This is a genomic window from Rhodococcus phenolicus (assembly GCF_001646785.1).
GTDB lineage: Bacteria > Actinomycetota > Actinomycetes > Mycobacteriales > Mycobacteriaceae > Rhodococcus > Rhodococcus phenolicus.
Window position 1 is genome coordinate 1 of sequence record NZ_LRRH01000079.1, and the last position, 41,409, is coordinate 41,409.

At 71.4% G+C, this 41,409-nt stretch carries 41 protein-coding genes and 1 pseudogene; 24 read left to right on the forward strand and 18 right to left on the reverse strand.

The genetic code is table 11. From position 1 onward, the window contains the following. Positions 1 to 130 (reverse strand): annotated as a pseudogene (locus A8G15_RS30760) (SAM-dependent methyltransferase); the annotation flags it as partial. 48 nt (positions 131 to 178) lie between these two features. On the opposite strand from A8G15_RS30760, the gene A8G15_RS20445 reads away from it, so the two are divergent. Beyond that, positions 179 to 1,030: a tRNA (adenine-N1)-methyltransferase gene (locus A8G15_RS20445; protein ID WP_068163870.1), complete on the forward strand. Its 852-nt coding sequence runs from the start codon at positions 179 to 181 to the stop codon at positions 1,028 to 1,030. 45 nt (positions 1,031 to 1,075) lie between these two features. Here the strand turns inward: A8G15_RS20445 and A8G15_RS20450 are convergent, their stop codons facing one another. Continuing rightward, positions 1,076 to 1,567, reverse strand: a complete 492-nt coding sequence (locus A8G15_RS20450; RefSeq protein ID WP_068163782.1) for an MTB12 C-terminal domain-containing protein — start codon at positions 1,565 to 1,567, stop codon at positions 1,076 to 1,078. A 189-nt stretch (positions 1,568 to 1,756) separates the two neighbouring features. Between A8G15_RS20450 and arc the strand changes: the two genes are divergently transcribed. Next, on the forward strand, positions 1,757 to 3,526 hold the full coding sequence (gene arc / locus A8G15_RS20455; protein ID WP_068163785.1) for a proteasome ATPase: 1,770 nt from the start codon (positions 1,757 to 1,759) through the stop codon (positions 3,524 to 3,526). Positions 3,527 to 3,572: 46 nt separating this feature from the next. Here the strand turns inward: arc and A8G15_RS20460 are convergent, their stop codons facing one another. Beyond that, entirely contained in the window at positions 3,573 to 4,112 is a 540-nt protein-coding gene (locus A8G15_RS20460; protein ID WP_068163787.1) for an NUDIX domain-containing protein, read from the reverse strand. Between the two features lie 109 nt (positions 4,113 to 4,221). On the opposite strand from A8G15_RS20460, the gene A8G15_RS20465 reads away from it, so the two are divergent. The 5 genes from A8G15_RS20465 to prcA all read left to right on the forward strand — a co-directional run bounded on the left by A8G15_RS20465 (position 4,222) and on the right by prcA (position 8,136). Continuing rightward, positions 4,222 to 4,602, forward strand: a complete 381-nt coding sequence (locus A8G15_RS20465) for a nitroreductase family deazaflavin-dependent oxidoreductase (RefSeq protein ID WP_068163789.1) — start codon at positions 4,222 to 4,224, stop codon at positions 4,600 to 4,602. A 49-nt stretch (positions 4,603 to 4,651) separates the two neighbouring features. Continuing rightward, positions 4,652 to 6,145, forward strand: a complete 1,494-nt coding sequence (gene dop, locus A8G15_RS20470; protein ID WP_068163792.1) for a depupylase/deamidase Dop — start codon at positions 4,652 to 4,654, stop codon at positions 6,143 to 6,145. Between the two features lie 157 nt (positions 6,146 to 6,302). After that, positions 6,303 to 6,494, forward strand: coding sequence for a ubiquitin-like protein Pup (locus tag A8G15_RS20475; RefSeq protein ID WP_059384481.1), 192 nt, complete (start codon positions 6,303 to 6,305; stop codon positions 6,492 to 6,494). Next, positions 6,491 to 7,345: a proteasome subunit beta gene (prcB, locus tag A8G15_RS20480; protein ID WP_068163795.1), complete on the forward strand. Its 855-nt coding sequence runs from the start codon at positions 6,491 to 6,493 to the stop codon at positions 7,343 to 7,345. Before A8G15_RS20475 ends, prcB begins: the two co-directional genes overlap by 4 nt. Beyond that, entirely contained in the window at positions 7,342 to 8,136 is a 795-nt protein-coding gene (gene prcA / locus A8G15_RS20485; protein WP_068163798.1) for a proteasome subunit alpha, read from the forward strand. The genes prcB and prcA overlap by 4 nt, the downstream gene beginning before the upstream one ends. Here the strand turns inward: prcA and A8G15_RS20490 are convergent. Then, on the reverse strand, positions 8,121 to 9,626 hold the full coding sequence (locus A8G15_RS20490; protein WP_068163874.1) for a bifunctional phosphatase PAP2/diacylglycerol kinase family protein: 1,506 nt from the start codon (positions 9,624 to 9,626) through the stop codon (positions 8,121 to 8,123). The genes prcA and A8G15_RS20490 overlap by 16 nt on opposite strands. Before the next feature lie 64 nt (positions 9,627 to 9,690). Here A8G15_RS20490 and pafA point away from each other — a divergent pair, with 64 nt between their 5' ends. The 7 genes from pafA to A8G15_RS20525 all read left to right on the forward strand — a co-directional run bounded on the left by pafA (position 9,691) and on the right by A8G15_RS20525 (position 18,232). Next, complete coding sequence (gene pafA / locus A8G15_RS20495) at positions 9,691 to 11,049, forward strand: Pup--protein ligase (protein WP_211270209.1); 1,359 nt, start codon at positions 9,691 to 9,693, stop codon at positions 11,047 to 11,049. Between the two features lie 73 nt (positions 11,050 to 11,122). Then, entirely contained in the window at positions 11,123 to 12,121 is a 999-nt protein-coding gene (locus tag A8G15_RS20500) for a helix-turn-helix transcriptional regulator (RefSeq protein WP_068163802.1), read from the forward strand. Further along, a complete protein-coding gene (locus A8G15_RS20505; RefSeq protein WP_068163805.1) occupies positions 12,118 to 13,113 on the forward strand; it encodes a helix-turn-helix transcriptional regulator in 996 nt (331 codons plus the stop codon). Before A8G15_RS20500 ends, A8G15_RS20505 begins: the two co-directional genes overlap by 4 nt. Positions 13,114 to 13,208: 95 nt before the next feature. Next, positions 13,209 to 13,463 carry a Sec-independent protein translocase subunit TatA gene (gene tatA / locus A8G15_RS20510; protein WP_068163807.1) on the forward strand — a complete coding sequence of 85 codons (255 nt, stop codon included), beginning with the start codon at positions 13,209 to 13,211 and terminating at the stop codon, positions 13,461 to 13,463. An 87-nt stretch (positions 13,464 to 13,550) separates the two neighbouring features. Beyond that, entirely contained in the window at positions 13,551 to 14,480 is a 930-nt protein-coding gene (gene tatC, locus A8G15_RS20515; RefSeq protein WP_068163811.1) for a twin-arginine translocase subunit TatC, read from the forward strand. After that, the gene (locus A8G15_RS20520) at positions 14,477 to 17,185 is read left to right on the forward strand and encodes a DEAD/DEAH box helicase (protein WP_068163815.1); all 2,709 of its coding nucleotides are present in this window, start codon (positions 14,477 to 14,479) and stop codon (positions 17,183 to 17,185) included. Before tatC ends, A8G15_RS20520 begins: the two co-directional genes overlap by 4 nt. 147 nt (positions 17,186 to 17,332) lie before the next feature. Next, positions 17,333 to 18,232 carry a DUF4333 domain-containing protein gene (locus A8G15_RS20525; RefSeq protein WP_068163818.1) on the forward strand — a complete coding sequence of 300 codons (900 nt, stop codon included), beginning with the start codon at positions 17,333 to 17,335 and terminating at the stop codon, positions 18,230 to 18,232. 18 nt (positions 18,233 to 18,250) lie between these two features. Here the strand turns inward: A8G15_RS20525 and A8G15_RS20530 are convergent, their stop codons facing one another. Beyond that, complete coding sequence (locus A8G15_RS20530) at positions 18,251 to 19,240, reverse strand: 5'-3' exonuclease (protein ID WP_068163821.1); 990 nt, start codon at positions 19,238 to 19,240, stop codon at positions 18,251 to 18,253. Positions 19,241 to 19,274: 34 nt separating this feature from the next. Between A8G15_RS20530 and A8G15_RS20535 the strand changes: the two genes are divergently transcribed. Next, a complete protein-coding gene (locus tag A8G15_RS20535; RefSeq protein WP_068163823.1) occupies positions 19,275 to 20,405 on the forward strand; it encodes a M24 family metallopeptidase in 1,131 nt (376 codons plus the stop codon). A 96-nt stretch (positions 20,406 to 20,501) separates the two neighbouring features. Here the strand turns inward: A8G15_RS20535 and A8G15_RS20540 are convergent, their stop codons facing one another. Genes A8G15_RS20540 through A8G15_RS20565 form a run of 6 tightly spaced genes read right to left on the reverse strand, consistent with a single transcriptional unit; the run spans position 20,502 to position 26,078 of the window. Beyond that, positions 20,502 to 20,897 (reverse strand): TIGR03618 family F420-dependent PPOX class oxidoreductase, encoded by a 396-nt coding sequence (locus A8G15_RS20540; RefSeq protein ID WP_068163826.1) that lies wholly within the window; start codon positions 20,895 to 20,897, stop codon positions 20,502 to 20,504. Positions 20,898 to 20,907: 10 nt separating this feature from the next. Continuing rightward, entirely contained in the window at positions 20,908 to 21,801 is an 894-nt protein-coding gene (locus A8G15_RS20545) for an STM4011 family radical SAM protein (RefSeq protein ID WP_068163875.1), read from the reverse strand. After that, positions 21,798 to 23,150: an STM4012 family radical SAM protein gene (locus A8G15_RS20550; RefSeq protein WP_068163828.1), complete on the reverse strand. Its 1,353-nt coding sequence runs from the start codon at positions 23,148 to 23,150 to the stop codon at positions 21,798 to 21,800. The genes A8G15_RS20545 and A8G15_RS20550 overlap by 4 nt, the downstream gene beginning before the upstream one ends. After that, positions 23,147 to 23,998 (reverse strand): STM4013/SEN3800 family hydrolase, encoded by an 852-nt coding sequence (locus tag A8G15_RS20555; RefSeq protein ID WP_245687924.1) that lies wholly within the window; start codon positions 23,996 to 23,998, stop codon positions 23,147 to 23,149. The genes A8G15_RS20550 and A8G15_RS20555 overlap by 4 nt, the downstream gene beginning before the upstream one ends. Beyond that, entirely contained in the window at positions 23,995 to 25,143 is a 1,149-nt protein-coding gene (locus A8G15_RS30765; protein WP_156665498.1) for an STM4014 family protein, read from the reverse strand. Before A8G15_RS30765 ends, A8G15_RS20555 begins: the two co-directional genes overlap by 4 nt. After that, a complete protein-coding gene (locus A8G15_RS20565) occupies positions 25,140 to 26,078 on the reverse strand; it encodes a hypothetical protein (protein ID WP_068163830.1) in 939 nt (312 codons plus the stop codon). The genes A8G15_RS30765 and A8G15_RS20565 overlap by 4 nt, the downstream gene beginning before the upstream one ends. 103 nt (positions 26,079 to 26,181) lie before the next feature. Here A8G15_RS20565 and dprE2 point away from each other — a divergent pair, with 103 nt between their 5' ends. Beyond that, positions 26,182 to 26,928, forward strand: coding sequence for a decaprenylphospho-beta-D-erythro-pentofuranosid-2-ulose 2-reductase (gene dprE2, locus A8G15_RS20570; protein WP_068163833.1), 747 nt, complete (start codon positions 26,182 to 26,184; stop codon positions 26,926 to 26,928). A 132-nt stretch (positions 26,929 to 27,060) separates the two neighbouring features. Beyond that, positions 27,061 to 27,285 carry a hypothetical protein gene (locus A8G15_RS20575; RefSeq protein ID WP_068163841.1) on the forward strand — a complete coding sequence of 75 codons (225 nt, stop codon included), beginning with the start codon at positions 27,061 to 27,063 and terminating at the stop codon, positions 27,283 to 27,285. A gap of 97 nt (positions 27,286 to 27,382) precedes the next feature. On the opposite strand, the gene A8G15_RS20580 is transcribed toward A8G15_RS20575, so the two are convergent. Genes A8G15_RS20580 through A8G15_RS20590 form a run of 3 tightly spaced genes read right to left on the reverse strand, consistent with a single transcriptional unit; the run spans position 27,383 to position 30,186 of the window. Next, a complete protein-coding gene (locus tag A8G15_RS20580; RefSeq protein ID WP_068163844.1) occupies positions 27,383 to 27,865 on the reverse strand; it encodes an adenosine-specific kinase in 483 nt (160 codons plus the stop codon). Between the two features lie 25 nt (positions 27,866 to 27,890). Then, positions 27,891 to 29,360 (reverse strand): dihydrolipoyl dehydrogenase family protein, encoded by a 1,470-nt coding sequence (locus A8G15_RS20585; protein ID WP_068163881.1) that lies wholly within the window; start codon positions 29,358 to 29,360, stop codon positions 27,891 to 27,893. A gap of 49 nt (positions 29,361 to 29,409) precedes the next feature. After that, positions 29,410 to 30,186, reverse strand: a complete 777-nt coding sequence (locus A8G15_RS20590; RefSeq protein WP_068163848.1) for a precorrin-3B synthase — start codon at positions 30,184 to 30,186, stop codon at positions 29,410 to 29,412. 67 nt (positions 30,187 to 30,253) lie between these two features. Here A8G15_RS20590 and A8G15_RS20595 point away from each other — a divergent pair, with 67 nt between their 5' ends. Further along, entirely contained in the window at positions 30,254 to 30,658 is a 405-nt protein-coding gene (locus A8G15_RS20595; RefSeq protein WP_068163883.1) for a PPOX class F420-dependent oxidoreductase, read from the forward strand. Positions 30,659 to 30,730: 72 nt separating this feature from the next. Then, on the forward strand, positions 30,731 to 31,261 hold the full coding sequence (locus A8G15_RS20600) for a glutathione peroxidase (RefSeq protein ID WP_068163851.1): 531 nt from the start codon (positions 30,731 to 30,733) through the stop codon (positions 31,259 to 31,261). Between the two features lie 47 nt (positions 31,262 to 31,308). On the opposite strand, the gene A8G15_RS20605 is transcribed toward A8G15_RS20600, so the two are convergent. From A8G15_RS20605 to A8G15_RS20615, 3 genes are read right to left on the reverse strand one after another with little or no spacing between them, the layout of a single operon-like run. After that, positions 31,309 to 32,676 carry a metallopeptidase TldD-related protein gene (locus A8G15_RS20605; protein WP_068163854.1) on the reverse strand — a complete coding sequence of 456 codons (1,368 nt, stop codon included), beginning with the start codon at positions 32,674 to 32,676 and terminating at the stop codon, positions 31,309 to 31,311. Next, positions 32,673 to 34,184: a TldD/PmbA family protein gene (locus A8G15_RS20610; protein ID WP_068163884.1), complete on the reverse strand. Its 1,512-nt coding sequence runs from the start codon at positions 34,182 to 34,184 to the stop codon at positions 32,673 to 32,675. The genes A8G15_RS20605 and A8G15_RS20610 overlap by 4 nt, the downstream gene beginning before the upstream one ends. Positions 34,185 to 34,204: 20 nt before the next feature. Next, entirely contained in the window at positions 34,205 to 34,972 is a 768-nt protein-coding gene (locus tag A8G15_RS20615) for a TSUP family transporter (protein WP_068163856.1), read from the reverse strand. 98 nt (positions 34,973 to 35,070) lie between these two features. On the opposite strand from A8G15_RS20615, the gene A8G15_RS20620 reads away from it, so the two are divergent. From A8G15_RS20620 to A8G15_RS20635, 4 genes are read left to right on the forward strand one after another with little or no spacing between them, the layout of a single operon-like run. After that, the gene (locus A8G15_RS20620; RefSeq protein ID WP_068163886.1) at positions 35,071 to 35,580 is read left to right on the forward strand and encodes an FxsA family protein; all 510 of its coding nucleotides are present in this window, start codon (positions 35,071 to 35,073) and stop codon (positions 35,578 to 35,580) included. A 19-nt stretch (positions 35,581 to 35,599) separates the two neighbouring features. Beyond that, positions 35,600 to 37,207 carry an amidohydrolase gene (locus tag A8G15_RS20625; RefSeq protein WP_068163859.1) on the forward strand — a complete coding sequence of 536 codons (1,608 nt, stop codon included), beginning with the start codon at positions 35,600 to 35,602 and terminating at the stop codon, positions 37,205 to 37,207. A 20-nt stretch (positions 37,208 to 37,227) separates the two neighbouring features. Then, entirely contained in the window at positions 37,228 to 38,844 is a 1,617-nt protein-coding gene (lnt, locus tag A8G15_RS20630; protein ID WP_082900039.1) for an apolipoprotein N-acyltransferase, read from the forward strand. Then, complete coding sequence (locus A8G15_RS20635) at positions 38,844 to 39,626, forward strand: polyprenol monophosphomannose synthase (RefSeq protein ID WP_068163861.1); 783 nt, start codon at positions 38,844 to 38,846, stop codon at positions 39,624 to 39,626. The genes lnt and A8G15_RS20635 overlap by 1 nt, the downstream gene beginning before the upstream one ends. A gap of 3 nt (positions 39,627 to 39,629) precedes the next feature. On the opposite strand, the gene A8G15_RS20640 is transcribed toward A8G15_RS20635, so the two are convergent. Continuing rightward, positions 39,630 to 40,598, reverse strand: a complete 969-nt coding sequence (locus A8G15_RS20640; protein ID WP_068163865.1) for a DUF2332 domain-containing protein — start codon at positions 40,596 to 40,598, stop codon at positions 39,630 to 39,632. 301 nt (positions 40,599 to 40,899) lie between these two features. Between A8G15_RS20640 and A8G15_RS20645 the strand changes: the two genes are divergently transcribed. Then, entirely contained in the window at positions 40,900 to 41,325 is a 426-nt protein-coding gene (locus A8G15_RS20645; RefSeq protein ID WP_211270211.1) for a GrpB family protein, read from the forward strand. Positions 41,326 to 41,409 lie beyond the last annotated feature (84 nt).

Genomic DNA, 41,409 nt, shown 5'->3' on the forward strand with positions numbered 1-41,409 from the left:
CCATCGACTCCCACGACCGCGGCTCGGTCCAGCAGGTCTGCTCCCGCAGCGCCTCCACCACCCGCGACAACTGCGTCGTCGTCGCCACATAGACGATGAGCACCCCACCGGGCACCAGTGTCCGGCGGACGGTGTCCGGGCCGTTTCGAGAGGCGAGCAGGCGAGGGTGGACACGGCGATGGCAGCAGGCGGACTCGGGCGTAGCGGACCGTTCCAGGTCGGTGATCGCGTGCAGTTGACCGATGCCAAGGGCCGGAAGTACACCGTGGTGCTGGAGCCGGGCAAGGAGTTCCACACCCACCGGGGCGGGATCGTGCACGACGATCTGATCGGCACCGACGAGGGTGTGGTGGTGACGTCGACGAACGGCACCCCGTATCTGGCGTTGCGTCCGTTGCTGGTCGATTACGTGATGTCGATGCCGCGCGGGGCGCAGGTGATCTACCCGAAGGACGCCGCGCAGATCGTGCAGGAGGGCGACATCTTCCCGGGTGCCAGGGTGCTCGAGGCCGGTGCCGGCTCCGGGGCGTTGACGTGTTCGCTGCTGCGTGCGGTCGGGTCGACCGGCAAGGTGATCTCGTACGAGGTGCGCGAGGATCATCTCGAGCACGCCGAGCGCAACGTGACCACGTTCTTCGGGGAACGCCCGGCGAACTGGACGACGGAGCTGGCCGACCTGGCGGACTACGACGTGGAGACCCACGGCAGGGTCGATCGGGTGGTGCTGGACATGCTCGCGCCGTGGGATGTGCTGGACACGGTGAAGAGGACACTGGTGCCCGGTGGGGTGCTCATCGTCTATGTGGCGACGACGACGCAGTTGTCGCGGGTGGTGGAGGCGCTGCGGGAGCAGACCTGCTGGACCGAGCCGCGGTCGTGGGAGTCGATGGTGCGGGGCTGGCATGTGGTGGGGTTGGCGGTGCGTCCGGAGCATCGGATGCAGGGGCACACCGCGTTCCTGGTCAGTGCCCGCCGGTTGCAGGACGGGGTGGAGACCCCGAAGCCGCAGCGGCGCCCCAGCAAGGGCTGAGGACGGTGCCGTGGCCCGGCTCGGCCGGGCCACGGTGTGCCGGGCTCAGGTGCAGGGCAGGTGGCCCATCTCGAAGATCGAGCAGACGCTGTCGTCGGCGATGACCCACTGGCCGTCGACCTGTTCGAACGTCAGCGGCATGGGGGCGCCGCCGTGCGGCCCGGCGACCTCGGTGGAAGCGGTGACGGTGTCGTCGTCGACGGCGGTGACCGCGCCGACGGTGCCGGTCAGCGGGTAGCCGGCGAGCACCCCGTTGAACTGTTCGAGCACGGCGGTGCGCTCGGTGCCGTTCTCGACGACGGCGGCCTTGGCGTCGACGGTGGCGGCCGGGTCGAAGAAGATCGTCACCTGCTGCTGCAGGACGTCGGCGGTGACGGGGGCCGCGGCGGCCGCGCTCGTGGTCCCCGGGGCCGATGCGGTGGCCGATTCGGTGGTGGCGCCGTCGCCGGCGGAGTCGTCGGAGGAGCTGCCGCACGCGGTGAGGGCGGCGAGGGCCGCGGCGGTGGCGGCGACGGTGGCGAGCGTGCGGATGGTCACGAAGGACCCCTTTCGTGTGAACCGTCGGAACGGACAAGATAGGCAAGGCTAACATCGTGGGCCGTCCGGTTCCGGTGCCGAGCGTGTGAGTACGCCGACACGTGTTCGGAACACGGCTGTTTCGTGTCCCCCCGCACTTTGGCCCGTCTGCCGGTAGCGTGGAAAGACCGACAGCGGAGGGAGTCGCACATGTCAGAGAACCCGGATTCGGTTGCCGCCCGTGAGATCGACGAATTGCGTACCGAGGTCGCCGCGTTGCGACGTCGGCTCGCCGAACCGTCCGACCAGGTACGCGATCTCGAGGCCCGCCTCGACTCCCTCACCGTCCGCAACGGCAAGCTGATGGAAACGCTCAAGGAGGCCCGCCAACAGCTGATCACCCTCCGGGAGGAGGTGGACCGGCTCGGGCAGCCACCGAGCGGTTACGGGGTGCTGCTGAGCACCTTCGAGGATCAGACCGTCGACGTGTTCACCTCGGGCCGGAAGATGCGGGTGGCGGTGTCGCCGAATCTCGACACCGGCGATTTCGAACCCGGCCAGTCCGTGCGGTTGAACGAGGCCCTCACCGTCGTCGAGACCGGCGGTTTCGAACGGGTCGGGGAGATCACGGCGCTGCGCGAACTGCTCGACGACGGCACCCGCGCCCTGGTGGTCGGGCACGCCGACGAGGAACGTGTGGTGTGGCTGGCCGCGCCCCTGGCCGCCGCGGCCGCGCGCACCCTCGACCCGGTGAACGCGGACATCGCCGACACCGAGGACAGTTTCAAGCTGCGTCCGGGTGATTCGCTGCTCGTCGACAGCAAGGCCGGTTACGCGTTCGAACGCATTCCCAAGGCGGAGGTCGAAGACCTCGTGCTCGAGGAGGTGCCGGACGTCGACTACGGCGACATCGGTGGTCTGGGCCGGCAGATCGAACAGATCCGCGACGCGGTGGAGTTGCCGTTCCTGCACAAGGACCTGTTCCGCGAGTACGCGCTGCGGCCGCCGAAGGGCGTGCTGCTGTACGGCCCGCCCGGGTGCGGCAAGACGCTGATCGCGAAGGCGGTGGCGAATTCGCTGGCGAAGAAGATCGCCGAGGCCCGCGGCCAGGATTCGAAGGAAGCCAAGTCGTACTTCCTGAACATCAAGGGCCCGGAGCTGCTCAACAAGTTCGTCGGCGAGACCGAGCGGCACATCCGGATGATCTTCCAGCGGGCCCGGGAGAAGGCGTCCGAGGGCACCCCGGTGATCGTGTTCTTCGACGAGATGGACTCGATCTTCCGGACCCGCGGGTCGGGGGTGTCCTCCGACGTGGAGACGACGGTCGTGCCGCAGCTGCTGTCGGAGATCGACGGTGTCGAAGGGCTCGAGAACGTCATCGTCATCGGCGCCTCGAACCGTGAGGACATGATCGACCCGGCGATCCTGCGGCCCGGCCGGCTGGACGTGAAGATCAAGATCGAACGGCCGGATGCGGAAGCGGCGCTCGACATCTTCTCGAAGTACCTGACCGACGCGTTGCCGGTGCACGCCGACGATCTCGCCGAGTTCGGCGGCGACCGCGGTGCCTGCGTGCGGGCGATGATCGAGCGGGTCGTCGACCGGATGTACGCCGAGTCGGAGGAGAACCGGTTCCTGGAGGTCACCTACGCCAACGGCGACAAGGAGGTCCTGTTCTTCAAGGACTTCAACTCGGGGGCGATGATCCAGAACATCGTCGACCGCGGCAAGAAGTACGCGATCAAGTCGGTGCTCGACACCGGCGCACCGGGCCTGCGGGTGCAGCATCTGCTCGATTCGATCGTCGACGAGTTCGCCGAGAACGAGGACCTGCCCAACACCACCAACCCGGACGACTGGGCGCGCATCTCCGGGAAGAAGGGGGAGCGGATCGTCTACATCCGCACCCTGGTCACCGGCAAGAACGCCAGCACGAGCCGGGCGATCGACACCGAGTCGAACACCGGTCAGTACCTGTAGTCCGTTGCGGTGAGGTGGGGCCCGGGAGACGATCCCGGGCCCCACCTCATTGCTGCAGCAGGCCGGCGAGCAGCATGCGGGTGTCCGGCGCGAACGGCCAGGCCGGGTCGCGCAGACGGGTGCGCAGCTCGTCGAGTGTCCACCACCAGCCGGCGGCGATCTCGCTGTCCTGATGGGTGACCGGTCCGTCCCAGCAGGCTTCGAACGCCCACAGGTGGCACCGCAGGGGGTGCCCCAGCCAGCTGCCGTCCCACGCGGCCGCCGCGAGGGGGCGCAGCGGGACACCGGTGACGCCGAGTTCTTCGGTCAGTTCGCGCCGGGCCGCGTCGACGGGGGTTTCCCCGGGGTCGATCACCCCGCCGGCGAGGCAGTCGTGGTGCGCGGCGAACACCGCCTTGCCGGCGGCGCGGCGGTGCACGTAGATGCGGGTGCGGTCCGGCGAACGCAGCAGCACCCCGGCGCTGCCGTGCCACAGGCCCTGCGCGTACACCTGTGAGCGGGGCGCCTGCCCGGTACAGCGGCCGGCGGCGTCGTACACGGCGACGAGTTCGTCGGAGCCCCGCTCGTACCAGGGAGTCGCATCCATTGGGATCATGCTGCCACCCGGACCCGCGTCGCGGCCGGGCGGCGTAGCGTCGGGGCGGTGCGCCCGGCACACGCGCGCGCCCGGTCCACCGCCCGGAGGGAGTGCCCCGATGCCCCTGCCCGCCGCCCTGGCCCGGTTCAACCGGGTCGTCACCAATCGCGTGGTGCGGCCGCTGGCGGCGCACCTGCCGTACATGGCGGTCGTCGAGCATCGCGGGCGACGGTCGGGCCGGGTGTACCGGACGCCGGTCAACGTGTTCGCCGACGGCGACCGCTACCGGTTCGCGCTGACCTACGGCCCCGGGGTGGACTGGTTGCGCAACGTGCGTGCCGCCGGCGGCTGCGTCGTGATCACCCGGGGGCGCACGGTGACGTTGACCGCACCGCGGACGGGCCACGATCCGGGCGCGGCGTGGGCGCCGCCGCCGGTGCGGTGGGTGCTCACCACGATCGGTGCGACCGACTATCTGGACTGCACCGCCGCACCCTGATCGGCCCGCTGCCCGCCCGCGGACGCGGTGATCACCTAGGCTCGGTGCCATGCAGCGGATCATCGGTATCGAGGTCGAGTACGGGATCTCCTCACCCAACGAACCCACGGCGAACCCGATCCTGACCTCCACCCAGGCGGTGCTGGCGTACGCGGCGGCCGAGGGGGTGCCGCGCGCCAAGCGGACCCGCTGGGACTACGAGGTCGAGTCGCCGCTGCGCGACGCCCGCGGGTTCGACCTGGGCCGGTTCAACGGCCCGGCCCCGGTCATCGACGCCGACGAGGTCGGCGCCGCCAACATGATCCTCACCAACGGGGCGCGCCTGTACGTCGACCATGCCCATCCCGAGTATTCGGCGCCGGAGGTCGCGGACCCGTTGGACGCGGTGATCTGGGACAAGGCCGGTGAGCGGGTGATGGAGGCGGCGGCGCGGCACGCGTCGAGCGTGCCCGGTGCCCCGCGCCTGCAGCTGTACAAGAACAACGTCGACGGTAAGGGCGCCTCCTACGGCACCCACGAGAACTACCTGATGTCGCGGGACACCCCGTTCTCGGCGGTGGTGGCGGGCCTGACCCCGTTCTTCGCGTCCCGTCAGGTGATCTGTGGCTCCGGGCGGGTCGGGATCGGCCAGTCCGGGGACGAGGCCGGCTTCCAGTTGTCGCAGCGCGCCGACTACATCGAGGTCGAGGTCGGGCTTGAGACGACCCTCAAACGCGGCATCATCAACACCCGCGACGAACCGCACGCCGACGCCGACAAGTACCGGCGGCTGCACGTGATCATCGGTGACGCGAACCTGGCGGAGACGGCGACGTACCTGAAGGTCGGTACCACCGCGCTGGTGTTGGATCTGATCGAGGCCGGCGTCGACCTGTCGGATCTGCAGTTGGCGCGGCCGGTGACCGCGGTGCATCACATCAGCCACGATCCGACGCTGCGCAAGACGGTCGCCCTGGTCGACGGCCGGGAGCTGACCGGTCTGGCGTTGCAGCGGATCTACCACGAGCGGGCCGCGAAGTTCCACGACGGCACCGACGACGCCCGGGTGCTCGACGTGCTCGACCAGTGGGCGAAGGTGCTGGATCTGCTCGAACGCGATCCGATGGAATGCGCGGACCTGCTGGACTGGCCGGCGAAGCTGCGGTTGCTCGAGGGGTTCCGGAACCGGGAGGGGCTGGCGTGGTCGGCTCCCAAACTGCACATGCTGGACCTGCAGTACTCGGACGTGCGCCTGGACAAGGGCCTGTACAACCGGCTGGTGGCCCGAGGGTCGATGAAACGCCTGGTCACCGAGCAGCAGGTCCTCGACGCGGTGCACACCCCGCCCGCGGACACCCGGGCGTTCTTCCGCGGCGAGTGCCTGCGCCGGTTCGGTGCGGACATCGCCGCGGCCAGCTGGGATTCGGTGATCTTCGATCTCGGTGGTGAGTCGCTGGTGCGGATCCCGACGCTCGAGCCGCTGCGCGGCAGCCGCGCCCACGTCGGTGCGTTGCTCGAGTCGGTGGATTCGGCGGCCGAGCTGGTGGACCAGCTCACCCACTGAGCCGGTGCGGGCGTGGCCGCCGACACACGGGCGCGCCGCACGCCAAGTCGCACTCGGTGCCGGGTCGGCTCGGTAGGGTGGAGTTCTGAGCAAGCTGGTGGCCCGTCCCGGTCGTCGACCGGAGCCGGACACCACAGTGATCGAGGAGGTCGCGGCTATGGCGCAGGAGCAGACCACACGCGGTGGTGGCGGCGACGACGACGAGGTCGTCGGCGACGGTGGTGCCGGTCAGGAACGGCGCGAGAAGCTGGCGTCGGAAACCGACGATCTTCTCGACGAGATCGACGATGTGCTCGAGGAGAACGCCGAGGACTTCGTGCGGGCCTATGTGCAGAAGGGCGGCCAGTGACAGCGGATCGATCCTCACTTCCGTATCGCGAGGTGCAGCCCCGGCTGCACCTCGCGTCTCCGATGTCCTCGTTCACCGATCATCTGCGGGTGCACGCCCCCGAGTTGCTGCCCGAGAACCGGTTCGCCGGTCAGCTCGGTGCGCTCGGGGACGTCGCGCCGCACGGGACGACCATCGTGGCGGTGACCTTCGACGGTGGTGTGCTGATCGCCGGTGACCGGCGCGCCACGATGGGCAGTCTCATCGCGAGCCGCGACGTGGACAAGGTGCACATCACCGACGAGTACTCCGCGGCCGGTATCGCCGGGACCGCGGGCCTGGCCGTGGAGATGGTGCGGCTGTTCGCCGTCGAGCTCGAGCACTACGAGAAGATCGAGGGTGTGCCGTTGACGTTCGACGGCAAGGCCAACCGGCTGTCGTCGATGGTGCGCGGCAATCTCGGGGCGGCCATGCAGGGGCTGGCCGTGGTGCCGCTGCTGGTCGGGTTCGATCTCGACGCCACCGATCCGCACCGGGCGGGCCGCATCGTCTCGTACGACGTGGTCGGCGGCCGGTACGAGGAACGCGCCGGCTATCACGCCGTCGGGTCGGGTTCGTTGTTCGCGAAGTCGTCGCTCAAGAAGCTGTACCGGGGGGACGCGGACGAGCAGTACGCGCTGCGCAGCGCGGTGGAGGCGCTGTACGACGCGGCCGACGACGACAGCGGCACCGGTGGTCCCGACACGACCCGCGGCATCTATCCGACGGCCGCGGTGATCACAGGGACCGGCGCGACGCTGGTGCCGGAGACGACCTTGTCCGAACTGGCCCGCGCGATCGTGGCCGACCGCACCGCAGGAGGTGGGCAATGACGCTGCCGTACTATGCGTCCGCCGAGCAGATCATGCGGGACCGCTCGGAGCTGGCCCGCAAGGGCATCGGCCGCGGGCGCAGCGTCATCGCCCTGATCTACGCGGACGGGGTGGTGTTCGTCGCGGAGAACCCGTCGAAGGCGCTGCACAAGATCAGCGAACTGTACGACCGGGTGGGCTTCGCCGCGGTCGGTAAGTACAACGAGTTCGAGAGCCTGCGCCGCTCCGGGATCATGCACGCCGACATGCGCGGCTACGCCTACGACCGGCGGGACGTGACGGGCCGGTCGCTGGCGAACGCGTTCGCCTCGACCCTCGGGTCGATCTTCACCGATCAGCCCAAGCCGTACGAGGTGGAGATCTGCGTCGCCGAGGTGGGACGCGCCGACACCGAGGATGCGCCGCAGCTGTATCGGATCACCTACGACGGTTCGATCGTCGACGAACCGCAGTTCGTGGTGATGGGTGGCACCACCGAACCGATCGCGACCGCGTTGCGTGAGGCATATCGGCCCGGCCTCGAACTGGGGGCCGCGGTGGCGGTGGCGGTGACCGCGTTGCAGCGCGGCACCGGGTCGGATGCGGCGCCGCGCACGCTGGGGATCGGCGAACTCGAGGTCGCGGTGCTCGAGAAGCCGCGGCCGCGCCGGGCGTTCCGGCGGATCACCGGTGCCGCGCTCGAGTCGCTGTTGCCGGCGACCGGGTCCGGCGAGACGGTCGCCGAGGATGCGGCGCCGTCGCCGGCGGAGCCGGAGGCCGACACCGGAACGACCGGTCAGGACGATTCCTGATCGGGTAGCCGGTAGAGCGTCAAGATCGCAGGGGCACTGCGGAATTCGAATTCGGTGCTGTCGGCGACGACCTCGCCGTCGGTGGCCAGGGCCACCGACGGCCCCTCGATCCGCACCGACAGGCCGCTCAGGTTCTGCTGGGCGTAGGTCGGGGACCGGTCCAGGCTTCCGGTGGCCACGGCGGTGAGCAGCCGCAGCCGTGACCATCGGCGGTCCGCGCGCAGGTAGCGCACATCGAGGGTGCCGCCGGTGAGTGCGGGCCGTGACATCGGGACCCGGTCGGTCGGCGTGTATCGGCCGTTGCCGACGAACAACAGCCACACCGCCATCGGGGTGCCGTCGAGCCGCAACCGCAGCGGCGTCGCGGTCGCCAGGACCCGCGCCATCGCCGCGGCCGCGGCCGGCCATTTGCCGATGCGTGGTTCCCAGCGTTCCCGCAGCCGCACCGAATCCGGGTAGCCGCCCAGGCTGGCGGTGTTGACGAAGGTGTGCTCGGTGCCGGCGGTATCGTCCTGTCCGGCGGCGCTGTCCGGACCGGTGACGGTGACCTGCCCGAGGTCGATGCGGACGGCGTGACCCTCGGTGACGGCGCGGATCGTGTCACCGGGGTCGGCGGCGCCGGCGTCGCGCGCGAAGTGGTTGAGGGTGCCGCCGGGAAACACCGCCAGCGGCAGATTTGCGGCGACCGCGGCCGAGGCGACCGCGACGACGGTGCCGTCCCCGCCGTCGACGCCGATCGCGACCGGCGCGTGCTCGCCGATCAGCCGGTCCAGTTCGGCCGCGAGGTCGTCACCGGCGGGCAGGGTGACGATGCGGGCGTCCGGCAGCGCGGCGCGCAACTCGGCGTGGTCGCTGTCGCCGTCGCCCGAGCCCGGGTTGACGACGACCAGCAGTCCGCGTCCGGTGGGCAGTGCCGGTGCCTCCACCGAGGGTCCGGCGACCGCGGGTTCGTCGTCGCGCACCGCCCACCAGCGGCGGGTTCCGAGCGCGATCGCGGCGCCGACGGCCGCGCCGACGAGCACGTCGCTGGGCCAGTGCACGCCGGTGTGCACCCGCGAGTACGCCACGGCGGCGGCCAGCGGTGCCACGACCGCGGCCGAGGCGGGGGACTCGAGGGCCACACCGGTGGTGAACGCGGCGGCGGACGCGGCGTGCCCGGACGGGAACGACGACGACGTGGGCATGGGCACGGTGCGGCGCCGGAAGTGCGGTTCGACGCGGGCCGGGGGGCGGCGACGCGGCAGCAGCGGTTTGAGCACACCGTTGGCGACGGCGCTGGCGCCGGCGACCGACAGCAGGCCGCGGACCACGGCCCGGCGGGGGGTGCCGCCGATCGCGATCCCCACCGCCGCGCACCCCATCCACAGCACGCTGTGGTCGGCGACGCGGCTGAGAACCCGCAGTGCCGGATCGGCGTGGGAGGGGCGCAGCGCACCGCTGCGTTCGAACAGGACTCGGTCTGCGCGGCTCCACCGGGCGGCATCGAACATCACAGGTTGACCGTAGATGCCGTTGCAGCCGATGGTCGCATCTTCGGAGCGGTACTGTCGAGGTGTGCAGCGACGAATCATGGGTATCGAGACGGAATTCGGCGTCACGTGTACCTTTCACGGGCATCGCCGACTGAGCCCGGACGAGGTGGCGCGTTACCTGTTCCGCCGGGTCGTGTCGTGGGGCCGCAGCTCCAATGTGTTCCTGCGCAACGGGGCGCGGTTGTACCTCGACGTGGGATCGCACCCGGAGTACGCGACCGCCGAGTGCGACGACCTGTTGCAGCTCGTCGAGCACGACCACGCCGGGGAGCGGGTCCTCGAGGATCTGCTCGTCGACGCCGAACAGCGTCTCGCCGAGGAAGGCATCGGCGGCGACATCTACCTGTTCAAGAACAACACCGACTCGGCCGGTAATTCGTACGGCTGCCACGAGAACTATCTGGTGGCGCGGGTGGGCGAGTTCTCCCGGATCTCCGATGTGCTGCTGCCGTTCCTGGTGACCCGCCAGCTGATCTGCGGCGCCGGGAAGGTGCTGCAGACCCCGAAGGCCGCGACGTTCTGCCTGTCGCAGCGCGCCGAGCACATCTGGGAGGGGGTCTCGTCGGCGACCACCCGGTCCCGGCCGATCATCAACACCCGCGACGAACCGCACGCCGACGCCGAGAAGTACCGGCGGCTGCACGTGATCGTCGGCGATTCGAACATGTCCGAAACCACCACGATGCTGAAGGTGGGGTCGGCGTCGCTGGTGCTCGAGATGATCGAGGCGGGTGTCGCGTTCCGCGATTTCGCGTTGGACAATCCGATCCGCGCGATCCGGGAGGTCAGTCACGACCTGACCGGACGGCGTCCGGTGCGCCTGGCCGGGGGGCGGCAGGCCAGTGCCCTCGACATCCAGCGCGAGTACCACGCCCGCGCGGTCGACTACCTGCGCAGCCGCGAACCGGATCCGCACGTGGCGCAGGTGGTGGATCTGTGGGGCCGGGTGCTCGACGCGGTCGAGTCGCAGGACTTCGCGAAGGTCGACACCGAGGTCGACTGGGTGATCAAACGCAAGCTGTTCCAGCGCTATCAGGACCGCTACGGCATGGAACTGTCGGACCCGAAGATCGCGCAGCTGGACCTGGCATACCACGACATCAAACGCGGTCGCGGCGTGTTCGATCTGCTGCAGCGCAAGGGCCTGGCGGCCCGCGCCACCGACGACGAGGCCGTCGACAGGGCCGTGAACACGCCGCCGCAGACCACCCGCGCGAAGCTGCGCGGGGACTTCATCGCCGCGGCGCAGGCCGCCGGCCGCGACTTCACCGTCGACTGGGTGCATCTCAAGCTCAACGATCAGGCGCAGCGCACCGTGCTGTGCAAGGACCCGTTCCGGTCCGTCGACGAGCGGGTGGAGCGGCTGATCGCCTCCATGTAGATCACCGCACTGCAGCGCGTGTCGCACGACCACGCCTGCGGACGGTCGCGGACGTGGCACTAGGCTTGCCGGCGTGGCGATCTCGAAAGTCGAACGGCTGGTCAACCTGGTCATCGCGTTGCTGTCCACCCGCCAGTTCCTGACGGCGGAGAAGATCCGGGCGTCGGTGGCCGGATACGCGGACTCCGCGAGCGACGAGGCGTTCAGCCGCATGTTCGAGCGCGACAAGAACGAGCTCCGCGACCTCGGTGTCCCGTTGGAGACGGGCATGCCGTCCCGGTACTCGACGGTCGAGGGTTATCGCATCAACCGGGACGCCTACGAACTGCCCGACATCGAGCTGACCAGCTCGGAGACCGCCGCGGTCGCGGTGGCGGCGGCACTGTGGTCGTCCCCGGAGCTGACCTCGGCGGCGCAGAGCGCGTTGCTGAAGCTGCGGGCGGCGGGGGTGCAGGTCGACGCGGACCCGACCGGCACGGTGACCTCGCTGCCGGCGCGGGCCCGCGGGTCCGAACCGGCGCTGCACGCGCTGCTCGCGGCGATCGACGCGCGCCGCGCCGTGCAGTTCGAACACCGCGGGTCACCGACCGACCCGTGGACCCGGCGCACCGTCGAACCGTGGGGCATCGTCACCGTGCACGGCCGCTGGTATCTGGTCGGGTACGACCGCGACCGCGACGCGACCCGCACCTTCCGGCTCTCCCGCATCGGGGACGAGGTCACCGCGCTCGGTCCGGCCGGGGCCGTCACCATCCCGGAGGGGGTGGATCTGCGGGCGCGGGTCCTGGCCGCGACCAGCACCGGTGATGTGACCGGCGCGGCCCGGGTGTGGGTGCCGGACGGCCGGGCCGCCGAGCTGCGCCGGCTCGGCACCGAGACCGGACGGCGCCGGATCGGGGACCGCGACGGCACGGTGCTCGAGGTGCCGGTGCGCTCGTGGAGCTGGATCGCCCGGGTGATCGCCGGGCAGGGCGCCGACGCCCTGGTGCTGGCACCGGCCGAGTTGCGTGAACAGGTGCGGCGCATCCTGACCCGGGTGGTCGCCGGGACGACCGTGGAGGGCGAACGTTGAGCACACGACTGTCGGGGCGGCTGACGCGGCTGCTCAACCTGGTGCCCTATTTCACGGCGAACCCGGGGATCAGCGCGGCCGAGGCGGCCCGCGATCTGGGGGTGACCCCGAAGCAGATCATGGACGACCTCAACCAGCTGTGGGTGTGCGGGCTCCCCGGCTACGGTCCCGGAGACCTCATCGACCTGTCGCTGTCGGAGGACAGCATCGTGGTGACGTTCACCGCGGGTATCGACCGGCCGCTGCGGCTGACCTCGACGGAGGCGACGGCGCTGCTGGTGGCGTTGCGGTCGCTGCTCGAGATGCCCGGGGTGGTCGATCCGTCCGCGGCGCAGGGCGCGATCGCGAAGATCGAGGCGGCCGCGGGCAGCGCCGCCGCCGACCACGAGGCCCCGGCGACCGTGTCCGACGACCCGGTCGCCGCGACCGTGCGGGCCGCGGTGCATCACGGCCGCGTGCTGCACCTGACCTACTATTCCGCGTCGCGGGACACCGTCTCGGAGCGGGACGTCGACCCCATCCGGGTGGTTCTCATCGACGAGCACACCTATCTGCAGGCGTGGTGCCGCACCGCGGAAGGGGTGCGGTTGTTCCGGTTCGACCGGATCGACGCCGCCACGGAACTGCCCGAACCGGCCCGCCCCCCGGCCGCGGTCGACGACGAGGACAGTTTCGAACTGTTCGCCGGGGATCCGACGCTGCCGGCGGCCCGGTTGCGGATCGATCCCGGTTACAGCTGGCTGATCGACTACTACCCGCTCACCGACGTGCAGCTGGCGCCGGACGGGTCGTGCACCGCGGTACTGCGATTCGCGTCGCCGGAGTGGATGACGCGCCTGGTGGTCGGTCTCGGCGGAGGGGTGACGGTGCTGGGCCCGGCGGACCTGGTGGCGGCGGTGCGGGCCCGCGCCGCGGCCGCGCTCGACGCATACGACGCGTATGACGCTCTCGCGTCGGACGAACCGGGACCGGGTGAGGTGACAACTTCGTGAACCTCCTGGGAACTCCCCGTCAATCCGCTGTCGTCCCGGATTCGGCATGGTGCGGTCCGGTAGCATCGGCAGCACACCATCAGTGGAGGTAGATAATGGGTGCAATGAGCCCGTGGCACTGGGCCATCGTCGCGATCGTCGTCGTGATCCTGTTCGGCTCGAAGAAGCTTCCCGACGCCGCCCGCGGGTTGGGCCGGTCGCTGCGCATCTTCAAGAGCGAGGTCAAGGAGATGCAGAACGACGACGCTCGGCCGGCAACGCCGCAGACGGCTCCGAACCCGCTGCCCGCCGGTCAGACCGTCGACAAGACCGTCTCCGAGGCGCAGCACACCGAACCACGGTCGGCCTGACCATCGACCATCCCACCGGGGCATCCACGACGGGTGCCCCGGTCCTCCGCTGACCCCGGGGGCCTCGACAGGAGCAGAGAACCGCCCGTGCGCATCCCGTTCGATCCGCGCCGCAGCCGGCGCAAGACCAACCCCGACGGCACCATGTCGCTGGTCGAGCATCTGTACGAACTGCGCACCCGGCTGCTGATCGCGCTCGCCGCGGTGGTCCTGACCACCGTCCTCGGGTTCGTCTGGTACAGCCGCAACATCTTCGGGCTGCCCAGCCTCGGTTCGATCCTGCTCGACCCGTACTGTTCGCTGCCGGCGTCCTCCCGCGCCGACATCAGCGCCGACGGGGGTTGCCATCTGCTCGCGACCGGCCCGTTCGAGCAGTTCATGCTGCGCCTGAAGGTCGCCGCGACCGCCGGTGTCGTGATGGCCTGCCCGGTGTGGCTGTACCAGCTGTGGGCGTTCATCACCCCCGGCCTGTACTCGAAGGAACGTCGCTATGCCGTCGGGTTCGTCGTCTCCGGCGCGGTGCTGTTCGTCACCGGCGCGGTCCTGGCGTACCTGGTCGTCACCCACGCCCTGTCGTTCCTGCTCACCGTCGGCAACGACGTCCAGGTCACCGCGCTGTCCGGGTCCGAGTACTTCGGTTTCATGATCAACCTGCTGATCATCTTCGGGGTGTCCTTCGAGATCCCGCTGGTGATCGTCGCGCTCAACGCCGTCGGCATCCTGTCGTACGCGAAACTCAGGTCGTGGCGGCGCGGCCTGATCATGGCGATGTTCGTGTTCGCGGCCATCGCCACCCCCGGTCAGGATCCGTTCTCGATGATCGCACTCGCCGCGGCCTTGACGCTGCTGCTCGAGATCGCCATCCAGATCACCCGGTTCAACGACAAGCGCCGGGCGCGCCGCGCCCGTGAGGACGGCTGGGGCGACCTCGACGACGACGAGAGTTCCCCGATCGCCGCCCCCGCACCGGTCGAGCGCCCCGCCTCGACGCAGCCCGACTACTCCGACACCCTGTGACCGACCAGTCGTCCCCGGCCGCGGTCCCCGCTCGGCTCGCCGCCTTCGCCGCGCTGCTGCCGTTCCCCCTCGATCCGTTCCAGGTGCAGGCGTGCCGGGCCCTCGACGGCGGCCATTCGGTGCTGGTGTGCGCGCCGACCGGCGCCGGCAAGACCGTCGTCGGTGAGTTCGCGGTCCACCTGGCGTTGCACGCCGGCGGCAAGTGCTTCTACACGACCCCGATCAAGGCGCTGAGCAACCAGAAGTACGCGGACCTGTGCGCCCGCCACGGCAAGGACGCGGTCGGGCTGCTCACCGGCGACCAGTCGATCAACGCGGACGCGCCGGTGGTGGTGATGACCACCGAGGTGCTGCGCAACATGATCTACGCGTCGTCGACCAGCCTGATCGGGCTGACCCACGTGGTGATGGACGAGGTGCACTTCCTCGCCGACCGGTTCCGCGGCGCGGTGTGGGAAGAGGTCATCCTGCACCTGCCCGAGGACGTCCGGCTGGTCAGCCTGTCCGCGACCGTGTCCAACGCCGAGGAATTCGGGGACTGGATCACCACCGTGCGCGGCGACACCACCGTCGTCGTCGACGAGGTGCGGCCGATTCCGCTGCACCAGCACATGATGGTCGGTTCCCGCATCCACGACCTGTTCGACACCCGCGCCCACCCCGAGGGCGGGCGACGCGGCATGGTGGTCGATCCCGAGCTGCTCTCGCAGGTCCGGCGCCGGCTCGCGCTCGATCGCGCCGACGCGTGGGACCGCGGCCGCGGCAACGGCGGGTTCCGGCCGCTGCCGCGCCCCGAGGTCATCACCCGCCTGGACCGCGACGGACTGCTCCCGGCGATCACCTTCGTGTTCAGCCGCGCCGGGTGCGACGCCGCGGTCGCGCAGTGCCTGCGCGGCGGGATCCGGCTGACCTCCGACGAGGAGGCCGCACAGATCCGGGCGGTCGTCGACGAACACACCCGCGACCTGCCGCGCGCCGACCTCGAGGTCCTCGGGTTCACCCAGTGGCGCACCGCCCTCGAACGGGGCATCGCCGCGCATCACGCGGGCATGCTGCCGGCGTTCCGGCACACCGTCGAAGAGCTGTTCGTGCGCGGGCTGGTGCGCGCGGTGTTCGCCACCGAAACCCTCGCGCTCGGCATCAACATGCCGGCCCGCACCGTCGTCCTCGAACGTCTGGTCAAGTACAACGGGGAGACCCACGCCGAACTGACACCGGGCGAATACACGCAGCTCACCGGTCGGGCCGGCCGTCGCGGCATCGACGTCGAGGGGCACGCGGTGGTGTTGTGGCAGCCCGGGGTGGAGCCGGCCGCGGTGGCCGGTCTCGCCTCCACCCGCACGTTTCCGCTGCGCAGTTCGTTCCGCCCGTCCTACAACATGGCCGTCAACCTCATCGACGCGGTCGGTGCGGACCGGTCGCGGGCGTTGCTGGAGATGTCGTTCGCGCAGTTCCAGGCCGACAAGTCGGTGGTGGGCCTGACCCGCGGCATCGAACGCAACGAGGCGGCGCTGGTGGAGCTGCGGGACCGGCTCGGCGGCGACGACAGCGACATCCTGGACTACCTGCGGTTGCGGGCGGAGCTGACCGACCTGGAGCGGGCCCGGGAACGGCAGGGCAGGCAGGACCGTCGCCGCGCGGCCGTCGAATCGCTGCTGGCGTTGCGCCGCGGCGACATCGTCGCGGTACCCGGTGGGCGCCGTGCGGGACTGGCGGTGGTGATCGAACCCGATTCCACCGTCGACGAGCCGCGACCGCTGGTGGTGACCGCCGACGCGTGGTCCGGCCGGTTGTCGGCGGCGGATTTCCCGGCACCGGCGCAGGTGGTCGGCCGGTTGCGGTTGCCGCGGCACACCGACCACCGCACCGGCCGGGGCCGGCGTGACATCGCTTCGTCGTTGCGCTCGACGGGCATTCCGGTGCCGCGCCGCCCGAAGCGCACCAAGACGGGCGGCGACACCCGGGAGATCGACGCCCTGCGGCGGCGGCTGCGGCAGCATCCGGCCCGCAAGGACCCGGAACTCGAGAAGCTCGCCCGGGTCGGGGACCGCTACAACCGGCTGGCCCGGGAGGTCGCGCAGCAACGGCAGAAGGTCGCGGCGACGACGAACTCACTGGCTCGCACGTTCGAGCGGATCGTCGCCCTGCTCACCGAACGCGGATACCTGAGCGCGGGGCCCGATCCGTCGACGACCGAGGCTGGCGAGCGGCTGGCCCGCATCTACGGCGAAACCGATCTGCTGGTCGCCGAATGCCTGCGGCAGCGGGTGTGGGCGGGGTTGTCCCCGGCCGAGCTGGCCGCGGTGGTGTCGGCGGTGGTGTACGAGTCGCGGGTCGAGGGTGCGGTCGCGTTGCGCGGCCCCACCGAACCGGTGCGCCGCGCGCTCGCCGAAACGGTGCGGTTGTGCGACCGGTTGCGGGCCGACGAGGTGCGGCACAAGCTGCCGCCGACGCGGGAACCGGATCTCGGGTTCGTGGCGGCGGTGCACACGTGGGTGACCACGCAGTCGCTGGCCGAGGCGCTGCTCGCGGCGGGGGGCGGCGGCCGGGACCTGTCGGCCGGTGATTTCGTGCGGTGGTGCCGCCAGGTGATCGACCTGCTCGACCAGATCCGCACGTGCGCGCAGGATCCGGAGATCGTGAAGACCGCCGGGCGTGCCGTTGCGGCGATCCGGCGCGGGGTCGTCGGCGTCGATGCGGTGTGATCGCCCGGCCCGCAACGGGGTTGCCGCCGGGCTCGGCGGACACGACCGGGGTCCGGTGTGGTTTGATTCGCGCTGCGGCACGGCTTCCACACGGGGGTGGGGCGCTACTACGGTTGATCAACAGAGTGAAGTGAGTGGGAGGCGACGATGAGCGGGCCGAACGAACCGCAGGACCAGTCCGGCAACGCAGCGGGTCAGGAACCGACCCAGCAGTGGGCACCGCCGGGTAGCGCTGCGCAGGGCGCGACTCCGACGCAGGCGTTCGACGCGTCGGCCGCGGGACAGGCGCAGCAGTGGGGGCAGCAGCCCGGGCAGGGTACCGGCGCCGGTCCGCAGGGCGGCCAGGCTCAGCAGCAGTGGGGGCAGGCCGGCCAGCAGTGGGGGCAGCAGCCCCAGGGTGGTCAACAGCAGTGGGGGCAGCCGGGGACCGGCGCTGCAGGTCAGCAGCAGTGGGGGCAGCAGCCCGGGCAGGCTCAGCAGCCGTGGGGACAGCAACCGCAGGCGGGTCAGGCTCAGCCGGGTCAGGCTCAGCCGGGTCAGCAGTGGGGTCAGGGGGCCGCCGGTCAGCAGCAGTGGGGTCAGGCCGGGCAGCAGCAGCCCGGGCAGTGGGGACAGTCGCAGCCCGGGCAGGCGCAGCAGCAGTGGGGCCAGCAACCGCAGGGCGGGCAGCCGTGGGGTCAGGCCCAGCCGGGTCAGCAGTGGGGCCAGCCCGCCGCCGGTCCGCAGCAGCCGAAATCGAAGAAGCCGCTGTTCATCGGTCTCGGCGCTCTGGCCGTCGTGGTGATCCTCGGCATCATCGGGGTCGTCGTCGCGACGTCCCTCGGTTCGAAGACGCTGGATTCCGCGGCTGCCGAGGCCGGGGTCGCGAAGGTACTGACCCAGTCCTACGGGGCCACCCAGGTCGACGACGTGGCGTGCCCGGACGGCCAGAAGGTCGAGTCCGGCACCAGCTTCGACTGCACCGTCACGGTCGACGGGCAGCACCGGTCGGTCACCCTGACCTTCACCGACGACAAGGGAACCTACGAGGTCAGTCGTCCGAATTGACGGAGGCGGGCGGTCCGGTCAGCCGGCAGCCGCGGCCAGGGCCGTGGTCAGCGTCGTGACGGACCGCCCGATCCCGAGTGTCTCGGCCAAGGCCGCCAGCGCCGCCGCATCGGCGGGCCGGGCCGGCAGGGTGTCGGCGCCGGACAGCTGGACCGGCGCGTCGCGGGCGACCCGCACCACGGGAAGCGCCGCGTCCAGGTAGCCGGCGGCCGCGTCCAGTTTGGCGCGCATGCCCTTGGCCATGCCCGAATCCGGATCGGCGGCGGCCGCCCGCAGCCCGTCGAGCGAGCCGTACTGCAGCAGCAGACCGGACGCGGTCTTCTCCCCGACGCCCTTGATGCCGGGCAGGCCGTCGGACGGGTCCCCGCGCAGCAACGCCAGCTCGGCGTAGGCGGCCCCGGCCCGGTCGGCGGGCACCCCGTACCGCTCGGCGACGTCGGCGGGCCCGAACAGTTCGGCCTTCGCCAGGCCCCGCCCGGCGTAGAGCACCCGCACCGCCACCGGATCGTCCGCGACGACCTGCAGCAGGTCGCGGTCGCCGCTGACCACGACCACCGGGTCGGTGGTTTCGCGGGCGGCGAGGGTTCCGAGTACGTCGTCGGCCTCGAAGCCGTCGGCGCCGCCGGTGGCGATCCCCGCCGCGGCCAGCACCTCGAGGATGATCGGTACCTGCGGGGACAGAGTGTCGGGGACCTCCTCGACGGTCCCGTCGGAGCCGACGGCGACCCGGTGCGCCTTGTAGCTGGGGACCGCGGCGACCCGGAACTCGGGTCGCCAGTCCAGGTCCAGGCACACCACGAGCCGGGCGGGCCGGTGCCGGGTGATCAGTGAGGCCACCATGTCGGTGAAGCCCCGCACCGCGTTGACGGGACGCCCGTCGGGTGCGGTGATCGAGTCGGGCAGCGCGTAGTAGGCGCGGAACCACAGGCTCGCCCCGTCGAGCAGCAGCAGCGGGCGCTGCGCGGTATCCCCGGCGGGGGTGGTCACAGGAGTCGTCACGGTCCTCATCCTGCCACCCCTGCAGCGCACTACGCTTGTGCCCATGAGTGCTGCCGCATCCCGATTTCCCGCCGCCCGCTATGCCGAACGGCTCACCCGCGCAGCCGAGCTCGGTGCCGCCGCCGGTCTCGACGCGCTGCTGATCACCCCCGGCCCGGATCTGCGGTACCTGCTCGGTTCCCGCGCCGAGTCCTTCGAACGGCTCACCTGTCTGGTGATCCCCACCGGCGGGGGTGCGGCGACGGTGGTGGTTCCGCGGCTCGAACTGGCGTCGCTGAACGACTCGGCGGTCGCGGAGCTGGCCGTGCCGGTGCGGGACTGGGTGGACGGGCAGAACCCGTACGAACTGGTGGCGTCGCTGCTGCCGGCCGCCGCCCGCACCGCGGTGACCGACGCGATGCCGGCCCTGCATCTTGTGCCGTTGGCCGGGTTGTTCGGGTCGGTTCCGGTGCTGGCCACCGATGTGCTGCGGGAGCTGCGGATGGTCAAGGACGACGACGAGATCGACGCGCTGCGGCGTGCCGGGGCCGCGATCGACCGGGTGCACGCCCGGATGGGTGAATGGCTGCGGCCGGGCCGCACCGAAGCCGACGTGGCGGCGGACATCTCCGCGGCGATCCTCGAGGAGGGGCACACCGAGGCGGCCTTCGTCATCGTCGGGTCGGGTCCGCACGGCGCCGACCCGCACCACGAGGTGTCCGACCGGGTGCTCGAATCCGGGGACATCGTGGTGATCGACATCGGCGGTCCCGTCGAACCCGGCTACAACTCCGATTCGACCCGCACGTACAGCCTCGGCGAACCCGATCCCGATGTGGCGGCGAAGATCGCGCTGCTCGAGGCGGCGCAGCAGGCCGCGGTCGACGCGGTGAAGCCCGGCGTGACGGCCGAATCGGTGGATGCGGCGGCCCGTGATCTGCTGGCCGCCCAGGGACTGGGGGAGGTGTTCGTGCACCGCACCGGGCACGGCATCGGTCTGTCGGTGCACGAGGAGCCGTACATCGTCGGCGGGAACACCGACGAACTGCGACCGGGCATGGCGTTCAGCATCGAGCCCGGCATCTACTTCCGCGGTGAGTGGGGTGCCCGCATCGAGGACATCGTGGTCGTCACCGCCGACGGGTGCGAAGCCGTGAACCGTCGGCCGCACGGGCTGACGGTGCTTCCGGGCTGACCGCCGACCGAGACCGGCGGCTCCGCCGCTGCTCTTCCTGCGTCCTTTTTGCGAGCGAATGTATCGTTCGCTCGGACAAAGGCAGGGGTGGCGGGATCAGTCCAGGACCGATCCCATCACCCGGTCCACGGTGATCTCGACGACCACCCGCGTCGGATTCACCCTTGGGGGCCGATAGCGCCGCGTGTAACGGGCGACCCCTTCGGCGACCGCGGCGGCGTCGGTGCGTACCCGCGCCGAACCTTCGAGGGTGACCCAGCGGCCACCGTCGACCTGGGAGACCGCGGCGTAGCCGCCGCGGTCGGCGTTGAGTGCCTTCTGCGATCGGGCGTTGGTGATCACCCGCACCAGCCGCGTCTGCGGGTCCCAGGTGAACCCGACCGCGACGACGTGCGGGGTGCCGTCCTTGCGCAGCGTCGTGAGCGTGCCGAGGTGATACTCGGACAGGAACTGCAGTGCGCGCTCACCGAGCGCGTCCGGGGTGCGGGCCATGCCCGCGAGCCTAGAACGCCCGGCGCGACGAGGTGACCGGGGTCAGCGGCAGCAGCGCCGGGATCCGTTCGACGACACCCCCGGCGAACACCTCGTACAGCGGCAGTTCCGGCAGGTGCACGTATCCGATGTGGCAGTCGCACATCGTGTTCGGGCAGGGGCGGGGCCGCAGCGCCGGGAGGTAGCTGCCGTCGTACAGGTTGCCGAGCGGCTCGTCCACGAAATGACAGCGCCGGACCCGTCCGTCGCCGTCGACGCTGATCACGCTCTCGCCGGTGCGGCACGGCCGGCCGAGTGTGGGATGCGGACGCACCGAATACCCGAACAGCGGATCCAGCGCGGTCCACGCGGCTTCCTCCGCCGCCTCGTAGGTCCGCCCCTCCTCGGCGTTGACCCACAGATAGGTCGACTCGGGCAGCGCCGCGCGCAGAGCCCGGGCCTCGTCGAGCCGGTCGGCGAGCCCGACGATGCCCACCGAGTGCCGGATGCCGAGCCCGTCGAGTTCGGAGCACCGTTGCACGAACCGTGCGCGGGTGACCTCGCCGGGATGGTAGGTGCACCACAGCGCCACGCGCTCCCGGGCGGTATCGGCGAGCCAGCCGGTGCGGCACGACAGGTTCGTCTGGACCGCGACGGTGTCGATATGGGACAGGTGCGACAACGCGACCAGCGCGTCGCGGTACCAGGAACGGGTCAACGCCTCGCCCCACGGGGTGAACAGCACCGACAGCTTCGCGTGCCCGTCGGGATTGCCGGTGGCCCACGCCACGAACCGGTCCAGCGCCGCCCGGTCGGCACGTAGCGTCCCGGGGCTGTCGCGGCGCTTGGCGAACGGGCAGTACGGGCAGTCGTAGTTGCAGCTGGCGAGCGGCCCCCGGTACAGCACGGTCAGGTGCTCGCTCACCGCAGGACCGCCGCGGTCATCGAGGCGCGGACCGACTCGGACACCAGCCACGGGCCGATCAGATCGGAGCGGGCCAGGCCCGCGTCGGTCAGGCGCAGCCCGGCCCCGGCGGCGTGTGCCCAGCCGCGGTCGGTCAGCGTGTCGAGTCCGGGGATGTCCCGGTGCAGGTCGCCGCCGAACCGGGCGGTGTAGGCGGCGAGGTCGACGCCGTCGGCACGCAGCAACGTCTTGATCAGCCAGCGCCGCCGCTGCTCGTGTTCGTCGAGCGCGGTCCCGACGGTGGCGCGGCCGAAATCGTCGGTGGCGGTGTACTCGTCGAGGATCGCCCGCACCGCGGGCACTCCCACCGCGTAGTCGAACGAATAGTGCAGGTCGGTGGTGTAGGAGCGGGCACCGCAGCCGAGCCCGACCATGCCGTCGTCCTGGCAGCAGTAGTCGGTGTCGACGTCGGTGACGTCGCCGCGGCGGAACTGACGCATCGAGTGCTGCCGATAACCGGCGGCGGTGAGCGCCTCGACGCCCTGCCGGTACAACGCGAGACGCTGTGCGTCCCACCCGGTGTCGCGGTCGGTTCCGGCGCGGCGTCCGAGTCCGGTCAGCGGCCGCACGTACAGCGGATACAGGTAGATCTCCTCGGGGCATCTTGCGAGCGCGGTGTCGAGGGAGTACTGCCAGGTCTCGGGGGTCTGGCCGTCGATGCCGTAGATCAGGTCGAGGTTGACGATGCCGAACCCGGCGGCCTGCAGCCGGTCCAGCGCGGCGTCGACCGCGGCGCGTTTCTGCGGGCGCCCGGCCGCGTGGGCTTCGTGATCGAGGAAGCTCTGCACCCCGATGCTGACGCGGTGCACCCCGCGGTCGGCGAGCACCGCGACCCGGTCCGCGGTCGCGGTCGCGGGGGACGTCTCGACGCCGCTGGGGATGCGGGGCAGTTCCGGTGCGAACTCGGTGAGGATGTCGAACAGCGCGTCGAGTTCGCGGGCCTCGAGGTAGGTGGGGGTGCCGCCGCCGATCGCGGCCGCGGCGAAACGTGCCGTGTCCGGTCCGGCGGCGTCGAGTTCGGTGCGGACCTGCCGGGCCTGCCGGCGCAGCGCGGCAAGGTAGGCGCCGACGCGTTCCTCGGGCGGGTTGGCGGTGGTGAACAGATTGCAGAACCCGCAGCGCATCTCGCAGAACGGGATGTGCGCGTACAGGAACAGCGACGACCGGTCCTGTCCGGCCCACACCTGCCGCAGCGGCGGCGCCGGCCGCAGCGGCCGGTACGCGGATTTGTGCGGGTAGGCGTACAGGTAACCCTGGTAGGGGGAACCGTCGAGATCGACCGCGGTGTCGGTGCCGTCGAGCCGGGTCATCGGACCCCCCCGACGGGCAGCACGAACTGGGCGTACGGCACGGTCCACACGGCTTCGTGGGCGAGCCGGTGCCCGGACCAGCCGTCGTCGCCGTAGGCGGTGCCGTGATCCGAGCACACGATCGTGTACACCGGCCGCGGTCCGGTCCTGACCAGGTCCACCAGTCGAGGAACCCGCGCGTCGACGTACCGCAGGGCCGCGGCGTGACTGTCCGGTCCGTCCGGGGGCCGCGTGCCGGGGGTGGAGTCGATCCCGTCGAGATAGAAGTGGTTCGGCTGGTGCAGCGCCGCGACGTTCACGAAAACGAAGCGCGGTCGCGGATCGGTGCTCGCCAGGGTCGTGGCGAGCACGTCGAGCTGGGCGTCGAAACTCGCCGGGCTGGTCACCCCGGTGTCGGTCGACCAGTGGCTCTCCTCGAACAACGAGGGCAGCACGCGGCCCAGTTCGGTGGTTCCGGAGAAGAATCCGACGCCGCCGATGCAGACGGTGCGATACCCCTCGGCGGCGAGCGCCTCGACCACGGTGGCCTGCGGGAACGTCCAGGTGTGCGGTCCGGTGGATTCGCTGCCGGGGAACGCGGCCGCGTACAGCCGCGGATGCGGGCCGGGCGCGGCGGGCGTCGGCAGGAACCCGGCGAAGAACGCCTGGTGGGCGGGGAAGGTGAAGGTGGCCGGGGTGTGCCGGCGTTCCCACCCGCCGGGTAGCATCGCCGCCAGGTTCGGGGTGCGGCCGGCCGCGAGTTCTGCGGCGGCGATGTCGAAGCGCAGCGTGTCCAGCGTGACGAACAGGATGTCGTGGTTGCCGACGATCTCCGGGAAGGGCGGGGCAGGCAGGGGCGTCGGGATCACAGCAGCATTCTTTCGGCGAGGGCGGCGACTTGCGTGTCGTAGGGATCGTGGTCGGGGCGGTGCAGGCCGGGCAGGTTCGGTAGCAGGTCTCCGAACGCGTTGACCTCGGCCACCGCGACGGGAATCGGGCGGGTGGCGGTGGCGCGGGCCCCGACAAGCACGTCCACCCCGACCGTGAGGGTGCGGGGGAAACAGGCGGCGGCGGCCTCGGCGACGTCGAGCACGCGCCGCCACCCGTCGTCGCCGAGCACGCTGCGCAGCGTGGTCAGGTCGCCGCGCGCATTGCCCAGGTGCAGGTTGGTGATCGATCCGGTGGCGGCGCGGACCACCGCGTGACCGGCAGTGCCGCCGACGGTGAGCACCCGCACGTCGACGGCCCGGCGCTCGTATACGAGCTTGGGGAACCAGCGTTCGACGTGCAGGTGCCGGTCGGCGAGCGCGTCGATCAGCGGCGCCACCTCCGTTTCGCCGCGGAACACCCCGGGCCGCAGCGTGTTGAACGGCTGCCCGCCGGCGAGTTCGACAGGGCCGCGCGCGATCACGTCGAGGTGGCGGCCGCGCCGGCGCAGCTGCACCGCCAGCACGCCGGACGCGGACGAGCCGTGGGCGGGTTTGACGAAGACCCGATGCCAGCCTCGGGAGGCGAGCCGGTCGCGGAGCTCGGCCCACCCGGAGACAGGGGGCGTGTCCGGGGCATCGAGCGCGGGGGGCACCGGCACCCGGGCGGCGGTGAGCCGGGCGTGGCAGGCAGGCTTGTCGAACAGCACCGCGATCTCGTCCGGGTCGGTGGTGGAGGGTATCCGCGCGGCGCGGGCGGCGGATGCCAGTGCCGCTGTCGCCGTGGTGAACCCGCGATACCAGTCCGGGCCGGCGGTGACGGCACCGTGCAGCGCGACACGATCCGCGCCGCGCAGCAACCGGTCGACCTGCGGGTCGTCGCCGGGGGAGTCGATGCGCATCACGGTCGGCGGCCTGTCGTCGAGCGCAGCCGTCAGATGCATCCCGGCGCGGTCGGGTCCGTCGGCGAGCACGGTCCGCCACGGCACTACCCGTGGCGCAGCGTGTCCGGCGCGGGCGAGTGCCGCGGTGAGCAGGGCGGTGCGCCGGGTGCCGGGATTACCGATCAGCAGCAGGGCGCCGCTCACTCCGAGACGGCGGTGTAGCGCCAGCCGTCGTCGCTGTCGGCTTCCTGCCGGTCCTCGGCGGAGATCGTGATGCCCGGGTGGGCGGCGCGCAGCCGGTCGAGGGCCGCGTCGGAGGCGTAGTGGTGGTCGAGGATCAGGGTGGTCACCGCGCCGAGGTCGCCGTCGCCGAGCGCGTCGACCCCGATGTCCGACAGTGTGCCCAGCGACAGATCCAGATCGGTGATGCGCTTCAGGACCGGGGCGCCGGCGAGCGCGAGCGCGATCTCGTCGGCGATCTCCGCGTTGCGCAGCCCCAGCGACGTCACGTTCGGGAACAGGTCGCCGGCGAGCAACGCAGCGAGCGGTTCGACGGTCTCGACGCCGCCGTAGTTCTCGGTGCCGAGCCACAGTTCGAGGCGTTCGAGGCGCGGCAGGTCGGCGGCGAGCAGGGCGGTCAGATAGGAGGGCAGCAGCCCACCCGATTCGACGGTCAGCGACCGCAGCCGCGGCAGCGACGGCGGGGTGAGATCGACGTCGTCGCCGGTCATCGGGGTGCAGCCGCCCCGCAACTGGAGGGTCTCGAGGTTCGGTGCCGCCGCGAGCACCGCCCCGAGATCGCCCCAGTCGATCCAGGAGATCTCGGATTCGTCGAAGGTCATGTCGCCGACGAACAGCGCGGTCAGCGCCGGCAGCGCGGTGAGCAGCGGCGCCACCTGGCCGGCGGGCAGCGGGTCGCTCGCCTCGCTCCACTGCCCGAGCAGCAGGGCGGTCACCCGCCCGGCCCAGGGCGTCTCGGTCAGCGCGGTCAGGTCCGCCACGAACCGGTCGGTGCCGCCGTCCCAGTCGGTGGCGATCTTCCAGGCGACCGACGCCGGATCGACCGGTGTGTCGGTGTCGGTCGTGAACTGCTGGACGGGCAGGCCCGCGAAACGGGTGGTCGCTGTGGAGATGGTCACCGCTGTTCGGCTCCGTTCGATGGACGTGTCGGACTGGCGGAGGCCACCCTATGCGAGGGTCCCGACAGCAACCGGACAGACCGGGCAGGGCACACTGGCGGACATGAGCAGCCCGCAGGGAAGCGTCGTGATCTTCGGTGGCCGCAGCGAGATCGGTGTCGAGGTGGCCCGCCGTCTCGCCCCCGGGCGCACCGTGATCCTCGCCGCGCGCCGCGCCGACGACCTGCACGCACCCCGCGCGGCGGTGCAGGGTGCGGGTGCGGCCGCGGTGCACACCGTCGAGTTCGATGCCGACGCCCTCGACACCCATCCGGCGGTGCTCGAACAGATCACCGCCGCGCACGGGCCGATCGACGTGGCGGTGCTCGCGTTCGGGATCCTCGGCGACCAGACCCGCGCGGAAACCGACGCCGAGCACGCGGTGGCGGTGGTGCACACCGATTTCGTCGCGCAGGTCGCGTTGCTGACCCGCCTGGCGGCGCTGCTGCGCGCGCAGGGCTCGGGGCGGCTCGTGGTGTTCTCGTCGGTGGCCGGGGTGCGGGTGCGTCGCGCCAACTACGTGTACGGGTCGGCCAAGGCCGGCCTGGACGGGTTCGCGTCGGGGCTCGCGGACGCGCTACACGGCAGCGGTGTGTCGTTGCTGCTGGTACGGCCGGGTTTCGTGATCGGCCGGATGACCCTGGGGATGAGCCCCGCGCCGCTGTCGAGCACCCCCGAGCAGGTCGCGGACGCGACGGCGCGCGCGCTGGGGCGCGGCCGCGGTGAGGTGTGGGTGCCGGGTGTGCTGCGGCCGGTGTTCTTCGGGATGCGGCTGCTGCCCCGCGCGATCTGGCGGCGCCTGCCCCGCTGACCGCACGAGGGCAGGTCCGGGCGAACCGGCCCGGGCCCATGACATCCGTCATGGCCGAACGCTGACGATGTCACCGCAACCGATGATGCGGCGCACTGCTTCCCCCGCCCGGAACCGGACAGGCTCGAAGCCATGCGAGAACCACACGAGGGAACCCTGCTGACCGACCTGCTCGAGTTCGGTCCCGCCCCGATGATGACCCGGGAACTGGTCGTCATCGATATCCCGCTGCTGGCGGCGGTGTTCGCGCCGGCGGGGCCGAGTCCGCTGTTCTGGGCTGGCGCCGGGGCCGCCGTGGTGTACCTGGCGGCGCGGTTCGCGATCGGGGTGCGCGCGTGGAATCGGGTGGAGCGGTGACGGTGCGCGGTGACCAAGCTCGGCGCCGCCAACCGGCACGAGGCCGCGGTCATCGCCCGCAGGCAGGGCTGGATCTAGCCGTGGATGCGGCCCCGCATCACAGTTTGTAGCCGATGGTGCGCAGCAGCGCCTTGCGGTCGGCGACGTCGTCGTCGGTTTCCACGCCGAGCGGTGGGCTGCCGTCGATCACGCCGACGATGCCGCGTCCCAGGTCGGTTTCGGCGATCACGAGTTCGACCGGGTTGGCGGTCGCGCAATAGATGCCGCACACCTCCGGGACCTGCTTGATCGTGTTGAGCACGTTGACGGGGTAGCCGTTGTCGACGAACACGATGAAGCAGTGCCCCGCCCCGACCGTGAGCGCATTGCGGGTGGCCAGGTCCACGAGGGTGTCGTCGTTGCCGGATCGGCGCACCAGGCGCACCCCGGACGCTTCGCAGAATGCGACACCGAACCGCAGGTGCGGGCTCGACCCGGCGAGCGCTTCGTGCAGGTCCTCGACGGTCTTGACGAAATGGGACTGGCCGACGATCACGTTCGTGTCCTCGGGTTTGTCGATTGCGACGACACTCAGCTCCACGGTGGTCTCTCCTTCGCGGCTCGGGTCACGACCGGCGGGTTTCGAGCAGCCGCAGCCACACCTCGCTGACCGTCGGATAGGACGGGACCGCGTGCCAGAGCGTGTCCAGCGGCACCTTCCCGACCAGTGCGATCGTCGCGGCGTGCACGAGTTCGGCGACCTCGGTACCGACGAACGTGGCGCCGGCGAGGGTGTCGGTGGCGCGGTCGACGACGAGCGCGGCGTGCCCGCCGAAGTCGTCGCGGGCCAGCGCCGAACCGGCGACCTCCAGGTCCACCTCGAGCACGTCGACGTCGAGTCCGGCCTCGCGGGCCGAACGGGCGGTGTGCCCGACGGACGCGATCTCCGGTTCGGTGAAGATCACCTGCGGCACCTGGTCGTGATCCGCGCTGGCGCGGTAGCGGGGATGGTCGAGGCCGCGGCCCTCGGCGCGGGCGGCGATCACGTCGCCGCACACCCGCGCCTGATATTTGCCCATGTGGGTCAGGGCGGCGCGGCCCGCGGCGTCCCCGACCGCGTACAGCCAGCCGCCGTCCACCTCGGTGACGTTCAGGTGATCGTCGACGGACAGGCGCGCGCCGGCGTCGAGTCCGACCGTCTCGAGCCCGAGGTCGTCGATGGTGGGTCGCCGGCCCGCGGCGACCACGATCTCGTCGACCTCGACGGTGGTTCCGTCGTCCAGGGCGACGGTGGCCGGCCCCCCGTGGATGCGCCCGATGCCGGTGTTGCGGGCATCGTCGCGGGTGACCCGGCTGATCTCGGTGCCGAACCGCACGTCGATGCCGTGACGGCCGAACGTGCCGGTGACGGCGTCGGCCGCGAACGGTTCGACGCGGGGGAGCAGGCGCTGCCCGCGCACCACGACGGTAAGTTCCTCGACGCCGAGTTGTCGCAGCCACGTCGCGGTTTCGCACGCGACGACGCCGCCGCCGACCAGCAACATGCGCCGCGGAATCTCCACCAGATTCGTCGCGTCCCGCGATGTCCACGGCAGCGCCGCGCGCAGTCCGGGGGTGTCCGGCACGGTCGCGACGGTGCCCGTGGCGAGCACGACGGCGTGCCGTGCCCGCAGGGTGCGGGGCCGGGTGCCGTCGACGGCGACGGTGCGGTCCCCGGTGATCCGGGCGTGACCGCGCAGCACGTCGATTCCGGCCGAGTCTGCCCACAGCACCTGGGAGCTGTCGTCCCGGTGGTGGGTGAAGGAGTCGCGGCGGGCCAGCACGTCGGCGACGTCGACGCCGTGCGCGGTGATCTTCTCCCCGACGCCGGGCATGTGGCGGGCTGCGGCGAGGATCTGCCCGGGTCGCAGCAGCGCTTTGCTCGGCATGCACGCCCAGTAGGAGCATTCGCCGCCGACGAGTTCGTGTTCGATGAGCGCGGCGGTGCGATCGCTGCCGGCGATCGCGTAGTTCGCGGCATTTTCCCCGGCCGGTCCGCCGCCGATCACGATCACATCGAAGGTGTCCCGGTCGGTGCCGGCGGTATCGGGACTCATCGGTCCCACGGTAGGCGGGTGCGGCGCCGTCCGGGCCGGTTCGGGCGGTTCAGTCCACGTGCGGGGAGTTCGCGTCGAAGATCAGGCCCATCGGCGCGAGCACCCGCACGACCTGTTCGGCGACCCCTTCGTCGAGGTCACACAGCAGCACCGACCGCCACGGGGTGATCACCAGCGGGTGGTCGACGGCGGCGAGGAACTCGGCGGTGCGGGCGGGCAGCACCCCGCCGGCGAGGGCACCGGCGAGCACGACCGTGCCGTCCGGGCGGTCCAGCCAGCCGATCGGGTGCGGCGGCGGCGCCGGGACCGGCGCCGGGTCGGTGTCCGGTGCGGCGGCGGCCGCGGGATCGAGCAGCACCTCGACGATGTCGTCGGGGGCGACCCGTACCCCGGTGTCGCGGCCGTCGCGGGCCAGCATCCACGACCCGCCGGGCAGCGCGCACACCGCGAGGTCGGGGGACAGCGCCACGATGTCCCCGCTGCCGTCGTCGAGACCGAGCACCGTGTCCGCCGTCGCCGCCGTGTCCAGCCGCCAGTGCAGGTCGACGGCGATCTCCCGCACGTCGGCGAGCCCGCCGATCCGGCCCGACAGCGGGGAGGCGACGACGCTGCGCCGGTAGGTGCCGTGCACGGTGAGCCCGGCCGCGGTGATCGGGCCGGCCAGGGCGTCCCGGTCGCCGTGCAGCCGCAGCCCGGCATGCTCGGTGAGGTGCAGTGCCGCATCGGCGTGCACGTGGGCGAGTTCGGCGAGAGCCTGCAGTTGCGCCGCGCTGACGGCACCGCCCGGCAGGTGCACGTCGACGGCGGCGGATCGGGATTGCGACATGAGGTCAGGCTAGAACGACGGCACGTCGCGGCGGCGCCCGGGCCGTGCGGCTGCGTAGGGTGTGATCATGTCCGATGGGGATCTCACGCGGCCGTCGTTCGCCGACCTCGCCGCCGCCAAGTACGTGCTGCTGAGCACCTTCCGCAAGAACGGCACCGCCGTGCCCACGGCCGTGTGGGCCGCCGCCGACGGCGACCGGTTGCTGGTGTGGACCGCGACCGCCTCGCACAAGGTCACCCGGCTGCGCCGCGACCCACGTATCACCCTGGCGGTGTGTGACGCCCGCGGAAAGCCGCGCAGCGCCGCGGTGCCGGGCACCGCCGTCGTCCTCGACGACGCCGGCACCGAGCACACCCGCGCCGTGATCGCCCGCAAATACGGGATTCTCGGCTGGCTCGGAGTGAAGGGCAGCCTGCTGCGCCGCGGCCGGTCCGGCACGATCGGTCTCGCCTGCAGCATCGACGAACCGTAGTCTCGCCGAGGGCGGCGATCCGATCGCCGTGTCCGGCAGCTTCATCCGATCCGAGAACGAGGAAACGACTTCATGAGCGTCCACAGCTTCACCGTCGACACCGCCGACGGAACCACCGAGGACCTGAGCCGCTACGCCGGCAAGTACCTGCTGATCGTCAACGTCGCCAGCAAGTGCGGCCTGACCCCGCAGTACGAGGGTCTCGAGGCGCTGCACCGGCAGTCCGGCGACACGCTGCAGATCATCGGATTCCCGTGCAACCAGTTCGCCGGTCAGGAACCGGGCACCGACGCCGAGATCCAGGAGTTCTGCCGGCTCAGCTACGACGTGACGTTCCCCGTGTACGGGAAGATCGATGTCAACGGGGACGACGCGCACGCCCTGTACCGGCACCTGCGCGCCGAGGCTCCCGGAGATTTCGGTCCCGACCACGGGTTCCTGTACGAACACGTCAGCAAGACGATGCCCGAGTCGATCGGCACCGACGCGGTGAAGTGGAACTTCACCAAGTTCCTCGTGGACCCCGACGGCGCGGTCGTGCGCCGGTTCGAGCCGACCGTCACCCCCGACGAGATCGGCCGGCAGGTCGCCGACCTGGCCTGACCCTCCGGGCTGCCCGGGCACCGTTCGGTTCCCGGGCGCACCCGCGGTCAGCGGGCGGCGCTGACCGACGACATGTGGAAGTCCGGGATCCGCATCGGCGGCATCGCGGTGCGGGTGAACCAGTCCTTCCATTCCCGCGGCAGCGTCCGTTCCGTCGCGCCGACCTCCGTGGCGCGACGCAGCAGGTCCAGCGGTGATTCGTTGAACCGGAAGTTGTTCACGGCGGCGACCACCTCGCCGTCCTCCACCAGGTACACCCCGTCCCGGGTGAGGCCGGTCAGCAACAGCGTCGCCGGGTCGACCTCCCGCAGATACCACAGGGTGGTCAGCAGCAGGCCCCGTTCGGTGCAGGCGACCAGGTCGTCGATGCTCGCCGACGATCCGCCCGTGAGCAGCAGATTCTCACCCGGCGCGGTGACGCTGGCGCCGAACTCGGCGGCCGCGGCCCGCGGGTACGCCAGCGCGTGTACGGTCCCGTCCCGGATCCAGTCCACGCGGCCGGTGTCGAGGCCGTTGTCGAACACCGACACCGCGTCCGTCGATGCGGTCGCCGTCACGAACGGCGCGTACTCGAGTCCGGGCGCGAACGGATCCGAGAACAACGTCAGCGACAGCGGGGTCAGGAGCTCGCCGATCCGGGTACCGCCGGGCCGGGACAGCGCGGTGTGGCCCTCCTCCGCGCCGCGCCCCTCCATCGACCACATCAGGTAGATCATCAGGTCCGCCACCGCCGAGGACGGCAGCAGCGTCTCGTATCGTCCGGCGGGCAGTTCGACGGCCCGGCCCGCCCAGTCCAGCCGCCGATCCAGCTCGACGAGCAGGGCGGTGGTGTCGACGTCGCGGAAGTCGCGGGTTCCGGCGCCGGCCCACGCTCCCGGACCGTTCAGCCCGCCCCGTTTGCCGTGCACCTCGATCGACCCTTCCGGCTGGGTGTACCGGCGCCGCACCCCGGTGGAGGTGCCGAGCCATGTGGTGCGCACCTGATGGTGCGCGAACCCGTAGAGCCGGTCGGTGCCGTCGAAGCCTTCGGCCAGCGCATCGACGACCTCGTCGAACACCGCGATGCCCGTACCGGTGAATCCGTCGGTCCAGTCACCGGTGGCGCCGGTGCCGTCGAGCAGCGGCATCGCATCGGTGGCCGGTGCCGCCTCGTCGGCGGCGGCACGCGCCGCCGCGACCACCGCGTCGATGTCGTCGGGATCGACGCTGCTGGAGGTGACGACCCCGACGCGGGTCGTGGGCTCACGCCGGATCGCGAGCACCGTCCAGGTCCGCGACCGCGACACCCCGTTGGTGGTCATCGAGTTGCCCGCCCACCGCAGCGCCGCCTCCGACACCTCGGTGACGAGCACGATCGTCTCGTCGGCCGTCGAGACGCGCAGCGCCCGCTCCACCAGCTCCTGCGCCTCGATCATCGTCCACCCTCCGAACGCGTGTTGAGCACGTTGATGCCGCGCAGCAGCGCCGACGGACAGCCGTGCGAGACCGCCGCGACCTGTCCGGGTTGCGCCTTGCCGCAGTTCAGCGCACCCCCGAGCCGCCACGTCGACGGGCCGCCCACCGCCTCGAGCGCGCCCCAGAAGTCGGTGGTCGTGCCCTGGTAGGCGACATCGCGCACCTGACCGGCCAGTTCACCGCCGCGGATCCGGTGGAACCGCTGGCCGGTGAACTGGAAGTTGTAGCGCTGCATGTCGATCGACCAGGACTTGTCGCCGACGACGTACAGCCCGTCCTCGACGTCGGCGATCAGGTCCGCGGTGGACCGATCCACCAGGGGATCCGGTTGCAGTGACACGTTCGGCATCCGCTGGATCGGCACGTGATGCGCCGAATCCGCGTAGGCGCAGCCGTTCGAGCGTGGCAACCCGAGCCGCGGCGCGAACGCCCGGTCCACCTGGAAGCCCACCAGCACGCCGTCGCGTACCAGATCCCAGGACTGGGCGGCGACGCCGTCGTCGTCGAACCCGACGGTCGCGAGGCCGTGCGGGTCGGTGCGGTCCGCGGTCACGTGCATGACCTCGCTGCCGTAACGCAGCGAACCCAGCAGGTCCGGGGTCGCGAAGGAGGTGCCCGCGTACGCGGCCTCGTAGCCGACCGCCCGGTCGAACTCGGTGGCGTGCCCGACCGACTCGTGGATGGTCAGCCACAGGTTCGTCGGATCGATGACCAGGTCCGTCGGTCCCGCGACCACCGACGGCGCCGCGGCCTTCTCCGCCAGCCACTGCGGTAGCGCCGCCAGCTCTCCGGTCCAGTCCCAGTGATCGTCGGACGCGAGATACTCCCAGCCGCGCCCGGTCGGGGGAGCGAGGGTCCGCATCGTCTCGAACACCCCCGCCGCCTGGTCGACGGTGGTCGCCTCGAGTTGCGGATGGATCCGCATCCGCTGCTGGGTGATCGCCGATCCGGCCAGGTCCGCGTAGAAGGTCTGCTCCTTGACCTGCACACAGTTCGCCGTCACGTGATCGACGCCGTCGGCGGCGAGCAACCGCTGCGACAGATCGGTGAGGATCGCGACCTTGTCGCCGACCGGCACCACGAACGGATCCAGGTCGTACTGCGACACCCACACCGCATCCGGGTGAACCGGCTCGTCGGCCCACTGCACCGGATCCCGGTTGAGGGGCCGCAACGCCCGCGCGACCTCGATCGCCCGGCCGGCCGTCGCTGCCGCCGCATCGACGGTCAGCTCGGCGTGCGAGGCGAACCCCCAGGTGCCGTCGACGAGGACCCGCACCGCCAGGCCGGCATCGACACCGTCCACGGAGGACTGCACCCCGCCATCACGCAGGGCCAGCGACTGGGTGCGCACCCGGTGCACCCGCAGATCCGCGTGGGTGGCCCCGGCCGTGCGGGCCACCGACAGCGCCGCATCGGCGAGTGCACGCAACGGCAGGGCGAGGAAATCGGCGTCGACGGTGTTCACCCGCTCACCGTAGGAGACGATCACGCGAATTGCTGCCAACCGAGCCGCACCACCATCACCAGCACCACGATCAACAGCACCGCCCGCACGAACCCGGCGCCGCGCGCCAGCGCCGTCCGCGAGCCCAGCACCGCCCCGGCGACGTTGCACACCGCCATCGTCAGTCCCAGCGACCACCACACGTGCCCGGTCGCGGCGAAGAACACCAGGGCACCCAGATTGGACCCGAGGTTGATCACCTTCGCCATCGCCGCGGAGCGGACGAACTCGGTGCCCAGCAGCGTCGCGAAGGAGATGATCAGGAACGTGCCGGTCCCCGGACCGAGGATGCCGTCGTAGAACCCGATCACCGCGGCCGAGCCGAGCACGACGATCACCGTGCGCCGCCGGCTCGGCCGGTCCCGGACCAGGCCGGTGCCGATCTGTGGCCGTAACGTCACCATCACCGCGACCGCGACCAGCGCGACCATCACGATCGGAATGAACAGCGACCGGTCGATCAGCGATACCGCCGCCGCCCCGCACGCCGCGAGCACCGCGGCCAGCACCGCCGCCGGGACCAGCACCGTCCACTGCATCCGGATGCGCCGCGCGAACGTCACCACCGCGGCGCTGGTGCCGCAGATCGCGGTGAGCTTGTTGGTCGCCAACGCGGCCTGCGGGGTCAGTTGCGGTGCCACCAGCAGCAGCGCGGGCAGCAGGATCAAGCCGCCGCCCCCGACCACCGCGTCGACCCATCCGGCCGCGGCCGCCGCCGCCAGCAGCACCGCCCAGTCACCCGCATCCATGATCGTGATTCGATCACGAGACCGCGGTCACGGCCGACCGGGAGCAAAATCTCCGGCCCGTTCGTTGCACCGGTGTGGCCACCCGGAAGGAGCCCCTGATGTTGCCCCTGCTGTTCCTCGTCTACGTCGTCGCCGAGATCGCGGTACTCGCCGCGCTCGGTTCCGCGATCGGCGCCGGCTACACCGTGCTGCTGTTCCTCGGTGTCAGCGTCCTCGGCTACCTGATCCTCGGGGCGCAGGGCCGCCGTGCGCTGCAGAATCTCGGCAAGGTCCGGGCGGGGGCCTCCCCGGACCGGGCGCTGACCGACGGTGCTCTCGTCGGGCTCGGTGCCGGGCTGGTCCTGGTGCCCGGTCTGCTCACCAGCGTCCTGGGGATCCTGCTGCTGTTGCCGCCGACCCGGGCGCTGCTGCGCCCGGTCGTCAAGGTCGTCGCCGCCCGCAAGGTCGCGGACCTCGCGGCCCGCGGCAGCTGGCACGGTGAGCGCATCACCGTCGTCGACGGACAGGTCGTCGAGCACACCGTCGTCGATGCGAACCCGCGCCTGACGTCCGCCCCGATCCTCGAAGGCGAGATCGTCGACACCCCGCAGCGGCCGCAGCGGCCCTGACGGGGCAGACTGGACGCTCGTGAGTCCAGCACCGCACACCCAGCTTCTCGTCGGCGGCCGTATCTACAGCGCCACCGCCCCCGACGCCACCGCCATGGCCGTCACCGACGGCCGGATCGTGTGGGTGGGGGCCGAACGGCCCGGCCGCACGCTGCACCCCGACGCCGAGATCATCGATCTGCACGGCGCGTTCGTCGCCCCCGCATTCGTCGACACCCACGTGCACGTCACCGCGCACGGCCTGGCCCTGACCGGCCTGGACCTGACCGGTGCCGCCAGCCGGGAGGAGGCGCTGCAGCGGCTGCGCGCGCACGCCGCCGGATGCGACGACGCGGTGCTGTGGGGGCACGGGTGGGACGAAACCGGCTGGCCCGAGGCCACCGCGCCGACCACTGCCGACCTCGATGCCGCGGCTCCGGGCCGGGCCGTGTACCTGACCCGCATCGATGCGCATTCCGCGGCCGCGTCCACCATGCTGCGCGCCGCCGCCGACTCGGCCGGACTTCCCGGCCACCACCCGCAACGGCCCCTGACCGCCGCCGCCCATCACGCGGTGCGGGGTGCCGCGCGCGCCCTGCTCACCCCGGCGCAGCGGGCCCGCGCCCGTCTCGCCGCTCTCGACGACTACGCCGCGCACGGCATCGTCGCCGTCCACGAGTGCGGCGGGCCCGACATCTCCGGCCGCGACGACTTCGCCGAACTGCTCGGCACCGAACACGCGGTGCAGGTGCGCGGGTACTGGGGTGAGGCGGTCACCACCGCCGAGCAGGCCACCGAGCTGCTCGCGGCGACCGGTGCGCACGGGCTCGGCGGTGATCTGTTCGTCGACGGCGCATTCGGCTCGCACACCGCGTGGCTGACCACCCCCTACGCCGATCGACCCGACTGCTGTGGCACCTCGTACCTGACCGTCGAGCAGATCACCGCACACATCCGGGCGTGTACCACGGCCGGTATCCAGGCCGGGTTCCATGTCATCGGGGATGCCGCCGCGGCGGCGGCGACCGCCGCGTTCGCCGCCGTCGCCGACGATCTGGGTGGTCCTGCCGTCGCCGCGCGCGGGCACCGCCTCGAACACGCCGAAACCCTGACCGCCGAGCAGGCGGCACTGCTGGGCCGGTGGGGGGTGATCGCCAGCATGCAACCGATGTTCGACGCCCTGTGGGGTGGGCCGGCCGGGATGTACGCGACGCGGCTCGGCGCCGACCGGGCGGCCGCATCGAACAATTTCGCCGGCATCGCCGCGACCGGGATGTCCCTGGCGTTCGGTTCGGATGCTCCGGTGACCGCGGCCCGGCCGTGGCCGATGCTGCGGGCCGCCGTGCATCACCGGACGCCGGGCAGTGGCATCTCGCCGCGCGCCGCGTTCGCCGCGGCGACCCGCGGGGCGTGGCGGGCCGGCGGAGTCCGCGACGGTCTCGCCGGCACCCTCGATCCGGGGGCGCCCGCGTCGTACGCGGTGTGGGAGGCGGGGGAGTTGGTGATCAGCGCTCCGAAGGACAGTGTGCAGAGGTGGTCGACGGACCCGCGGTCGCGGGTGGCGCCGCTGCCCGATCTCGAGCCGGGCTCGGACGATCCGGTGCTGGTGCGCAGCGTGCACCGCGGCCGGATCGTGTACCAGCGGTGACCGCGCCGGCCGCTCGGGCGGTGGCAGTGCGGGCCGTGGGGGTCCGGGCCCTGTTGTCGGTGGTCGCCGGGCTGTTGCTGTTCGCGAGTTTCCCGCCGCGACCGCTGTGGTTCCTCGCACCGATCGGCATCGGTTTACTGGTCGCTGTATTGATTGCACGACCACTGCATCGACGTGCGGGGTTCTGCTATGGATACCTCGCCGGCCTGGGCTTTCTGGTGCCGCTCCTGCCGTGGGTCGGCGTATACGTCGGGCCGCTGCCGTGGCTGGCGCTGGCCGCGATCGAGGCCCTGTTCGTCGGCTTGTTCGGGGCGCTGACCGTGCACGTGCGGTCTCTGCCCGCCGCCCCTGTGTGGATCGCCGCGTGCTGGTCGCTGACCGAGTACCTGCGCGCCACCGTGCCATTCGGCGGATTCCCGTGGGGACGCCTGGCGTTCGGGCAACCCGACGGTCTGCTGGTCGCGCTCGCCGCGGTCGGCGGAGCTCCCCTGGTGTCCTTCGCGGTCGCGCTGACCGGCACCGGGCTGGCCGCGCTCGTCCTCCGTGCCGGTCGCGAGCCGCGGCGCGGACCGCTGCTGCGGGCCGCGGCCGTCACCGCGCTGGCACCGCTGTGCGCGGCGGTGGTGTGGCCGTTGCTGCCCGCGCCCGGCGAGGGCGACCGCACGATCACGGTCGCGGCGATCCAGGGGAGCGTGCCGCGCCTGGGACTCGACTTCAACGCACAGCGCAAGGCGGTGCTCGACAACCACGTCGCCCGGACCCTCGAACTCGCCGCCGACGTCGCGGCCGGAACGGTACCGCGCCCGGACGTGGTGATCTGGCCGGAGAACGCCTCGGACATCGACCCGCTGCGCAACCCCGACGCGGCTGCCGACATCAGCGCCGCGGCCGCCGCGATCGGCGCCCCCATCACCGTCGGCGCCGTGCTCGTCAACGGTGACGGCACCACCACCAACTCGGTGATCGTCTGGGACGGCGCGGCCGGACCCGGCGAGCGGCACGACAAGAAGATCATCCAGCCGTTCGGCGAATACCTGCCGTACCGGTCGTTCTTCCGGCTGTTCTCCGAATACGCCGACCGCGCCGGCCACTTCGTGCCCGGCCACGGCGACGGCGTGGTGCACGCCGCCGCCATCCCCGTCGGTGTCGCCACCTGCTACGAGGTCGCGTTCGACCGGGCACTGCGCGAAGCCGTCGACGCCGGAGCGCAACTGCTGGCGGTACCCACCAACAACGCCACCTTCGGCGACACGGAGATGACCTACCAGCAGCTGGCGATGTCGCGGCTGCGGGCCGTCGAACACGGCCGCACCGTGGTCGTGGCCGCCACCAGCGGTGTCAGCGCGATCGTCGCCGCCGACGGATCGGTGCTGCAGCAGAGCCCGCTGTTCGAGCCGGCAGCGCTGGTGGCGCAAGTGCCGTTGCGTACGACGACTACGCTGGCTAGTCGGCTCGGCCCGATCCCGGAACTCGTTCTGTGTGTCGGAGCCGTCGCCGCCGCCGGTGCCGCCCTCGTGCGGGCCCGGCGACACCACACCGCGGAGTCGCGTCCACAGCCCGGACACGGCACCGAGCCGGCCGAGGCCGGCACCGCAGGATCACCGGCCCAGGCCGGTTTCGACAGGGAGGACCATTGATGGCAGCGGCGACGCCGGCCGGGAACCACAGCGCGCCGAGCGCACGGACCCTGGTCATCATTCCGACGTACAACGAGCGGGAGAACATCCGCCTGATCGTCGGCCGGCTGCATGCGGCGCTGCCGGACGTGCACGTGCTCATCGCCGACGACGGCAGCCCGGACGGCACCGGCGCGGTCGCCGACGAACTGGCCGCGGCGAGCGGTGGACGCATCCACGTCATGCACCGCACCGAGAAGAACGGCCTCGGTGCCGCCTACATCGCCGGATTCCGATGGGGTCTCGAACGGGACTACACGGTGCTGGTGGAGATGGATGCCGACGGTAGCCACGCCCCGGAACAGCTGCATCTGCTGCTCGAGAAGGTCGACGCCGGTGCCGATCTGGTCCTGGGCTCCCGGTACGTGCCCGGCGGCACCGTCGTGAACTGGCCGTGGCACCGCGAGGTGCTCTCCCGCGGCGGCAACGTCTACTCACGGCTCGCTCTGGGCGTGAAGATCCGCGACATCACCGGCGGCTACCGGGCATACCGGCGCGAGGTGCTCGAAAAGCTCGACCTCGACGCGATCGAATCGCACGGCTACTGCTTCCAGGTCGACCTGGCCTGGCGCACCCTGCAGGCCGGATTCACGGTCGCCGAGGTGCCGATCACCTTCACCGAACGCGTCATCGGCGACTCGAAGATGAGTGGCAACATCGTGCAGGAAGCTCTGCTCAAGGTCACCGTGTGGGGTCTGCGCAACCGGTGGGCCACGCTGCGGGGGCTCGTCGGCCGCGGCTGACCGTCACGGACGGCCCAGCCAGTCGAGGGACTGGCCGTGCGCGCCGGCCAGTGCCAGAGGCTGCCCGTCCAGAGCCACGACGAATCGGCCACCGACCTGCTCTGATGGGATCGGCAACCGGCCGGTGATGCCGGGTAAGACGCGCGGTCCCTCGTTGGAGATCCAGTGGCAGGGCAGCTCCCGGACGGTCTGCTCGAATGCCGCGCGGGCCGCGTCGTCGACGTAGTTCAGGACCGCGCTGTGGAACACGACGACGGTCGTGTCCGGCGGCGCCTGCCGCACCACGTCGGGGAGGGCTGCAGTGAGATCGCCGTGCACCAGCTGCGGCCGGTCGCGCCGGGCGATCGCCGCGGCGGCCCGCAGGCGTTCACGCCGCTCGTGGTGTTCGGGCCAGACGAGACTGTCCAGCCAGGCCAGGTCGTCGTCGCTGTCCACGTCGAGCGGGGCGAGATCGATTCCGACGCGATGGACCACCGTCGGGAGCGCCGTGGGCAGCGGCGGCGTCCCGGTGGTGGTGCAGGTCAGCAGCACCGGCGACGGACCGTCCACCGGATCCAGGTCGGGTCGCCCGGCGTAGCGGTAGCTGAAGCGGTCCGGATACAGGCACAACCCGGCCGACGCCCCGACCTCGACGAGCGTCAGCGGCCCGTGCAGCATCGCCAGGACGGGCAGCAGCACCGCGGCGCGGCCGGCCTCGTTCGTCTGGGTCGACCGCACCCGCGCGGTGCGTTCGACGGCGGCCCAGTGATCGAGGATCCACCCGCGGAACGACCGGTAGGACCCGGTCGGGGCGCCGAGGTGCCGAGCCACACCGAGGACCAGGTTCGGTTGACGTTTCGGTTCGGGCAGACGCTCCACGAGGGCCAGCACCTCGGGATCCCCGGCGATTCCCAGGCCCAACCGTTCGTAGGCCGGGGATCGTCCGAGCGCTTCCACCTGCGCGAATCGTCGGTATCTCTCACTCGTGGACACGGCCGATGTCTACCCGGAGTTCGATGTCGGGGGAAGGGTTGCGCTCGCCGCGGTATCGGATCGTTGCTCTGGCCCTGCTCGGAGTGCTGGCCTCTGCGACTCGATTGCGCCCGAGGAGGAGTGTCGTGCGATATCCACCGGAGGTCACCCGACGTCTGGAGAGCACGCCGGGGGAGATGGAAGCGGCCTGGATCGGAGAGCAGGTCGTGACCGGACCTGTGGTGATCGAACCCTACGACCCCGCATGGCCCCGGTTGTTCGAGGGCGAGGCAAGAAAGATCGAGGCGGCACTCGCGGAACGGTGCTCGGCATCGAACATGTCGGCTCGACCGCGGTTCCTGGACTCGCGGCCAAGCCGATTCTCGACATCGACCTGATCGTCCCGGACTCCGCCGATGAATCCGCATATGTCGCGCCGCTCGAACAAACGGGATATCGCCTGGTGATGCGTGAGCCGAGCTGGCACGAGCACCGCATGTTCCGCGGCGTAAATCCCGACGTCAACCTGCACGTGTTCTCGCAGGAGGCGCCCGAACACATCCGTCACGTGGTGTTCCGGGACTGGCTCCGCACCCACGACAACGATCGCGAACGCTACGAGAAGGCGAAGCGGCGGCTCGCCGCCGAGACGGTCGATGCGCCCGACCGTTACAACCTGGCCAAGAACGCCGTCATCGACGACATCTACGCCCGCGCGTTCGGCACCTGCCTGCCGGACGCCGGCTGACACTCACCGGCAGCCCTGATCAGGGAAGTGCGTGGCCAACCGTGCGCACAGCGCGTCGAGATTCTGCGGTCAAGCCCCTGGTAG

What these genes read in the sequence shown, in the direction of transcription:
- A8G15_RS20585 (WP_068163881.1), bottom strand. Translation starts at nt 29,360, where the DNA reads ATGAGTCCCGATACCGCCGGCACCGACCGGGACACCTTCGATGTGATC.
- A8G15_RS20550 (WP_068163828.1), bottom strand. Translation starts at nt 23,150, where the DNA reads ATGACCCGGCTCGACGGCACCGACACCGCGGTCGATCTCGACGGTTCC.
- A8G15_RS20575 (WP_068163841.1), top strand. Translation starts at nt 27,061, where the DNA reads ATGCGAGAACCACACGAGGGAACCCTGCTGACCGACCTGCTCGAGTTC.
- A8G15_RS20635 (WP_068163861.1), top strand. Translation starts at nt 38,844, where the DNA reads ATGGCAGCGGCGACGCCGGCCGGGAACCACAGCGCGCCGAGCGCACGG.
- dop (WP_068163792.1), top strand. Translation starts at nt 4,652, where the DNA reads ATGCAGCGGATCATCGGTATCGAGGTCGAGTACGGGATCTCCTCACCC.
- A8G15_RS20460 (WP_068163787.1), bottom strand. Translation starts at nt 4,112, where the DNA reads ATGGATGCGACTCCCTGGTACGAGCGGGGCTCCGACGAACTCGTCGCC.
- A8G15_RS20595 (WP_068163883.1), top strand. Translation starts at nt 30,254, where the DNA reads ATGTCCGATGGGGATCTCACGCGGCCGTCGTTCGCCGACCTCGCCGCC.
- A8G15_RS20465 (WP_068163789.1), top strand. Translation starts at nt 4,222, where the DNA reads ATGCCCCTGCCCGCCGCCCTGGCCCGGTTCAACCGGGTCGTCACCAAT.
- dprE2 (WP_068163833.1), top strand. Translation starts at nt 26,182, where the DNA reads ATGAGCAGCCCGCAGGGAAGCGTCGTGATCTTCGGTGGCCGCAGCGAG.
- A8G15_RS20525 (WP_068163818.1), top strand. Translation starts at nt 17,333, where the DNA reads ATGAGCGGGCCGAACGAACCGCAGGACCAGTCCGGCAACGCAGCGGGT.
- tatA (WP_068163807.1), top strand. Translation starts at nt 13,209, where the DNA reads ATGGGTGCAATGAGCCCGTGGCACTGGGCCATCGTCGCGATCGTCGTC.
- A8G15_RS20490 (WP_068163874.1), bottom strand. Translation starts at nt 9,626, where the DNA reads ATGTTCGATGCCGCCCGGTGGAGCCGCGCAGACCGAGTCCTGTTCGAA.
- A8G15_RS20475 (WP_059384481.1), top strand. Translation starts at nt 6,303, where the DNA reads ATGGCGCAGGAGCAGACCACACGCGGTGGTGGCGGCGACGACGACGAG.
- A8G15_RS20605 (WP_068163854.1), bottom strand. Translation starts at nt 32,676, where the DNA reads ATGATCGAGGCGCAGGAGCTGGTGGAGCGGGCGCTGCGCGTCTCGACG.
- A8G15_RS20530 (WP_068163821.1), bottom strand. Translation starts at nt 19,240, where the DNA reads ATGAGGACCGTGACGACTCCTGTGACCACCCCCGCCGGGGATACCGCG.
- A8G15_RS20620 (WP_068163886.1), top strand. Translation starts at nt 35,071, where the DNA reads ATGTTGCCCCTGCTGTTCCTCGTCTACGTCGTCGCCGAGATCGCGGTA.
- A8G15_RS20590 (WP_068163848.1), bottom strand. Translation starts at nt 30,186, where the DNA reads ATGTCGCAATCCCGATCCGCCGCCGTCGACGTGCACCTGCCGGGCGGT.
- A8G15_RS20615 (WP_068163856.1), bottom strand. Translation starts at nt 34,972, where the DNA reads ATGGATGCGGGTGACTGGGCGGTGCTGCTGGCGGCGGCGGCCGCGGCC.
- A8G15_RS20535 (WP_068163823.1), top strand. Translation starts at nt 19,275, where the DNA reads ATGAGTGCTGCCGCATCCCGATTTCCCGCCGCCCGCTATGCCGAACGG.
- A8G15_RS20540 (WP_068163826.1), bottom strand. Translation starts at nt 20,897, where the DNA reads ATGGCCCGCACCCCGGACGCGCTCGGTGAGCGCGCACTGCAGTTCCTG.
- prcA (WP_068163798.1), top strand. Translation starts at nt 7,342, where the DNA reads ATGACGCTGCCGTACTATGCGTCCGCCGAGCAGATCATGCGGGACCGC.
- arc (WP_068163785.1), top strand. Translation starts at nt 1,757, where the DNA reads ATGTCAGAGAACCCGGATTCGGTTGCCGCCCGTGAGATCGACGAATTG.
- A8G15_RS20600 (WP_068163851.1), top strand. Translation starts at nt 30,731, where the DNA reads ATGAGCGTCCACAGCTTCACCGTCGACACCGCCGACGGAACCACCGAG.
- A8G15_RS20445 (WP_068163870.1), top strand. Translation starts at nt 179, where the DNA reads ATGGCAGCAGGCGGACTCGGGCGTAGCGGACCGTTCCAGGTCGGTGAT.